This window comes from Pelomonas nitida, assembly GCF_043555975.1.
Taxonomy (GTDB): domain Bacteria; phylum Pseudomonadota; class Gammaproteobacteria; order Burkholderiales; family Burkholderiaceae_C; genus Pelomonas; species Pelomonas nitida.
The window spans coordinates 1-56,932 of record NZ_JBIGIA010000008.1 but is presented as its reverse complement, the minus strand read 5'-3'; the positions used below and the strand labels follow the sequence as shown (position 1 = coordinate 56,932).

General features: G+C 68.9%; 47 protein-coding genes and 1 pseudogene (1 of these 48 cut by a window edge). 27 read left to right on the top strand and 21 right to left on the bottom strand.

The window, feature by feature from the left end; translation table 11 throughout:
* The 4 genes in view from ACG00X_RS11920 to ACG00X_RS11905 are tightly spaced (at most 38 nt apart) and all read left to right on the top strand, a layout consistent with a single transcriptional unit that may run on beyond the window.
* A protein-coding gene (locus ACG00X_RS11920) for an LPS-assembly lipoprotein LptE (RefSeq protein ID WP_394488398.1) crosses the window boundary here: on the top strand, positions 1–162 show its 3' end. Its footprint begins 324 nt before the window's first position; 162 of the gene's 486 nt are visible here — the last part of the coding sequence; the start codon falls outside the window, past its left edge; the stop codon is at positions 160–162.
* Positions 162–1,232 (top strand): DNA polymerase III subunit delta, encoded by a 1,071-nt coding sequence (holA, locus tag ACG00X_RS11915; RefSeq protein WP_394488397.1) that lies wholly within the window; start codon positions 162–164, stop codon positions 1,230–1,232. The genes ACG00X_RS11920 and holA overlap by 1 nt, the downstream gene beginning before the upstream one ends.
* A gap of 38 nt (positions 1,233–1,270) precedes the next feature.
* A complete protein-coding gene (locus ACG00X_RS11910) occupies positions 1,271–1,858 on the top strand; it encodes a methylamine utilization protein (protein WP_394488396.1) in 588 nt (195 codons plus the stop codon).
* Between the two features lie 10 nt (positions 1,859–1,868).
* A complete protein-coding gene (locus tag ACG00X_RS11905; RefSeq protein WP_394488395.1) occupies positions 1,869–4,262 on the top strand; it encodes a putative bifunctional diguanylate cyclase/phosphodiesterase in 2,394 nt (797 codons plus the stop codon).
* Between the two features lie 6 nt (positions 4,263–4,268).
* Here ACG00X_RS11905 and ACG00X_RS11900 read toward each other — a convergent pair whose 3' ends face one another.
* From ACG00X_RS11900 to thiL, 3 genes are read right to left on the bottom strand one after another with little or no spacing between them, the layout of a single operon-like run.
* Positions 4,269–4,766 (bottom strand): CinA family protein, encoded by a 498-nt coding sequence (locus tag ACG00X_RS11900; RefSeq protein ID WP_394488394.1) that lies wholly within the window; start codon positions 4,764–4,766, stop codon positions 4,269–4,271.
* Positions 4,767–4,770: 4 nt separating this feature from the next.
* Positions 4,771–5,358 (bottom strand): phosphatidylglycerophosphatase A family protein, encoded by a 588-nt coding sequence (locus ACG00X_RS11895; RefSeq protein ID WP_394488393.1) that lies wholly within the window; start codon positions 5,356–5,358, stop codon positions 4,771–4,773.
* Positions 5,355–6,293 carry a thiamine-phosphate kinase gene (gene thiL / locus ACG00X_RS11890; protein ID WP_394488392.1) on the bottom strand — a complete coding sequence of 313 codons (939 nt, stop codon included), beginning with the start codon at positions 6,291–6,293 and terminating at the stop codon, positions 5,355–5,357. The genes ACG00X_RS11895 and thiL overlap by 4 nt, the downstream gene beginning before the upstream one ends.
* Before the next feature lie 106 nt (positions 6,294–6,399).
* Between thiL and ACG00X_RS11885 the strand changes: the two genes are divergently transcribed.
* The 3 genes from ACG00X_RS11885 to ACG00X_RS11875 all read left to right on the top strand — a co-directional run bounded on the left by ACG00X_RS11885 (position 6,400) and on the right by ACG00X_RS11875 (position 9,809).
* On the top strand, positions 6,400–8,697 hold the full coding sequence (locus ACG00X_RS11885; protein ID WP_394488391.1) for an NADP-dependent malic enzyme: 2,298 nt from the start codon (positions 6,400–6,402) through the stop codon (positions 8,695–8,697).
* Between the two features lie 243 nt (positions 8,698–8,940).
* On the top strand, positions 8,941–9,357 hold the full coding sequence (locus ACG00X_RS11880) for a guanyl-specific ribonuclease (RefSeq protein ID WP_394488564.1): 417 nt from the start codon (positions 8,941–8,943) through the stop codon (positions 9,355–9,357).
* Positions 9,358–9,413: 56 nt separating this feature from the next.
* Entirely contained in the window at positions 9,414–9,809 is a 396-nt protein-coding gene (locus tag ACG00X_RS11875) for a barstar family protein (RefSeq protein ID WP_056873061.1), read from the top strand.
* A 220-nt stretch (positions 9,810–10,029) separates the two neighbouring features.
* On the opposite strand, the gene rsmA is transcribed toward ACG00X_RS11875, so the two are convergent.
* Genes rsmA through ACG00X_RS11860 form a run of 3 tightly spaced genes read right to left on the bottom strand, consistent with a single transcriptional unit; the run spans position 10,030 to position 14,535 of the window.
* A complete protein-coding gene (gene rsmA / locus ACG00X_RS11870) occupies positions 10,030–10,794 on the bottom strand; it encodes a 16S rRNA (adenine(1518)-N(6)/adenine(1519)-N(6))-dimethyltransferase RsmA (protein WP_394488390.1) in 765 nt (254 codons plus the stop codon).
* Positions 10,795–10,849: 55 nt separating this feature from the next.
* Entirely contained in the window at positions 10,850–12,118 is a 1,269-nt protein-coding gene (locus ACG00X_RS11865) for a peptidylprolyl isomerase (protein ID WP_394488389.1), read from the bottom strand.
* 41 nt (positions 12,119–12,159) lie between these two features.
* The gene (locus tag ACG00X_RS11860; protein ID WP_394488388.1) at positions 12,160–14,535 is read right to left on the bottom strand and encodes an LPS-assembly protein LptD; all 2,376 of its coding nucleotides are present in this window, start codon (positions 14,533–14,535) and stop codon (positions 12,160–12,162) included.
* A gap of 80 nt (positions 14,536–14,615) precedes the next feature.
* Here ACG00X_RS11860 and ACG00X_RS11855 point away from each other — a divergent pair, with 80 nt between their 5' ends.
* Positions 14,616–15,167 (top strand): hypothetical protein, encoded by a 552-nt coding sequence (locus ACG00X_RS11855; protein ID WP_394488387.1) that lies wholly within the window; start codon positions 14,616–14,618, stop codon positions 15,165–15,167.
* A 6-nt stretch (positions 15,168–15,173) separates the two neighbouring features.
* On the opposite strand, the gene ACG00X_RS11850 is transcribed toward ACG00X_RS11855, so the two are convergent.
* Together ACG00X_RS11850 and ACG00X_RS11845 are read right to left on the bottom strand one after the other, a co-directional pair.
* Positions 15,174–16,121 carry a LysR family transcriptional regulator gene (locus tag ACG00X_RS11850; RefSeq protein ID WP_394488386.1) on the bottom strand — a complete coding sequence of 316 codons (948 nt, stop codon included), beginning with the start codon at positions 16,119–16,121 and terminating at the stop codon, positions 15,174–15,176.
* 113 nt (positions 16,122–16,234) lie between these two features.
* Positions 16,235–17,710, bottom strand: coding sequence for a M20 family metallopeptidase (locus tag ACG00X_RS11845; RefSeq protein ID WP_394488385.1), 1,476 nt, complete (start codon positions 17,708–17,710; stop codon positions 16,235–16,237).
* 74 nt (positions 17,711–17,784) lie between these two features.
* On the opposite strand from ACG00X_RS11845, the gene ACG00X_RS11840 reads away from it, so the two are divergent.
* Together ACG00X_RS11840 and ACG00X_RS11835 are read left to right on the top strand one after the other, a co-directional pair.
* Entirely contained in the window at positions 17,785–19,557 is a 1,773-nt protein-coding gene (locus tag ACG00X_RS11840; protein WP_394488384.1) for a GGDEF domain-containing protein, read from the top strand.
* Positions 19,558–19,649: 92 nt separating this feature from the next.
* Positions 19,650–19,844, top strand: a complete 195-nt coding sequence (locus ACG00X_RS11835; protein WP_394488383.1) for a hypothetical protein — start codon at positions 19,650–19,652, stop codon at positions 19,842–19,844.
* A gap of 54 nt (positions 19,845–19,898) precedes the next feature.
* Here the strand turns inward: ACG00X_RS11835 and metW are convergent, their stop codons facing one another.
* The 3 genes from metW to ACG00X_RS11820 form a co-directional block, all read right to left on the bottom strand.
* Positions 19,899–20,474, bottom strand: coding sequence for a methionine biosynthesis protein MetW (metW, locus tag ACG00X_RS11830; RefSeq protein ID WP_394488382.1), 576 nt, complete (start codon positions 20,472–20,474; stop codon positions 19,899–19,901).
* Positions 20,471–21,646, bottom strand: coding sequence for a homoserine O-succinyltransferase MetX (gene metX, locus ACG00X_RS11825; protein ID WP_394488381.1), 1,176 nt, complete (start codon positions 21,644–21,646; stop codon positions 20,471–20,473). Before metX ends, metW begins: the two co-directional genes overlap by 4 nt.
* 550 nt (positions 21,647–22,196) lie before the next feature.
* Positions 22,197–23,756 carry a methyl-accepting chemotaxis protein gene (locus tag ACG00X_RS11820; protein WP_394488380.1) on the bottom strand — a complete coding sequence of 520 codons (1,560 nt, stop codon included), beginning with the start codon at positions 23,754–23,756 and terminating at the stop codon, positions 22,197–22,199.
* 204 nt (positions 23,757–23,960) lie between these two features.
* Here ACG00X_RS11820 and ACG00X_RS11815 point away from each other — a divergent pair, with 204 nt between their 5' ends.
* From ACG00X_RS11815 to ACG00X_RS11800, 4 genes and pseudogenes are all read left to right on the top strand, one after another.
* A complete protein-coding gene (locus tag ACG00X_RS11815; RefSeq protein ID WP_394488379.1) occupies positions 23,961–24,905 on the top strand; it encodes an HlyD family secretion protein in 945 nt (314 codons plus the stop codon).
* Positions 24,902–25,573: pseudogene (gene ccmA, locus ACG00X_RS11810) on the top strand (heme ABC exporter ATP-binding protein CcmA); the annotation flags it as partial. The gene ACG00X_RS11815 and the pseudogene ccmA, both read left to right, overlap by 4 nt.
* Positions 25,574–25,641: 68 nt before the next feature.
* The gene (locus tag ACG00X_RS11805) at positions 25,642–26,793 is read left to right on the top strand and encodes an ABC transporter permease (RefSeq protein WP_394488378.1); all 1,152 of its coding nucleotides are present in this window, start codon (positions 25,642–25,644) and stop codon (positions 26,791–26,793) included.
* Between the two features lie 128 nt (positions 26,794–26,921).
* Positions 26,922–27,455 (top strand): hypothetical protein, encoded by a 534-nt coding sequence (locus ACG00X_RS11800; RefSeq protein ID WP_394488377.1) that lies wholly within the window; start codon positions 26,922–26,924, stop codon positions 27,453–27,455.
* Here ACG00X_RS11800 and ACG00X_RS11795 read toward each other — a convergent pair.
* The 5 genes from ACG00X_RS11795 to bufA2 form a co-directional block, all read right to left on the bottom strand.
* Positions 27,364–28,734, bottom strand: a complete 1,371-nt coding sequence (locus ACG00X_RS11795; RefSeq protein WP_394488376.1) for an amidase — start codon at positions 28,732–28,734, stop codon at positions 27,364–27,366. The genes ACG00X_RS11800 and ACG00X_RS11795 overlap by 92 nt on opposite strands.
* Positions 28,731–29,258: a peroxiredoxin gene (locus ACG00X_RS11790; protein ID WP_394488375.1), complete on the bottom strand. Its 528-nt coding sequence runs from the start codon at positions 29,256–29,258 to the stop codon at positions 28,731–28,733. The genes ACG00X_RS11795 and ACG00X_RS11790 overlap by 4 nt, the downstream gene beginning before the upstream one ends.
* A 67-nt stretch (positions 29,259–29,325) precedes the next feature.
* Positions 29,326–30,105, bottom strand: coding sequence for an HvfC/BufC family peptide modification chaperone (locus ACG00X_RS11785; protein WP_394488374.1), 780 nt, complete (start codon positions 30,103–30,105; stop codon positions 29,326–29,328).
* Positions 30,102–30,929, bottom strand: coding sequence for an MNIO family bufferin maturase (gene bufB / locus ACG00X_RS11780; RefSeq protein WP_394488373.1), 828 nt, complete (start codon positions 30,927–30,929; stop codon positions 30,102–30,104). The genes ACG00X_RS11785 and bufB overlap by 4 nt, the downstream gene beginning before the upstream one ends.
* 256 nt (positions 30,930–31,185) lie before the next feature.
* Positions 31,186–31,440, bottom strand: a complete 255-nt coding sequence (gene bufA2, locus ACG00X_RS11775; protein WP_394488372.1) for a BufA2 family periplasmic bufferin-type metallophore — start codon at positions 31,438–31,440, stop codon at positions 31,186–31,188.
* Positions 31,441–31,670: 230 nt separating this feature from the next.
* Here bufA2 and ACG00X_RS11770 point away from each other — a divergent pair, with 230 nt between their 5' ends.
* The 6 genes from ACG00X_RS11770 (at position 31,671) to ACG00X_RS11745 (ending at position 42,154) form a co-directional block, all read left to right on the top strand.
* Entirely contained in the window at positions 31,671–32,552 is an 882-nt protein-coding gene (locus tag ACG00X_RS11770) for an N-acetylmuramic acid 6-phosphate etherase (RefSeq protein ID WP_394488371.1), read from the top strand.
* Entirely contained in the window at positions 32,549–33,823 is a 1,275-nt protein-coding gene (locus ACG00X_RS11765; RefSeq protein WP_394488370.1) for an MFS transporter, read from the top strand. The genes ACG00X_RS11770 and ACG00X_RS11765 overlap by 4 nt, the downstream gene beginning before the upstream one ends.
* A 73-nt stretch (positions 33,824–33,896) precedes the next feature.
* Positions 33,897–37,928, top strand: a complete 4,032-nt coding sequence (locus ACG00X_RS11760; protein WP_394488369.1) for an NACHT domain-containing protein — start codon at positions 33,897–33,899, stop codon at positions 37,926–37,928.
* Positions 37,925–39,223: a glycoside hydrolase family 10-like protein gene (locus ACG00X_RS11755; RefSeq protein WP_394488368.1), complete on the top strand. Its 1,299-nt coding sequence runs from the start codon at positions 37,925–37,927 to the stop codon at positions 39,221–39,223. Before ACG00X_RS11760 ends, ACG00X_RS11755 begins: the two co-directional genes overlap by 4 nt.
* A 96-nt stretch (positions 39,224–39,319) precedes the next feature.
* Complete coding sequence (locus ACG00X_RS11750) at positions 39,320–40,582, top strand: glycerophosphodiester phosphodiesterase family protein (RefSeq protein WP_394488367.1); 1,263 nt, start codon at positions 39,320–39,322, stop codon at positions 40,580–40,582.
* A gap of 255 nt (positions 40,583–40,837) precedes the next feature.
* Positions 40,838–42,154 (top strand): MFS transporter, encoded by a 1,317-nt coding sequence (locus tag ACG00X_RS11745; RefSeq protein WP_394488366.1) that lies wholly within the window; start codon positions 40,838–40,840, stop codon positions 42,152–42,154.
* Between the two features lie 81 nt (positions 42,155–42,235).
* Here ACG00X_RS11745 and ACG00X_RS11740 read toward each other — a convergent pair whose 3' ends face one another.
* From ACG00X_RS11740 to exaC, 4 genes are all read right to left on the bottom strand, one after another.
* Positions 42,236–42,631: an MAPEG family protein gene (locus tag ACG00X_RS11740; protein ID WP_394488365.1), complete on the bottom strand. Its 396-nt coding sequence runs from the start codon at positions 42,629–42,631 to the stop codon at positions 42,236–42,238.
* 32 nt (positions 42,632–42,663) lie between these two features.
* Complete coding sequence (locus ACG00X_RS11735) at positions 42,664–43,122, bottom strand: SRPBCC family protein (RefSeq protein WP_394488364.1); 459 nt, start codon at positions 43,120–43,122, stop codon at positions 42,664–42,666.
* Positions 43,122–43,466, bottom strand: coding sequence for an ArsR/SmtB family transcription factor (locus tag ACG00X_RS11730; RefSeq protein WP_394488363.1), 345 nt, complete (start codon positions 43,464–43,466; stop codon positions 43,122–43,124). The genes ACG00X_RS11735 and ACG00X_RS11730 overlap by 1 nt, the downstream gene beginning before the upstream one ends.
* Positions 43,467–43,553: 87 nt before the next feature.
* Positions 43,554–45,077 carry an acetaldehyde dehydrogenase ExaC gene (gene exaC / locus ACG00X_RS11725; RefSeq protein ID WP_394488362.1) on the bottom strand — a complete coding sequence of 508 codons (1,524 nt, stop codon included), beginning with the start codon at positions 45,075–45,077 and terminating at the stop codon, positions 43,554–43,556.
* A 268-nt stretch (positions 45,078–45,345) separates the two neighbouring features.
* Here exaC and ACG00X_RS11720 point away from each other — a divergent pair, with 268 nt between their 5' ends.
* From ACG00X_RS11720 to ACG00X_RS11690, 7 genes are all read left to right on the top strand, one after another.
* A complete protein-coding gene (locus ACG00X_RS11720; protein ID WP_394488361.1) occupies positions 45,346–46,257 on the top strand; it encodes a helix-turn-helix domain-containing protein in 912 nt (303 codons plus the stop codon).
* A gap of 311 nt (positions 46,258–46,568) precedes the next feature.
* Positions 46,569–47,621: a pectate lyase family protein gene (locus ACG00X_RS11715; protein ID WP_394488360.1), complete on the top strand. Its 1,053-nt coding sequence runs from the start codon at positions 46,569–46,571 to the stop codon at positions 47,619–47,621.
* A gap of 104 nt (positions 47,622–47,725) precedes the next feature.
* Entirely contained in the window at positions 47,726–48,889 is a 1,164-nt protein-coding gene (locus tag ACG00X_RS11710) for a hypothetical protein (RefSeq protein WP_394488359.1), read from the top strand.
* Positions 48,886–50,187 (top strand): right-handed parallel beta-helix repeat-containing protein, encoded by a 1,302-nt coding sequence (locus ACG00X_RS11705; RefSeq protein WP_394488358.1) that lies wholly within the window; start codon positions 48,886–48,888, stop codon positions 50,185–50,187. Before ACG00X_RS11710 ends, ACG00X_RS11705 begins: the two co-directional genes overlap by 4 nt.
* A gap of 407 nt (positions 50,188–50,594) precedes the next feature.
* Positions 50,595–52,508 carry a sigma-54-dependent Fis family transcriptional regulator gene (locus ACG00X_RS11700; protein WP_394488357.1) on the top strand — a complete coding sequence of 638 codons (1,914 nt, stop codon included), beginning with the start codon at positions 50,595–50,597 and terminating at the stop codon, positions 52,506–52,508.
* A gap of 723 nt (positions 52,509–53,231) precedes the next feature.
* A complete protein-coding gene (locus tag ACG00X_RS11695) occupies positions 53,232–53,996 on the top strand; it encodes a hypothetical protein (protein WP_394488356.1) in 765 nt (254 codons plus the stop codon).
* Positions 53,997–54,642: 646 nt separating this feature from the next.
* A complete protein-coding gene (locus tag ACG00X_RS11690) occupies positions 54,643–56,262 on the top strand; it encodes an AIPR family protein (protein WP_394488355.1) in 1,620 nt (539 codons plus the stop codon).
* Positions 56,263–56,531: 269 nt separating this feature from the next.
* Here the strand turns inward: ACG00X_RS11690 and ACG00X_RS11685 are convergent, their stop codons facing one another.
* On the bottom strand, positions 56,532–56,696 hold the full coding sequence (locus tag ACG00X_RS11685) for a hypothetical protein (RefSeq protein ID WP_394488354.1): 165 nt from the start codon (positions 56,694–56,696) through the stop codon (positions 56,532–56,534).
* Positions 56,697–56,932 lie beyond the last annotated feature (236 nt).

Here is a 56,932-nt window from a genome sequence, read left to right as displayed (position 1 = left end):
CTGCTCCCCAAGGTCGAGCTGGCCCTGACGCGCGACATGAACTACACCGAGACGACGGCGCTGGCCAAGGAGCAGGAGGCCGCCAACCTCTACGGCGCGATGCAGTCCGACGCGATCGCGCAGGTCATGCGCCGCCTCGCGGTCATCAAGATCCAAAGCTGATGCAACTCCGCGCGGACGGCCTGGGCGCCCACCTCAGCAAGGGCCTGGCCCGCATCTACACCGTGCACGGCGACGAGCCGCTGCTGGCGCAGGAAGCGGCCGATCAGATCCGCGCCGCCGCCCGCGCACAGGGCTTCGGCGAGCGGCAGATCTTCATCGTCTCCGGCGCCTATTTCGACTGGGCGCCGGTGCTGGCCGCCGCGCAGGCGATGAGCCTGTTCGCCGAGCGCCAGTTCATCGAGATCCGCATCCCCAACGGCAAGCCCGGCAAGGACGGCTCCGAGGCCTTGCAGCGCTATGCCGAAGCCGCGCCCGACGACGTGCTCACCCTCGTCACGCTGCCGCGGCTGGACAAGACCCAGCTCTCCAGCGCCTGGTTCACCGCGCTGGACGGCCACGGCGTGTCCATCCGCGTCGAGCCCGTCGAGCGCCGGATGCTGCCGGCCTGGCTGGCGCAGCGGCTCAAAGCCCAGGGCCAATCGGTGCCCGAAGGCGAGGACGGCCAGCGTGCGCTGGCCTTCTTCGCCGACCGCGTGGAAGGCAACCTGCTGGCCGCCCACCAGGAGCTGCAGAAGCTCGCGCTGCTGCACCCCCAGGGTGAGCTGACGCTCGGCGACATCGAGGCCGCCGTGCTGGACGTGGCGCGCTTCGACGTGTTCAAGCTCAGCGAGGCCGTGCTGTCCGGCAACGTGCCGCGGCTCTTGCGCATGCTGGACGGCCTGGAGGCCGAGGGCGAGGCCGCCGTGCTGGTGCACTGGAACCTGGCCGAGGACGCCCGCGCGCTGGCCCGTGTGCGCGCCGCGCTGGACGCCGGCCGCCCGCTGCCGATGGCCATGCGCGAGGCCCGCGTCTGGGGTGCGAAGGAGCGGCTGGTGGAGCGCATTGCGCCGCGCCTGGACGGCGCCCAGGCCGGCCGGCTGATCCAGGCCGCGCAGGTGTGCGACGGCCTCGTCAAGGGTCTGCGCCATCCCGACTGGCCCAGCGACCCCTGGGCCGCCCTGCGACGATTCGCGCTGATGCTGGCCGAAACCGCCAGCGGCAAACCCGGGGTGGCCCTCACCGTGCGCTGAGCGCGATTGGGCTATCGTCGGCCCCTGAGCCCGCCGCCATGACGCCCTTTCGCCGCCTCGCTGCCACCGCCGCCGTCCTGGCCCCGGCCGCCACGTTCGCCGCACCGGTCACCGTGCAATTGGCCGGGCCGGACGGGCAGCCGCTGGCCGGTGCCGCTGTGGCCGTGGAGGTGCACGGCCGCGCCGCGAAGACGACGACGGCCCGGGCGGAGATGGGCCAGCGCGACCGCCAGTTCACACCCCAGTTGCTGATCGTGCAGACCGGCACGGCCGTGAGCTTCCCGAACTTCGACACCGTGCGGCATCACGTCTACTCGATCTCGCCGATCAAGGTCATCGACATCAAGCTCTATGCCGGCACGCCGGCCGAACCCATCGTCTTCGACAAGCCCGGCGTCGCCACGCTGGGCTGCAACATCCACGACCGCATGAGTGCCCATGTCGTCGTCGTCGACACCCCGCTCTTCGCGCGGACCGACGCCCGCGGACAGGCGACGTTCGACATTCCCGCCGGCGAGCACACCGTCAAGGCCTGGCACGCCGGGCAGCGGTCCGCCACGCTGCAGAGCCTGCGCCTGGACGTGCCAGCCGACGGTGGCACGCGCACCCTGACCCTGACCGACTGACCCCTTCGCCATGCGCTGGCCCTCCTGGCTGAACCCCCACCGTCTCGAAGGCCGCATCGCCGGCCTCTTCCTCGGGCTGCTGCTGATCGTGCAGGCGCTCAGCTTCAGCGCCATCCGCGCCAGCATCACGCACGACGCCGACGAATCCCTCGCCGCCGAGCTGCACACCGGCGAGCGCGTGTTGCAGCGCCTGCTGGAGCAGCGGGCCGGCAAGCTGCGCGACGCCGCCGAGCTGCTGGCCAAGGACTACGGCTTTCGCACGACCATCGGCCTGTCGCTGACCGAACAGGGCACCGCCGAGACCATCCGCGATGCGCTCGCCAACCAGGGCGAGCGCGTCGGCGCGTCGGTCGTCGCGTACTTCGACGACCAACAGCGCCTGGTCACCGCGACGCGCGACGGTGCGGCCGCCTTCGGCGGCGCGCTGCGCCAGCTCGTGGGGGCGCGCGACGGCGGCATGCTGGCCGTGCAGGGCGGGCAGGCCTATCAGCTGGTCGCCGTGCAGGTGCGCACGCCGGCGCCCGTCGGCTGGGTGCTGATGGGCTTCGCACTGGACCAGACGGTGCTGGACGACCTGAAGGCGCTGTCGGAGCTGGAGGGCGTTGCACTGCTGCAGGCGCCGGGCCAGGCCTGGCAAGGCATGGTCAGCACACTCGGCCCGCAGGCGGCAGGCGCCCTGGCGTCGCAACTCACGGCAGCCGCACCGGGCGACGGCGTGCTGGCGCTGGCCGGCGAGCGCATGCGCGCGCGCTTCGTGCCGCTGTTGCAGGGTGAACAGCGCCTGGGCGTGCTGTTGCTGCGCTCGCTGGACGCCGCGCTCGCACCGTACCGGCAGCTGCAAGTCGTGCTGCTCGCGCTGACGCTGCTGAGCGTCGCCGTGTTTGCGCTGTTCAGCGTGCTGCTGGCGCGTGGCATCGGCGGCCCCATCGCGGCGTTGTCCGGCGCCGCACGGCGGCTGGAGGGCGGCGACTACGACACGCCTGTGCCGTCGTCATCGCGTCTCGCCGAAGTGCACGAACTGGCGCTCGCCCTCGAAAGCATGCGTGAGGGCATCCGCCGCCGCGAGATGCTCGTGAACCACCTCGCCTATGTGGACCCGCTCACCTTGCTGCCCAACCGGGCACGCTTCGCCGAGCTCCTGCAGCATCACCTGACCCAGGGCCACACCACGGGCGCCGTGCTGATGCTGGATCTGGACCGCTTCAAGCATGTCAACGACGTGCTGGGCCACGACATCGGCGACCGCCTGCTGCAGAGCGTGGCAGGCCGCCTGCAGGCGCTGTGCGAGCCGGCGCACTCGGTGCTCGCGCGACTGTCGGGCGACGAGTTCGCCATCCTGCTGACCCACACCGACGCGATGCTCGCAAGCGAGACGGCGCTGACCATCCTGAAGGACTTCGAGAACCCCCTGCAGCTCGGCAACGAGACGGTGGACCTCAGCGCCGGCATCGGCATCGCGCTGTTCCCCGAACATGGCAACGAGGTCAACCTGCTGCTGGGCCGGGCCGAGCTGGCCATGTACGCGGCCAAGGCACGCCAGTGTGGCAGCCTGATCTACCACGCGCAGCTGGACGCCGGCAGCCAGGAGTCGCTGTCGCTGCTGTCGGAGATGCGCCGCGCCGTCGAGAACGACGAGCTGCGGCTGTTCCTGCAGCCCAAGATCGACCTGCAGACCGGCCGCGTCATCGGCGCCGAGGCGTTGGTGCGTTGGCAACACCCGACCCGCGGCCTCGTGCCGCCCATGCAGTTCATCCCCTTCGCCGAGCAGACGGGCTTCATCCGCATGCTCAGCGCTTGGGTGCTGTCGGGCGCCGCCAGGTTCGCGCGCGACGCACTCGATGCAGGGCTGAACCTGCGGCTGTCGGTCAACCTCTCCACGCGCGACCTGATGGACCAGGACCTGCCCGCCAAGATCGAGGCGCTCATCACGCCGCGCAACGTGCCGGCCAGCGCCCTGTGCCTGGAGATCACCGAGAGCGCCATCATGGACGACCCCGAACGCGCGCTGTCGACGCTGGAGCATCTGCACGCGATGGGCTTCAAGCTGTCCATCGACGACTTCGGCACCGGCTATTCGTCGCTGGCCTACCTGAAGCGGCTGCCCGTGGACGAACTCAAGATCGACCGGAGCTTCGTCATGGCCATGGAGCGCGACCTGGACGACGCGCGCATCGTGCGCTCGACCATCGAGCTGGCGCACAACCTGGGCCTGACGGTCGTTGCCGAAGGCCTGGAGACCGCCAAGGCCTGGGCCTTGCTGGCCCAGCTGGGCTGCGACGAGGGCCAGGGTTACTTCATCGGCAAGCCCATGCCGCAGGAAGATTTCATCGCCTGGGCGCAGGCCTGGGCCCCTCCCGAAGCCGGCACGCTGACGGCCGAAAGCGTGCTGGCGCAGCTGGGCTGAACGGGCTCAGCGCTCCCGGTCTTCCAGTGCCTCGCACAGCGCCGCCAGCCCGGCCGCCACCGTCTGCGCGCGCACCGCGAGGCGGTCGCCGCTGAAGAGCTCCCGCCACACCTGCGCTGGCCGGCCCGCGTGCACCAGTGCCAGCCAGACCGTGCCGACCGGCTTGGCCTCGCTGCCGCCCGTGGGCCCGGCAATGCCGGTGACCGACAGCGCCCAGTCGACGGGCGCGTGCGCCAGCAGGCCGCGCGCCATGTGTTCGGCCACCTCGGCACTGACCGCGCCGTGCTGCGCAATCAGCGCCTTGGGCACGCCCAGCAGCTCGGTCTTGGCCTCGTTGCTGTAGCTGACGACGCCACGCTCGAACCATTGGCTGGAGCCGGCGATGTCGGTGCAGGCGGCGGCGATGAGGCCGCCGGTGCAGCTCTCGGCCGTGCCGACGCGCTCACGCCGCTGCGTCAGGGCCACGGCGATGCGCTCGACCAGTTCGGCGTTGTCGGTAGTCATGACATCACCCCAGGAAGTGGCGGTACAGCGCGATGACGGCGAGCGTACAGCCGGCCGCCACGAAGTCGTCGAACAAGATGCCGAAGCCCTGGGCCCAGGTGACGGGCCGCCCGCGTTCGCCCTTGAACAGGCGGTCCGCCCAGCCGACGGGGCCGGGCTTGGCCGCGTCGAAGAAGCGGAACAGGCCGAAGGCCACAAGCTGCGCGACGAACGAGGCCGGGCCGATCAGCCACAGCACCAGCCAGAACGCCAGCACCTCGTCCCACACGATGGCGCCCGGGTCGGCGGTGTTCAGGTCACGCGCGCAACGTGTGCAGGCCCACCAGCCGACAACGGTGCCGCCGGCGATCAGCGCCGCCCAACCCACATCGTTGAGCCACGGCGCGATGACCCAGAACGCGAGCCACGCCCACAGCGTGCCAACCGTGCCCGGCGCCTTGGGGCTGAGCCCGCTGCCAAAGCCCAGCGCGATCCAGCGCGCCGGGTGCCGCAGCATGAAGGCCGGCGTCGGCCGGATGGGGGCCCGGGTGGGCTCGGGCATCGCCACCGGCGGCTCAGCGGGCGAGGTGTCTTGGGTGGGGGAATCGCTCATGACGAAAAGTGGTCGAAGGACTGCAGGCCATGCGCGACGGCCTCGCCGCGGCCATCCACGACGCGCAGGCCGGGCTCGGCCTCGATGACGCCGATGCGCGTCAGCGCGACGCCGACATCCGGCAGCCGGGCGCCCGGCGGCGCCGTGAACACCAGCTCGTAGTCGTCCCCACCGGCCAGCCCGCACAGGTGCCGCAACGCCACGGGCTGAGACGCGAGCACGGCGCTGCGCGGCAAGGCGTCCACGTCCAGCCGCGCCCCGACACCCGAGGCGGCCAGCACATGGCCCAGGTCGCCCAGCAAGCCGTCGGACACATCGATGGCCGAGGTGGCCAGGCCCCGCAGCGCCTGGCCGAGGGCCAGCCGCGGCGTCGGCCGCTCCATGGCCTCGCGCACGGCCGCGAAACCCGCGCCGTCCAACGCCACAGAGCCGCGGAAGACCTCCAGCGCCAGCCGCGCATCACCCAGCGTGCCGGACACCCAGATCTCGTCGCCCACGCGCGCGCCGCTGCGCAGCAGCGCCTGGCCGGCCGGCGCCTCGCCAAACACCGTGATGCACAGGTTCAGCGGGCCCTGCGTCGTGTCACCGCCGACCAGCGGGCAGCCGTGCGCGTCGGCCAACGCCAGCAGGCCGCCCGCGAAGCCGGCCAGCCAGGCCTCGTCGGCGCGCGGCAACGCCAGCGCGAGCGTGAAGCCGCGCGGCGTGGCGCCGCAGGCTGCCAGGTCGCTGAGGTTGACCGCCAGCGCCTTGTGGCCGAGCCGGGCCGGGTCGACCGTGGACAGGAAATGCCGCCCCTCCACCAGCATGTCGCTGGACACCAGCCAGCGCTGGCCGGGCGTGGGCGCCAGCACCGCGCAGTCGTCGCCCACGCCGACATCCACGCCGGCCGGCGCTGGGCGCTGGAAAAAGCGCCGGATCAGATCGAATTCACCCATGGCCGCGATTGTCTCCGTGTGGACATCCGCAGCCACCCGACCCGGGTGCAGTGGCATGATTCCCACCCCGCCGGCCGAACCAGGCCGACTTTTGCCCGCTTTCGACATGCCCAGCCCAGAAGAAAAACGCGCCCAGCTCCGCCAGGCCGCTCTCGAATATCACGAGTTCCCGACGCCGGGCAAGGTCGCGATCGCGGCGACCAAGCAGCTCGTCAACCAGCACGATCTCGCGCTGGCCTATTCGCCCGGCGTGGCCGCCGCCTGCGAGGAAATCGTCGCCGACCCGGCCAACGCCTTCCGCTACACCTCGCGCGGCAACCTCGTCGCCGTGGTGTCCAACGGCACCGCCGTGCTGGGCCTGGGCAACATCGGCCCGCTGGCCTCCAAGCCGGTCATGGAAGGCAAGGGCGTGCTGTTCAAGAAGTTCGCCGGCATCGACGTCTTCGACCTCGAAGTGGCCGAGAACGACCTCGACAAGCTGGTCGACTGCATCGCCGCTCTCGAGCCCACCTTCGGCGGCATCAACCTCGAAGACATCAAGGCGCCGGACTGCTTCTACGTCGAGCGCGAGCTGCGCAAGCGCATGAAGATCCCGGTCTTCCACGATGACCAGCACGGCACGGCCATCGTCGTCGGCGCCGCGTTCCTGAACGGCCTGAAGGTCGTCGGCAAAGACATCACCAAGGTCAAGCTCGTCACCTCGGGCGCCGGCGCCGCCGCGCTCGCCTGCCTGGGCCTGCTGGTCAAGCTGGGCCTGCCGCGCGAAAACATCTGGGTGACCGACCTGGCCGGCGTCGTCTACGAGGGCCGCACCGAGCTGATGGACCCCGACAAGGCGGAGTTCGCCCAGAAGACCAGCCAGCGCACGCTGCGCGAGGTCATCGACGGCGCCGACGTCTTCCTGGGGCTGTCTGCCGGCGGCGTGCTGAAGGCCGACATGGTGGCCACGATGGCCGCCAAGCCGCTGATCTTCGCGCTGGCCAACCCGACGCCCGAAATCCTGCCCGAGGAAGTCCAGAAGGTGCGCAGCGACGCCATCATGGCCACGGGCCGCACGGACTACCCCAACCAGGTCAACAACGTCCTGTGCTTCCCCTACATCTTCCGGGGCGCACTGGATTCGGGCGCGACGACGATCAACGTCGAGATGGAGATCGCCGCCGTCCACGCCATCGCCGACCTGGCCCAGGCCGAGCTGAGCGAGGTGGTGGCCGCCGCCTATGTCGGCGCGACGCTGTCCTTCGGCGCCGAATACCTCATCCCCAAGCCCTTCGACCCGCGCCTGATGATGCGCATCGCGCCGGCCGTCGCCAAGGCCGCGATGGACTCGGGCGTTGCCGCCCGGCCCATCACCGACTGGGACGCCTACCGCGAAAAGCTGCAGAGCTTCGTCTACGCCTCCGGCAACACGATGAAGCCCATCTTCACCGCCGCCAAGCGGGCGCCCAACAAGCGCGTCGCCTACGCCGAGGGTGAAGAAGAGCGCGTGCTGCGCGCGGCCCAGGTCGTCGTCGACGAAGGCCTGGCCCGCCCGACGCTGGTCGGCCGCCCGGCCGTCATCGCCGAGCGCGCCGAGCGCTTCGGCCTGCGGCTGCAGCAAGGCCGCGACTACGACGTCGTCAACGTCGAGCACGACGACCGCTACCGTGACTACTGGCAGACCTATCTGCGCATGACAGAGCGCAAGGGCGTCACGCAGCAGCTCGCCAAGATCGAGATGCGCCGCCGCCTGACGCTCATCAGCGCCATGCTGCTGCACAAGGGCGAAGTGGACGGCATGCTGTGCGGCACCTGGGGCACGACGGCCACCCACCTGCAGTACATCGACCAGGTCATCGGCAAGCGCGCCGGCGTCAAGACCTACGCCTGCATGAACGGGCTGATCCTGCCGGGCCGCCAGGTCATGCTGGTCGACACCCACGTCAACTACGACCCGACCGCCGAGCAGCTAGCCGAGATCACCATCATGGCCGCGCAGGAGATGTGCCGCTTCGGCCTGAGCCCGAAGGCCGCGCTGCTGTCGCACAGCAACTTCGGCACGAGCGACAAGCCCTCCGCCGTGAAGATGCGCGACACGCTGGCGCTGGTCCAGCAACTGGCGCCGTGGCTGGAAGTTGACGGCGAGATGCACGGCGACACCGCGCTGGATGCCGGCTACCGCAAGCAGCTGATGCCGCACAGCACGCTCAGCGGCGAGGCCAACCTGCTGGTGCTGCCCAACATCGACGCCGCCAACATCTCCTACAACCTGCTCAAGACCACCGCCGGCGGCGGCATCGCCATCGGCCCGGTGCTGCTGGGCGCAGCCAAGCCGGTGCACGTGCTGACGCCGTCGGCCACCGTGCGCCGCATCGTCAACATGACCGCGCTGACGGTCGCCGACGCCAACGCGGCCCGCGCCTGAGCGGGCTCCCGCCGTCGAAAGAGTTCGGGCCCCAGCGGGCCCGAACTCCCTGAATTGACAGAAGTTTTCAAGGGCAATTTCCCGTCATTGACCGATCAGAAATCCATATTTATCAAGGGCTTGGCAAGGTGTGAGCGCAGGCTCACATGCCGAAAATCCAGAGTCCACCGGCGGGATCTGGCTTGAGCTTTCGGGGTCGCTTCGGTACCATGTTGGTTTTCTGAACAGGGTAAACCCGTGTTTTTGCTCTCGTGGCTGGCGCGCTCAAGCGCCTCGGCGGTCACTACCGCCCTGCTGCTTGCCGGCCTGGCCGGAGGCACGCAAGCCAAGGAAGCCCCTCCCACCGCCAAGCCCGCTCTGGCTGAAATTTCGCTGAGCGAGCTGCCCGTCCAGGCCCAGGAAACACACCGGCTCGTGCTTGCCGGCGGCCCGTTTCCCAATGCCAAAGACGGCGTGGTGTTCGGCAATCGCGAGCGCCTGCTGCCCAGCAAGGCACGCGGCTTCTATCGCGAATACACGGTCAGGACCCCTGGCGCACGCAATCGGGGCGCCCGCCGCCTCGTGTGTGGCGGCACACCGCCCACCGCGCCGGAGGTCTGTTACTACACCGGCGATCACTATGCCAGCTTCCAGCGCATTCGCGCCGAGGCGGCCCGGTGAAGGCCGAGCGAAGACGAGTTTTGGCTGTTTTGTGACTTGAAAGGAGGAACGCGACCATGCTTTTGCAGACCGTCCGTCCCAATATCGTGCAGGCCATCAGGGCCTACCGGGTCGAGGACTTGATGCAGGCCGCTCAAGAGGCGGGCCAGCATTTCCTGTATGCCAACCTGTCGGAGGCGCAGTCCAAGCAGGACGTGCTCGACGGCATCGCTCAGGCCTTTTTGTTCCCGGCACATTTCGGCAAGAACCTGGACGCCCTGCATGACTGCATGACCGACCTCGTCCACAAGGCCGGCAGCCAGCCCGGCTTTGTCGTCGTGCTGGAGCAGTTGCCCGACAACGTGCGCTTTGATCGCGAGGCGCGCGAGCAGCTGCTCGATGTCTTCCGCGACACGGCCGACTACTGGGCCGACCGGAAGATCCCCTTCCGGTGTTTCTATTCTTTTCAGTAGCCCGCTCCCAAGAAAACGGGTCATGGGAGCGGGCTGCTGAGGTGGCCCCGGTGGTTGAGAAGCCTGCGGCGAAGAGCGCGAAGGCAACGATTGGCAATCCCAACTTCGGCATGAACATGCCGATGATGTGCAGCGCCTTTGATACGTCGATGTGGCTCAGCGCGGCATGACGCTCTGACGCTCGATGACAAAACGGGACCCTCGGGTCCCGTTTTGCATTTCAGCCCGCCACTTCGAGCGCGAGCCCCACGAACTCGGCGACCGGCACTTCCTCGGCCCGGCGCTGCAAATCGAAATGCCCCGTGTAGCCGCGCTCGGCGAGCCACTTGCCGAGGCTGTGGCGAAGCAGCTTGCGGCGCTGCGAGAACGCGCTCGCGACCAGTTCGCCCAGCAGCTTGGCGTCCAGCGCCGGCGGCGTCTTGAGCGGCACCATGCGCACGATGGCGGAGTCCACGCGCGGCGGTGGATCGAAGGCCTCGGGCGGCACGTCCAGCACCGACTCGATGTCATAGCGCCACTGCAGCATGACGCTCAGACGGCCGTAATCCTTGCCGCCCGGCCCGGCCGCCATGCGGTCGACGACTTCCTTCTGCAGCATGAAATGCTGGTCGACGACGTCGTCCACCGCGTCCAGCAGATGGAAGAGGATGGGCGTGGAGATGTTGTAGGGCAGGTTGCCGACGACGCGCAGGCGTGCCGCCTTGGTGCGCGCCAGGTCGCGGAAGTCGACCTTGAGCACGTCGCTCTCGATGACCTCCACGTCGCCACGCTGGCGCAGCCGCGCCGCGAGATCGCGGTCCAGCTCGATGACGGTCAACGGCTTGTGCCGCGCCAGCAGCGGCAGCGTCATCGCGCCCAGCCCCGGCCCGATCTCGACGAGCGTTTCGCCCGCCTGCGGATCGATGAGGTCGACGATCGCCTCGATCAGCGCCTTGTCGGTCAGGAAATGCTGGCCAAACCGCTTGCGCGGGATGTGCGACTTCATGCGCAGCCACCCATCGGCCGGCCGACTCGCGACAGGCGCGGCGCGCGATCCGGCCTCAATCCAGCCATTCACGCACCTCGACGAACGCCTTGGCGCGCAGTTCCTTGACCCAGTCCTGGTAGACCTCGTCGTACTTCTGCTCGCGCAAGGCATTGCGTGCCTGTTCGCGGAGCTGGCGCGGCTCGATGTCGACCGTGCGGCGCTCCAGCACCTGGATCAGGTGCACGCCGAAACGCGACATGACCGGTCCCGAAATCCCGTTCAGCGCCAGGCCGTTCATGGCCTCTTCGAACTCGGGCACGAAGCCGCCGGCACCCATCCAGCCGAGGTCACCGCCCGCTTCGGCGCTGCCGTCCTCGGAGTTGGCACGCGCCAGGTTCTCGAACTTGGCCTGGCCGGATTCGATCTGGCGCTTCATCTCGGCCAGCCGGCGGGCGGCGACTTCGGCCGTCAATTGCGCCGACGGGCGCAGCAGGATGTGGCGAGCGTGCGTCTGCAGGCTCTGCGTCATCGACGCGCTCCCCTGCCGCTCGACGACCTTGAGGATGTGAAAGCCCGCGCCACTTCTCAGCAGCTGCGGCGCGACCTGACCGCTCTTCACGTCGCGCACGGCGTTGACGAAGATGTCGGGCAGCCGGTCGGCCGGCCGCATGCCGATCTCGCCGCCGCGCGCCTTGTTGCTGTCTTCGGAGACGTCGCGCGCCACGGCGCCGAAGTCCTCGCCTGCCTTGATGCGGGCCAGCGCCGCCTCGGCGCGCGCGCGGCGCTCGGCCACGATCGCGTCAGACGCGCCTTCGGGCACCGTCACCAGCACCTGGGCCAGGTTGACCTGACCGCCCTGCTCCAGCGCGGCGCGCTTCTTGTCGAGCCAGGCGTCGATCTCGGCGTCCGTGACCTTGATGCGGCCCTGCACCTCGCGCTCACGCACGCGCTCGGTCATCATCTGGTCGCGCAGGTTCTCGCGGAAGCTCTTGTAGTCGGTGCCGTCCTGCTTGAGGCGGTCGCGCAGCTGGGCGAGCGTCAGCTTGTTCTGGGCGGCAACGTTGGCCACGACGCGGTCCAGTTCGGCCTCGTCGATCTTGTTGCCGTTTTCGCGCGCATAGGTGATGAGCACGCGGTCCTCGATCAGCGCTTCCAGCGCCTGCTTGCGCAGCCCGGCCGTCTCCGGCATGACCTCGCCCTTCTGGCGCGCCTCCTGGCGCAGCCGCTCGGTGCGCTGAACGACCTCGCTGGCGGCCACGACGTCCTGGTTGACCACAGCGGCGATGTAGTCCCCCGGCTGCAGCGTGGGCGCGGTCTGGGCCGAGGCGGAACAAGCGGCCAAGGCCAGCGTCACTGCAATGAAAGAGGGAGCGAAGCGATGGATCATGGTAGGAAGTCTGAACTCGGCGAGCGGTCGGAACTCAGCCGGCGGTAACCTGGCACATTGTCCTTCAAGACCTTCAGCGCGTTGGAGCCCAGCTGGCTGAGCCCGACGAGCTCCAGCTGCAGCATCACGCGGGTGTTGGTTTCGGCGCGGCCGGTGGACAGGCGCTCGAGGCCGAAGCGCATCACCCAGCAACCGGCGTCGTACTCGAAGCCCGCGACGGAGTCGGTCAGGCGCTTGTCGCGCATCGAGTACTGCACCCGACCGGCGCTGTACCAGGCGCCGCCGCAGCTGCTACCGGCATTCGCGCCACGCTGCGTGATCGGCTGGCCGTACAGCGGCCATTGCCATGCCAGCTCGACCTGCTCGCTGGACGCGCGCGCATAACGATAGGCCACGCTGACCGTCTTGAACGGCCCCGGCGAGTAGCGCAGGCGCATCACGGAGCGCACCGAGCGATTGGTCTCGGGGTTGAACTCCAGCGTGTTGTCGGCCCACCAGCGCTCCTCCAGGTGGGTCGCCGCCGACAGCAGCAGGTCGGAGAAGCGCTGCGCCACGGGCAGGCCGTCAGGCGTGACGAGCTGATCGCGGAACTGCACACGCTGCGCGATGCCCAGGCGCAGGACTTCCTCGCCTTTGGCGGTGCTGACCCAGCGGCTGGTCGCGCCGAAGATCAGCGCATGCATGTCCGACACCTTGTCCACACCGGAGAACTGGTTGTCGGTGTAGATGGAGTCGAAGTTGAAATCCTTGGCCGCCGCGTCGAAGTTGGGCAGGTTGGACTGGTCGCGATAGGGCGTGTTCACGTAGAACAGGCGCGGCTCCAGACTCTGGCGCATGTCGCGGCCGAACAGCGTCGTGTCGCGCTCGAAAACCCAGCCGTGGTCGATGCTGAACGTCGGGATGACGCGGCTCATGCGGCGGCGGCCGTCGCTCAACGGCTGGTCGAGGTCGTAAGCCGCGCCGTTGAAGGACACCCGCGGGATGAACCACCAGGCTTCCCCCCCCAGCGGGGCCGCCACATGGCCCAGCGCGTGCACACGCTGGCCGCCAGGCACCTGCCCGGCCCGTGCAGAGGCCGGCAGGTCGAAGCGGTTGTATTCCAGCTCCAGCCCACCCTCCAGCCGCGCCTTGCGGCCCCACGGTCGGAAGTTGTCGAGCACCGCCTCGTCGGCCGCAGTCGTCACGCGGACACCCATCTGCGGGCTGCGCTGGTAGGGCGAGTCGAACTGCGACAGCGCGTCGGTGCCCTGCAGCGTCTGCCAGCGCTGCACGCGGGCGTAGGTATCGATGGCGCCCCAGGACAGCTCGCGGTGGCGGCCCAGGGACAAGTCGCTGGCCAGCAGACGCGGCGTCTGACTCTCGACGCGGCGGGACAGGTCCTTCCAGTAATCGTCGTCCGAGACGCGCTCGCTCTTCAACCGGTAGCGCCAGTCGCCCAGCTTGCCGTCGTTGTTGAGCTTGAGGCTCCAGCGCGACTGGCCGAACACCCGGTCCCCCGGCAGCAGGTCGACGTTGACGCGGCCCGCATGGTCGGGCTCCAGATAGCGGAACTCGCCATCGACGCCCACGCCACGCTTGGTCATGACAAACGGCGTCAGCGTCACATCGCGCTGCGGCGCGATGTTCCAGTAGTAAGGCACACCCAGCTCGAGGCCGCTGCGGTTGTCCAGAAAGATGCTGGGCGGCAGCCAACCGGACTTGCGCTCCGAACTGAGCGGGAAGCTCAGCGCCGGCGCCGCGAGGATGGGCACACCCTGGAAGCGCAGCACGGCGCCTTCGGCCTTGCCCTCGTTGCCGGCGAGGTCCAGATGCAGCTGCTTGGCGGTGATCTGCCAGGCCGGCTCCTGGTCGTCCACGATCGGGCAGCTGGTGTAGCTGCCCTGGGTGGCGCTGAGGTGCTCGCTGTCCAGGAACTTCACCACCTGCGCCTTGCCGGCGCCGCCGGTGGCCTTCAGGAAGAAACTGGGCGTCAGGAACTCGCCCTCGAAGCGATTCACGTACAGCCGCAGCAGCGGGCCGCTGAAGACATTGCCGTTGTGGTCGATGCGCACCTGGCCTTCGGCCGTCGCGAGGTCGTCCACGACGCGGTAGTTCACCCTGTCGGCCGTCAGCACCATCTCGCCATAGCGCAACTCGGCGCCTTCGGTGGCGTCCGCCTGCTGATCCACCTGCGCGGTGATGCGGCCGGCACTGATGACGAGAGCCGGCTTGGCCGGCGACTTGGCCGGCGCCCCCAGCACCCGACTGGGCCGCAGCGGCACGCCCTCGTCAGCCTCCGACGGCAGCGCCGACGCCTGCCCCCAGGCATACAGAGCCAGAGCGATCAGGGTGGGCAGCGGGGCGGGATGGGGGGGGCGGGACGGACGCGGCACGTGCGGCAAGAACGCGAAGTCGGAGGTTGTCGCCGAGGCCGGCTTCTTAGAATTTCATTATCCACGAGCCCCCTCTTCCCATGACAACTCCCCACGATGCGCTCATCGCTGCGCTGCAGGCCGCACCCGGCGACGCCGACCGACTGATGCGGGCGGCCTGCGCCGAGCTGCGCGAGCGCCCCGCCGCCGTCTCGGCGCCCGACGTCGCCGCGCTGCGTGCGGGCCTGGCCCGCATCGCCGACACAGGCCTCGACGTGGTGCTGCAGCGCCTCATGGACGACGCGCCCGACGGCCAGGTGACGCAAGGCATCGCCACGCTGTTGCGCCCACCGGAACTCGCCTGGGATGAGGCGCAGGAAATCGACTGGGCCGCTCGCCATTGGGAGGCCTGCCGGGCCGCCGGCCAGCTGGACGAGACGCTGGCCGCCGACTTCGGCGACTACTGGCGTCGGCTGGAATGGAGCGCGCTGCGCCAGCATCTCGCGCTGCTGGGCCAGGGTCACGCCGAGGAGCGCCGACTGCTGGCCTATATCGTCAAGACAGCATCGCGCTATGTGGCGCTCGCACCGCTGAAGCGGGCGATGGAGGCGCGCTTCCCAGAATTCTTCGAGCTGGGCTTCAGCCTGCGCTGACAGCCGCTACGGGCAGGTCGCGCAACCCGCCGCCACCAGCCAGGGGTCCTTGTCCTCGCCGCCGAAGACCTCCAGCAGGAAGTCGAGGAAGACCCGCGTGCGTGCCGGCACGTATTTGCGCGTGGGCATGCCCGCCCACAGCGTCGTGCCGAACATGCGCCATTGCGGCAACACGCGCTCCAGCGCCTGCTCCAGCAGCGCGTCTTCCACCATGAAGCTCGGCAACCCGGCGATGCCCAGGCCGTGCAGCGCGGCGGCGTAGTTGGTGTCCATGTGCGTCGTCGCCAGCGTGGCGCGGTGCGGCGACATCGGCAGCGTGATCTCCTCGCTGCCATCGCCGCGCTGCAACGTCAGGCCGCGCATCATGGCGGCCGTGGGCGGCACCAGCGCGTCGTGCTGTTTCAGCTCGTGTGGATGCTGGGGCCGGCCGCGGCGGTCGAGATAGTCCGGCGCCGCGCACAGGATGAATTCGCTGCGCGCGAGGCGCCGCGCGATGAACTCGCCGTCCGGCACCTCGCGGGTCAGGAAGATCGTCAGGTCGTAGCTGTCGTCCACCGTGTCGACCGGGCCGGGTGACGTGATCTCCAGCGTCACCGCCGGGAACTCACGGTGAAAGCCTGGCAGGCGCTTGGCCAATTGGTGCACCGCGATGGCGGGCGGGCACAGCACGCGCAGCAGGCCGCGCACTTCCTGCGTGGCCGAGGCCGCCAGCGCGGCCGCCTCGTCGACATCGGCCAGGATGCGCCGCGCACGCTCCAGGTAAGCCTCGCCGATCTCGGTCAGCGAGAGCCGCCGCGTCGTGCGGTTCAGCAGCCGGGTGCCGAGGTGCTCCTCCAACTCCGCCACCAGCCGCGTGACGACGGCGGGCGCCAGGTCCAGCGCACGCGCTGCGGCGGCAAAGCTGCCCTCGTCGATGACGCGGACAAAGACCTTGATCGCCCTTAACTGATCCATGCCCTGACGCTATCTCGCCTGGCTTTTGCACATCGTGACCGGGTGCATTCCCAAGCAAACCCCGCCGATCCGGCCATGCCGGTCGGCACGGGTAGCCCCCTTGAGGGGGTGGCTCACGGATGCGCGGCCATCACCTGGGCCACCGCCGCCGTCAGGCGCTTGCCGTAGGGCACGTGCAGGAACTCATTCGGCCCGTGCGCGTTGCTCTTGGGGCCCAGCACGCCGCAGACCATCATCTGCGCCTTGGGGAAGCCCTTTTGCAGCATGCTCATCAGCGGGATGGTGCCGCCCTGGCCGATGTAGCCCACCGGCGCGCCGAAATGCGTCTGGCTGGCGTCGTTGAGGGCCTGGCTGAGCCAGGGCGACAGGTCCGGCGTGTTCCAGCCGGTTGCCCCGAAGGCGCCGGCCCGGCCATCGGGCGTGAACGTGACCTTGGCGTTGTAGGGCGCGTTGTCTTCCAGCAGCGCCTTGAGCTTGAGCGCCGCCTCGTTGCCATCCACCAGCGGCGGCAGGCGCAGCGACAGCTTGAAGGCCGTGTAGGGCCGCAGCACGTTGCCGGCGTTCTTCAGCTCCGGGAAGCCCTCGGCGCCCACCACCGACAGCGTCGGGCGCCAGGTGCGGTTGAGCAGCACCTCGACCGGGTCCGTCGTCACCGGCAGCACCGGGCCGCCGTCCGCGCCGCAGGCCCAGGGCATGCGCTTGTAGACCTCTTCCTTCAGGATGGCCGCCGTGGCCTGCGCCTGCTCCAGCCGCGCGCCCGGGATCTCGCAATGGAAGCTCTCCGGCAGCAGGCGGCCGGTCTTGCTGTCTTCCAGGCGATCCAGCACCTGGCGCAGGATGCGGAAGCTCGACGGCACGGCGCCCGAGGCGTCGCCGCTGTGGATGCCTTCGGTCAGCACCTCCACCTTGAGCACGCCCGACACCATGCCGCGCAGCGACGTGGTCAGCCACAGCTGCTCGTAGTTGCCGGCGCCGGAGTCCAGGCAGACCACCAGCGACACATTGCCCAGGCGGGCTTTCAGCACGTCCAGATAGGCCGGCAGGTCGAACGAACCGCTCTCCTCGCAGGTCTCGATGAGGCCCACGCAGCGCGGGCGCGGGATGCCCTGCTTGTCCAGCGCCATGATGGCCGTGAGGGACGCGTAGATGGCGTAGCCGTCGTCGGCGCCGCCGCGGCCGTACAGCAGGCCGTTCTCGTACTTGGGTGTCCAGGGCCCGAGGTCGCTGCGCCAGCCGCTGAACTCGGGCTGCTTGTCCAGGTGGCCGTACAGCACGATGCTGTCGTCACAGCCGGCCTTGGTGCCCGGCACCTCGAAGAAGATGACCGGCGTGCGGCCGGGAATGCGGATGACCTCCAGCTTCAGCCCGGCGACCTTCTGGTTCTCGACCCAGGCAGCGGCCTGCGTCAGCACCTTGTCGATGTGGCCGTTCGCCGCCCAGTCGGCGTCGAACATCGGGCTCTTGGCCGGGATGGCGATGTAATCGGTCAGCGCGGGGACGATTTCCTCGTCCCAGACGCGGGCCGCAAAGGCGCCGAGGGCGGTCGCCTCGTCGGCTTGCAGGGGCAGTTGGGGGTCTCGTGCGTTCATGGCGTACTCCTGGCGCTCGTGGCGCATGCCGGCCAGTTTAGGCGCTCCAATAATGTGGGGTTCAACCCGCCACCATGCGCCTCACCCGACTGTTCCTGCTGACGACCGGCCTGCTGCTGGCCCTGGTCACCGCCTTGCTGCTGCGCTCCGTCTGGGCCGACTGGCTGCAGGTGGCGGCGGCCGAGCAGGGGCTGGCGGCCATGCAGCGCACCTATCTCGGCATGAAAGTCGCCGAGAAGGCCTCGGCCGAGCGCGGCCCGGCCATCCCGGTGCTGAACGACACCGAGCCGGCCGATCCCGCCAAGCGGGCGCGGCTGCTGGAATTCCGCCGCGTGACCGACGCCGCCTTCGACGAGGCGCTGGCCGCGCTGGTCGGCAGCGAAGACCCGGCGTCGCTCGCGGCGCGCGGCCAGCTGACCGAGGCCCGCCAGCAGCTGGCCCTGGGGCGCGCCGAGGTCGACCGCGTGGCCGCCCTGCCCCATGCCCAGCGCAGCGCGCCGGGCCAGCGGCTGACGCGCCGCCCCATCGACCTGATGTTCGCGGCCATCGACACGGTGCTGGCCGGCGTCACCGCGCAATCCGCCGCCGCCGAGGCCATCTACCCGGAGCTGACCATGCCCCTGGTCGGCGCCCGCTATGCCGCCGAGCTGCGTGAATACGCCGGCCGGCTGGGCTCGCAATTCACCGCACCGCTGGCCACCGGCCAGCCGCTGGGCCGTGAGGAGCAGCGCGACATCCCCATGCTGATGGGCCGCATCGAGCAGCTGCGCCAGCTCATCAGCCAGCAGGCGCGCGCGCGGCGTGCCGACACACCGCTGCAGGCCGCCATCACCGAGATGGAGATGCAGTACTTCGGCACCGGCCTGCCGTTCATCCGGCTGGTCACCGAGCGTGGGCTCACCGGCCAGGGCTACGGCATGGACTCGGCCGCCTTCGTCGCCGCCTACGTGCCGGCCATGAAGAGCATCGTCGGGCTGCGCGACGCGCTGTTCACCAGCGCCCGCGACGCCGCGCACGCCCGCGTGGCCGCCGCCCGCCGCGACATGGCCATCAACACCGGGCTGGGCCTGGCGGTGCTGGGCATCGAGCTGACGGTGTTCCTGCTCATCCGCCACCGTGTGCTGCTGCCGCTGCTGCGCGGCACGCGGGCGATGAACGCGATCCGGCAGGGCCGCGAGCTGCCCGACCGCGCGATGGCGCCCGTCACCCGGCACGACGAGATCGGCGACATGCAGCGCGCGGTCACCGCGCTGCATGAAGCCACGCAGCGGCGGCGCGCACTGGAGGCCGAGCGCGAGCAGCTCATCGCCCAGCTGCGCCACGCCAGCGACACCGACTTCCTGACCGGCCTGACCAACCGCCGCGCCTTTGCCGAGCAGGCCGCGGCCCTGCTGGCCCAGGCCCGCCGGCACGGCTGGCCGGTGGCGCTGATCGTCTTCGACCTCGACCACTTCAAGCGCGTCAACGACAGCCTCGGCCATCCGGCCGGCGACGCCGTGCTGCAAGGCGTGGCTGCGCTGGCCCGCACGCTGGTGCGTCAGGGCGAGCTGCTGGCCCGCCAGGGCGGCGAGGAGTTCGCCATCCTCGCCGGCAACTGCCGCCACGAGGAAGCGCTGCAGTTGGCGGAACGCCTGCGCGAGCGACTGGCCGACACGCCGCTGCCGCTGCCGGGCGGCGGGCAGACCACCGTGACCGCCAGCTTCGGCCTGGCCTCGGCCGAGACGCACGGCACCGCCGAACTCGACCGCCTGTACCGCGACGCCGACCGCGCGCTCTACCGCGCCAAGGCCGAAGGCCGCAACCGCGTGTGTTGCGCCGAAGCCGAAGACGCGCACGACCTGGCCTGAGCACGCCGCGCCCGCCGCCGCCTTGACCCGCCGCAAAGGCAGCTGAAGGCTTCGTTGGCGACACTCACGGGCATCATCACCGGAGCCCCCACATGAAAACCCTCCTCACCGCCGCCGCGCTCGCCGTCGCCCTGCTGGCCCCCACCGCCGAAGCCCGCGTGGTCACCAAACACCACGACAAGACGCACGCCAGCACCACCGTCAAGGCCAAGACGGCCAAGAAGTCCGGCACCAAGGCCAAGCACAAGAAGAAGCAAGGCAAGAAGAGCAAGAAGGCCTCCGCCTGAGCCCACCGCAGCGGCCGGGCGGCCGGGCGACTCGGCGGCGAATGAGGCTGCGGCCTACTCCCGCTCGAACTTGAACACCGCCACGCTGGCCGTCAGGTTGGGCAGCGTGCGCTGGACCTCGCCGTTCTGCAGGCCGAAGCTGTCGAGGATCTTGAGGCGGTTCTTGCGGGCGAGCACGCCGAAGTCGGCGAACGTGCCGACACGGATGTTGGGCGTGTCATACCACTCGTAGGGCAGCGCCCGCGTGACGGGCATGCGACCGAACAGCACCTGCAGCCGGTTGGGCCAGTGGGCGAAGTTGGGGAAGCTGACGATGCCCATCTTGCCCACGCGCGCCGTCTCCTGGAGCATGGCCTCGGCATTGCGCAGATGCTGCAGGGTTTCGAGCTGCAGCACGACGTCGAAGCTCTGGTCCTCGAAGATGGACAGGCCTTCCTCCAGGTTGCGCTGGATGACGTTGACGCCACGCTTCACGCAAGCCAGCAGGTTGGCGTCGTCCAGCTCCACGCCGTAGCCGGTGCAGCCCTTGTGCTTGATGAGGTGATCCAGCAACTCGCCGGTGCCGCAGCCCAGGTCCAGCACGCGCGAGCCGGGCGGCACGAGGTCGGCAATCGCCTGGTGGAAGCTCATACCGCCACCCCCTTGATCTGCAGGGGCCGGGCCGCCGGGCACAGGTTGCCGGCAATGCGCTCGAAGTAGGCCCGCAACACGCCGTGGTAGCGCGGGTCGTCGAGCAGGAAGGCGTCGTGGCCGTGCGGCGCATCGATCTCCGCATACGACACGTCCAGCCGGTTGTCGAGCAACGCCTTGACGATCTCGCGAGAGCGCGCCGGCGAGAAGCGCCAGTCGGTCGTGAAGCTTGCGACGAAGAACTTGGCCCGCGCCGACGCGAAGGCGCGCGTCAGGTCGCCGCCGTGCTCGGCCGCCGGGTCGAAATAGTCCAAGGCGCGGGTGATGAGCAGATAGGTATTGGCGTCGAAGTAGTCGCTGAACTTGTCACCCTGGTAGCGCAGGTAGCTTTCGATCTGGAACTCGATGTCCTGCGTCGTGTAGCCCAGCTCGCCGGTCTTGAGCTCGCGGCCGAATTTCTCGGCCATGGAGTCGTCGGACAGGTAGGTGATGTGGCCGATCATGCGCGCCACACGCAGGCCGCGCTTGGGGACGACGCCGTGCTCGTAGAAATGGCCGCCGTGGAAGTCGGGGTCGGTCACGATGGCGCGCCGCGCCACCTCGTTGAAGGCGATGTTCTGCGCCGACAGGTTGGGCGCCGTCGCGATGGCAATGCAGTGGGCCATGCGATCGGGGTAGCGCAGCGCCCAGTCCAGCGCCTGCATGCCGCCCAAGCTGCCGCCCAGCACGGCCGCCAGCTTCAGGATGCCGAAGCGCTCGACGACGCGGGCCTGGGCATCCACCCAGTCCTGCACCGTGACGACGGGGAAGTCCGCGCCCCAGGCCTTGCCGGTCGCCGGGTTGATGTGCATCGGGCCCGTGGAGCCGAAGCAGGAGCCGAGGTTGTTGACGCCGATGACGAAGAACTTGTCGGTGTCCAGCGGCTTGCCCGGGCCGATGAGGTTGTCCCACCAGCCTTCGCTCCTGGCCTGGCCCGCGTAGGTGCCGGCCACGTGGTGGCTGGCGTTCAGCGCGTGGCAGACGAGCACCGCGTTGCTGCGCTCGGCATTGAGCTGGCCGTAGGTCTCGACCATCAGGTCGTAGCTGGGCAGGCTCGCGCCGCTGCGCAGCTGCAGCGGCTCGTCGAAATGAAAACTCTGTGGCGACACGTCGCCGACGCTTCGGCCCGTCATGGCCTCACTCCAAAAAACAAAACCGGCGCCACTTGCGGGACGCCGGCTGACCGGAGCGCCCTGTTTAGCGGCATTTGTAGAGCGCCCGCAATCTGGAACAAATCGGCGCGGAGGGATTGTAGGCCCCTCGCCTGGTCATGCCGCGCTGGACGCGGGCATGACCAGTCGGTCCCCCGAGGGGACGGCGATGCCCGCGGCATCGAGCCGCGGGCACATCGCCAGACGGGCCGGCTTGGGGCGGCCCGGCGCTCGGCCCGAAGGTGCACCACGGCCGCGCTGGACGCGGGCATGACCAGTCGGTCTTGCAGACCGCGCAGCCGGCAGAGCGCCTGCTCTTCGGCAGGCACAACAAGTCCTCAGGACTTGCTGTGTCCGGCCTCAGCCCCCGAGGGGACGGCGATGCCCGCGGCATCGAGCCGCGGGCACATCGCCAGACGGGCCGGCTTGGGGCGGCCCGGCGCTCGGCCCGAAGGTGCACCACGGCCACGCTGGACGCGGGCATGACCAGGCGGTCTTGCAGACCGCGCAGCGGGCCGAGCACGGGGCTGCGTCAGAACCGGAACTGCGAGACCGCGCCGGTGAGCAGATGCAGCTGCTGGCGCAGGCTGTCGGCGGCGGCGGCGGACTCTTCCACCAGCGCGGCGTTCTGCTGCGTCATGTCCTCCAGGTGCGCCACCGCGCCGTTGATCTTGCCGATGCGCGCGCTCTGGTCGGCGGCGCCCTCCGCCACCTCGCCGATCATGTCGCTGACCTTCTGCACATGCTGGACGATCTCGTGCATCGTCATGCCCGCATGCTGCACCAGGCGAGCCCCGGCCTCGGTGCGCTCCACGCTCGCGGCGATGAGCGACTTGATCTCGCGCGCCGCGCCGGCCGAGCGCTGGGCCAGTGCCCGCACCTCGCTGGCGACGACGGCAAAACCCCGCCCCTGCTCGCCCGCGCGCGCTGCTTCGACGGCGGCGTTCAACGCCAGGATGTTGGTCTGGAAAGCGATGCTGTCGATGAGGCCCAGGATGTCGCCGATGCGCTGCGAGCTGGCGTTGATCTCGTCCATCGTCGTGACCACCGCGCCCACCTCGTCGCCGCCGCGCCGCGCCACCTCGGCCGCCCCTTCGGCCAGCTGCCGCGCCTTGCTGGCGGCCTCGGCGCCGTGGCGCACGCCGTTGGTGAGGTCGTCCATCGCGCTGGTCGTCTGCTGCAGACTGGAGGCGGCCTGCTCGGTGCGATGGCTGAGGTCCTGGTTGCCGGAGGCCACCTCGCTGCTGGCGGTCTCGATGCTCTGCGTCGACGTCTTCACCTGCCGCACGAGATCGCGCAAGCTGGTCTGCATGGCATCGAGCGCGCGCAGCAGGTCGGACGCCTCGTCGCGCCCCTCGACGCGGATGGTGTTGTCCAGGTCGCCGCCGGCGATGGATTGCGCCACCCCGCGCGCATAGCGCAGCGGGCTGGTGATGGTCGAGGAGTTCACCAGCGTCAGCGGCACCACCAGCAGCATGACGACCAACAGCACCGCGCCGGAGCGCCAGACGATGCGCGCCATCTCTGCCTCGAACGCCGCCTCCGAGGCCTTGGCCTGCTCCTGCATGAGACCGGCGAGCTGTTCGACGCGGCGCTCGATCTCCTGCATGGACGCCTTGGGGCGGTTCAGCATGCGGTCGGCCACGCGCGCGGTGTCGAAGCCACCGGCCTCGATCTGGCGCAGCACCGGCTGGGCGGCGGTGCGGTACTCCTGCAGGAACTTCTGCGCCTCGGCGGCGGCAGCGCGGTTGGCGGCCTGCGAGCCTTCCTGCATGGCCTGCAGTTCGGTCGTCAGGCGCTGGCCGGCCGCGTCCCAGCGCTGCAGGAACTGTCGCACCTGGTCGGCGTCCTCATAGGCGATGACCATCTGTTTTTCTTCGAGCCGCACATCCGCCAGCGCCTGGCGAACGGAGGCCAGATGCTGCAGGTCGCGCAGGCCGTGCGTCGTGATGTCGACGTTCAGCGCCATCAGCGCCCGGCCGCCCAGCAGGCCCGTCAGGCCCAGTGCCGCAAACATCGTCAACACCATCGCAATCGCGCCGTGCATGCGAGTGCGGATCGTGAAACCGCGCATCCAGGTCGCCAGGTTCATGCTCTCTTCTCCTTGCCGACTGCGGGCGGCAGCCACGATGACGGCTTGCTAATGGTTCTATCAGTGCCGGCGGGGCCGGGCCTCGCGCCAGGGCAGCTCATGGCCGACGATGATCGCGCCGCACCCTCGCCCGGGACATGACCAGGATCAAGCCCCGCCAGGCGCTCTGGCGTCGAAACTGCGGCCAATCGAGGAGTAATTCTCATGAAATCCATCCTTGTGTTGTCGACCGGCGTGCTGCTGGCGGGCTGCGGCGAACCGCCACCCAGCGGCTGGACGGGCTACGCCGAGGCGGAACTGGTCTACATCGCTCCGGCGGTCGCCGGCCGGCTGCAGGCGCTGGCGGTGCGCTCGGGCCAGGCCGTGGCGGCCGGGCAACCGCTGTTCGAACTGGATGCCACCCCGGATGTGGCGGCCGACGCCGAAGCTCGCGCACGGGCCGAGGGCGCTCAGGCGCAGGCGCTGGACGCCGACAAGGGCCGGCGTGAGCCCGAGCTGGCCATGAGCCGCGCGCAGCTGGACCAGGCCCATGCCGCAGAGCGCCTCGCGCGCACCGACCTCGCGCGCCAGCGCGAGCTGCTGGCCCAGGGCTTCGTCGCCCCGGCACGGGTGGACGACGCCGCCGCGGCGCTGGCCCAGGCCCGCGCCCGCGTGGCGGAGCTGGACGCGGCACTGCAGGTCGCCCGGCTGCCCGCCCGCGCGGACGCACGCACCGCCGCCCGCGCCCAGGCCCACGCGGCGCAGAGCGGCCAGGCCCAGACGGCGTGGCGGGTGGCACAGGCTCGCCAACGCGCGCCGATGGCCGCCCGGGTGCAGGACATCTACCTGCGCCCAGGCGAATGGGTGGCCGCCGGCCAGCCCGTGCTCGCCCTGCTGCCGCCGGACCATCGCAAGGCACGCTTCTATGTGCCGCAAGCCGCCCTGGGCACGTTGCGGCTGGACGGGCCGGTCCGCCTGCATTGCGACGGCTGCGGGAACGACATCCCGGCCCGCATCAGCTACATCGCCGACGGGCCGGAATACACCCCCCCGGTCATCTACGCCGACCACCAACGCGACAAGCTCGTCTTCCTTGTCGAAGCGCGCCCGGTGCGGGCGCAGGACGCCGAGCGGCTCCATCCGGGCCAGCCCCTGGACGTGCGGCCATGACGTCGCTGGCCATCGACGTGAAGGGGTTGCGCAAGGCCTACGGTGGTCGCCGCGTCGTTGACGGTGTGGACATGCAGGTCGCCCCGGGCCGGATCGTCGGCTTCCTCGGCCCCAACGGCAGTGGCAAGACCACGTCGCTGCGCATGTTGTGCGGCCTGTTGACGCCCGACGCCGGTGAAGGCCATGTGCTGGGGCTGGACTTCCGCCGCCAGGCGGCCGCCATCAAGCGCCAGGTCGGCTACATGACGCAGAAGTTCGGGCTCTACGAAGACCTGTCCCTGCGCGAGAACCTGGATTTCGTCGCCCGGCTGTTCTCCATGAACGACCGCCGCGCCGTGGTGGACGACGCACTGCAGCGGCTCGGCCTGCAGACGCGCGCAAGGCAACTGGCCGGATCGCTGTCGGGCGGCTGGAAGCAGCGCCTGGCGCTCGCCGCCTGCCTGCTCCACCGGCCCCACCTGCTGCTGCTGGACGAACCCACAGCCGGCGTCGATCCCAAGGCGCGCCGCGAGTTCTGGGACCAGATTCACGCGCTGGCCCAAAGCGGCATCACCGTGCTGGTCTCCACTCACTACATGGACGAGGCCGAGCGCTGCGACGAGCTCGTCTACATCGCGTATGGCCACGTGCTCGCACGCGGCACGGCCACGTCGATCGTGCGGGGCGCCCACGCCGCCAACCTGGAGGACGCCTTCGTCAAGCTGGTGGGCCAGGCGTCAGACAACTTCGCCACGCCATGACACGACGCATGCGCGGCTTGGCCGATGCGCTGGGGCGCCTGTACGCCATCGCGCTGAAGGAGGTGCAGCAGATGCTGCGCGACAAGCTCACGTTCGCGATGGCGGTGGGCGTGCCCATCCTGCAGCTCGTGCTGTTCGGCTATGCGATCAACACCGACCCCAAGGGGCTGCCCACGGCCATCGTGTCGCAGGACACCAGCCCGATGGCGCGCAGCCTCGTGGCGGCGCTGCAGACCAGCGGCTATTTCCGCGTCGTCGCCACCGGGCTGTCCGAGGCGCGCGGCGACAAGTTGCTGCAGCGCGGCGACATCCAGTTCCTGGTCGTCGTGCCGGACGACTTCGGCGCCCGCGTCGTGCGCGGCGAGCGGCCCGCGGTGCTGGTGGCGGCCGACGCCACCGACCCCTCCGCCGCGAGCAACGCCCTCGCCGCACTGGCGCGGCTGGGCCAGACCGCACTGGCCCGCGACCTGCGCGGCGTGCTGGCCTCGCGGGCACCGCAGGCGGCGCCGTTCGAGGTGCGCATCCAGCGCCGCTACAACCCCGAGGGGCTGTCGCGCTACAACATCGTCCCCGGCCTCGTCGGCACCATCCTGACCATGACCATGGTCATGCTGACGGCCCTGGCCATGACCCGTGAACGCGAGCGCGGCACGATGGAGAACCTGCTGGCGACGCCTGTGCGCCCCTTCGAGGTCATGGCCGGCAAGATCCTGCCCTACGTCGTGCTGGGCTATGTGCAGCTGGGCGTCATCCTCGGCGCGGCCTTTCTGCTGTTCGACGTGCCCATGTTGGGCAGCCTGCCGCTGCTGCTGGCGATGATCGGCGTGTTCATGCTGGCCAACCTGGGCGTGGGCTTCACGTTCTCCACGCTGGCACGCAACCAGCTGCAGGCGCTGCAGCTGACGTTCTTCTTCTTCCTGCCGTCGATGCTGCTGTCGGGCTTCATGTTCCCGTTCCGCGGCATGCCGGCCTGGGCTCAGCACCTGGGCGAGGTGCTGCCGCTGACGCACTTCCTGCGCATCGTGCGGGGCGTCATGCTCAAGGGCTCGGGCAGCGCCGAGCTGCTGCCCGAGCTGTGGCCCATGCTGGCCTTCCTGGCCGTGGCCGGCGGCGTTGCGCTGTGGCGCTACCAGCAGACCGTGGACTGATGCGCCGCCCGAAGCGGCCCATCGGCAACCCGTCGGCGGCACGCTGGCCATGACGCCTTCGTCGAGCGGTGCAAAATCCGCTCCTAACCATGCTTTCAAATGCTCTGCAACCGCCGCATCACCGAGTCGTGCGACCGAGTTTCGGCCGTGTGAGCGTGAGCGTGCATGGCCGCGTGATGCGGGCCATCGCCGAAGGCCCGTTCGATGCCGACCTGATGGCGGCCACCAAGCGGGCGCTCGCGCTGGCCGGCAAACGCCTGCCCGCCGACCGCCGTTTCTGTGACCTGATCGAGGTCCGTGGTAGCCTGCAGATGGATGCGAGCGCCCTGACGGAACTGGCGGCCGGCCTTCACGGCTTCGCGCGCCAGGGGCTGGTTGCGCTGTCCACTGTGTTCCTCGTGCAACCGGGCATCCCTGGCATGGAGCGGCTGAAGGCGCTGATGGACGTGTGGCGCGCCAGCCGGCCGGTGCGCCGGGCACACACGTTCGAGGCCGCCTGGGCGCTCATCAACGCCGACCTGCTCGCCGCCGGCCTGCCACCGCAGGCGCCAGCCGCCTCAGCGCAGGCGTTCAGAACGGCCAGCCACGTTGCGCCGGCCGCAACTGCTCCCACACCGCACCCAACGCCAGCACGCCGGCATCGTCGAACCGACGGCCAATGACCTGCAACCCGATGGGCAGGCCTGGCGCTGTGTAGCCCGCATTCAGGGCCAACGCCGGCTGCTCGCTCATGTTGAACGGCAGCGTGAAGGCGATGTGCTCGAACGGCCTGGCCGGGTCGTGCAGCGGGCTGGCCTGGTGGGCCGGGTAGGCGGGCATGGGCGAGACCGGTGACAGCACGAAGTCGAACGGCTCGCAGGCCGTGTTGGCGGCCTCACGCAGCGCCTGCATCTGGCTGTAGCCGTGGAAGACCGTGGAGCCGTCGTAGCTGGCCGCCGGTGCCACCCAGTCAAGGATGTAAGGCAGCACACGGGCGCGCCGCTCGGGCGGCAGTGCCGAGATGTCCAGCCAGGAGCGCATGCGCCAGAAGCGGTCGATGCCGTCGGCCATGGTGCGTGTCGTGAAGCCCGCCAGCGGCTCGACGATGGCACCCGCCCGCTCGAAGGCGTGCGCGGCGGCGGTGACGGCGGCCGCGACCTCGGCCTGCGCAGACTCGCCCCAGCCCGCATCCAGCATCAGGCCCAGGCGCAGGCCCTTCAGGTCGAGCGGCCGGGGCCGCACGTCGCCCGGCGGCAGCTGTGTCACGTCGCGCGCATCGGGGCGGGCGAGTGCCGCCAGCATCAGCGCGGCATCCGCCACCGTGCGCGTCAACGGCCCGGCCACGCGCCCGGCATAGGCCGGCTTGATGGGCACGCGGCCATGGCTGGGCTTGAGGCCGACCAGGCCGCACCAGCCCGCCGGCAGGCGGATGGAGCCGCCAATGTCGGTGCCCAGGTGCAGCGGGCCGTAGCCGGCGGCGGCAGCGGCGGCGGCCCCGGCGCTCGACCCGCCCGGCGTCATGGCCGGGTGCCAGGGGTTGCGCGCCGGCTCGGCGTAGAGGCTGGACAGGCCCGAGCTCAACATGCCGTAGTCGGGCATGGTGGTGCGCGCCCAGGCAATGGCGCCGGCCTCGCGCAGCCGTGCGGCGGGCGGGGCCTCGAAGTCGGCCGTCGCGTCAGTGGCCGTTGCCGCCGTGCCGAGCCGGTAGGCCACGCCGGGTACGGCGATGTTTTCCTTCAGCGTGACGGGCACACCGTCCAGCGGCAGCGCTGTGCCGGCCCGCCAGCGGGCCTCGCTGGCGCGGGCGGCCGCCAGTGCGCCGTCGACGTCGACCGCGCACAGCGCGTGCAACTCGCCTTCGCGCGCTGCGGCATGCGCCAGCACGGCCTGCATCACGTCCACCGGCGACAGCTCGCCGCGCGCGTACGCCGCCAGCAGCTCGGTGGCAGTGAGCTGGATCACTTCTTCAGCTGCTCGGCGGCCTTCAGCATCGCGTCGATGTGGCCGTCGGGGCTCATGCTGGCGTGCACGGCGGCGATCTTGCCGTCGGTGCCGATCAGGTAGGACACGCGGTCGGCCATCGTGCCGGGCACCATCTTCAGGAACACGTCGTAGTCCTTGATGACTTTGCCGGCCGCATCGGCGCCGACGGCGAACTTGCTGCGGCAGGCCTCGACGCTGAACTTCTTCAGCGTGTCGATGTTGTCGTTGGACATGCCGATGACGGTGGTGTTCAGCGCCTTGAACTTGTCGGTCGCCTCGGCGAACTGGTGGGCCTCGACCGTGCAGCCGCTGGTGAAGGCCTTGGGGTAGAAATACACCACCACCGGGCCCTTCTTCAGCGCCTCGGCAAGGCTGAACTTGAAGGGCTGGCCGCCGACGGCAGCTTCGGTCGTGAAGTCGGGGGCCGGCGCGCCGACATTGAGGGCGGCGTGGGCCGTGGGGATCAGGAAAGCCGCGAGCAGCACGGTCAGCAGACGGGACATGAAGCGCACCTCGGTGTTGGAGAACCCGCAGGATAGCCAAGCCGCCAATCCCCGACGAACGCGTCGGTCAAGCGGTGCGTAACAGCCCGTCGGCCAGCCAGCGCTGCAGCGCCCCGATGACGGCCGGCGCGGCGGCGTCCAGGTCGCCCAGCTCGGCGGCGGCGCGCTCGCACAGCAGCGCGAACGGCGCTTCGGCGGCGACGGCGCCCAGCAGCGCGGCCTCCAGCGGCGCCAGCGAGCGCCAGCGCGTCTCGCCGGCCTGGCGCCAGGCCAGCAGCGCATGCTCGTGCGGCGCAGGCTCGGGCAGCTCGGGCTGGTCGTCACCCGATTCGGGCGCCCACTCGCGCAGCAGCCGCCAGGCCGGCTCGATGGCATGGCCCAGGCGCACGCGGCGTACGCTGGGGTGCAGGTGCAGCACGAGGCCGGCCCAGTCGTCCGGGCCCAGCGCGGCCAGCGTGGCGGGCTGCAGCAACGGCGCCTCGGCGGCATCGAAGGCACCGCGCAACGCCCAGTCCATCGCGGCGAAGTCGACGAGGCTGGCATGGGGCACGAGGTCGTCACCGGCCTGAGCCATGAACTCGGCCAGCGCGTGGCCGAACCAGCGGATGGACGGGTGGCGGCTGGGCCGCGCGGCGATGTAGGCCTGGGCCAGCGCGTCGAACGCGTCGTCGCCCAGCGCCCGGGCCAGCACGGTGTAGTTGTCGGCCAGCGCCTCGGCCAGTCGCGCACGGTAGGCATGGCGGTAGACGGCCAGGCCGGTCGCGAATTCACCTGCCAGCAGGCCGCTGGCATCGGCGTCGTCGCGGATGGCCGCCGCGAGCCGGCGCTGCTGTTCGATCACGCTCATGCCTGCGCCTCGCGCGCCAGCCGCCGCGCGACGTTCAGCTCGGCCAGCAGGCTTTCAAGCGGCGGGATGTGGTCGTCGCGCTCGATCATCGTGGGCACGGCGCCGAAGCGGCGCACCGCATGCTCGTAGAGCTGCCAGACCTCGTCGCGCACCGGGTGGTCGTGCGTGTCGATGACGATGTCGCCACGGTCCTCGTGGCCGGCCAGGTGGATCTGCACGACGGGCTCGATGGGAAGCGCGTCGAGATAGGCGAGCGGGTCGAACCCATGGTTGCGGCCCGAGACGTAGACGTTGTTGACGTCCAGCAGCAGCCGCGCGCCGGTGGCCTTCAGCAGCTGCGCGATGAAGTCCCACTCGGTCATCTCGTCGGCCGCGAAGCGCACATAGCTGGAGACGTTCTCCAGCACCAGCGGCCGGCCCAGCGCGTCCTGCACCTGGGCGATGCGCCGCGCCACGTGATCCAGCGCCGCACGCGTCAGCGGCACGGGCAGCAGGTCGTGCAGCTGGCTGTGCGCGTCGGCGCTCCAGCACAGGTGGTCGGACACCCAGCCGGGTTCGAGCCGGTCGGCCAGGCCTTTGAGCTCGCGCAGATAGGCCAGGTCCAGCGGCTCCGGGCCGGCGACGGACAGCGACACGCCGTGCATGACGACGGGATAGTCCGCGCGGATGCGCTCCAGATGCGCCAGCGGCGGGCCACCGGGCACGAGGTAGTTCTCGGAAATGATCTCCAGCCAGTCGGGCCGCTGGTCGGCATCCACGCCCGCCTCGAAGGCGGCGTAATGCTCGACGCGCAACCCGAGGCCGAAGCCTGAAATCTTGGTCATGCGTAACGAGGAAAGACGGCGCGACGCCACAGGCGCGCGCCTCATCCAGTAGCAGCCGTGGAACTGGCTTTGGCTTCGGCATCACATCGCTGCGCGATATGAGCATTCACCGAAGCGCCAGCGCTTTGCCAGGCCACTGGCTGCTGCCAAGGCCAGAGGCCTTGTCCTTCGCCAGGCACAAACAGTCCTCAGGACTGTTTGTGTCCGGTCTCAGCCCCCTTGAGGGGGAGACGCGTCAAGCGTCTCGGGGGTGGTCTTATTTCTCCACCGTGCCGCCGGCCTTGGTGCACTCTTCGGCGCTCTTCTTGCTGACCCAGCCCTGGCCCTTGCAGCCGTTCTGGCCCTTGCAGCCGCTCTTGGCCGTCTTGCATTCAGACGTGCCCTTGCAGCTGTTCACGCCCGAGCACTTGACCATGCCGTCGGCAGCGACCGCCGCCGTGGGCACGGCTGTTGCGAACAACGCGGCCGCAGCAGCGGCCAGGCCCAGGCCGGTCTTGAGGGATGCATTCATGGGGATCTCCAGAAAAAGGAAAGTGGTTGGGATCGGGTTCACCACAGGTCGAGCCGGCGAACGCGGCATCGACTTGCCAGCCTGTGTCGGGCGTGCAGCCCACTTCCTTACAGCTGGCCGGAAGATTGTGATGACCTGCCGTTATGGCCGCAATGCCGCCCTGCATTCGTCAGCGCCAGGCGCGGGGCGCTAGAGTGCTGCGGCTTGAGCGCCCCACTCCCACGTTCTCCATGTTGAACACCGAAACCCCCAGCACGCGGCACGCCGATCTGGACACCTACGCCACGCCGGCCCTGCTGGACGCCTTCATCGACGACCAGACCGCTGCCGTTGCCGCCGTCAAGGCCGCTGCGCCGCAACTGGCCGCCGCCGTGGACGCCGCGCTGCCGCGCATCCGCGCCGGTGGCCGGCTGCTGTATGCCGGCGCCGGCACCTCCGGGCGACTGGGCGTGCTGGACAGCGTGGAGCTCTACCCGACCTTCTCATGGCCACGCGAGCGGGCGGTGGCCGTCATCGCCGGCGGGCAGGGCGCGATGTTCGTCGCCGTCGAGGGCGCCGAAGACGACCGCGCGCAGGGCGCCGCCGACCTCGCCGCGTTGAACCCCGGCCCCAACGACGTGGCGCTGCTGCTGGCCGCCTCGGGCGGCACGCCCTATGTGCTGGGCGCCATCGAGGCGGCGCGTGCCGCCGGCGCGCTGGCCATCGGCATCGCCAACAACCCCGGTGCGCCGGTCGCGCAGCAGGCCGACATCGGCGTCATCCTCGACACCGGCCCCGAGGTCATCTCCGGCAGCACGCGGCTGAAGGCCGGCACGGCGCAGAAGATCGCGCTGAACACCTTCTCGTCGGCGCTGATGGTCAGGCTCAACAAGGTCTACGGCAACCTGATGGTGGACCTCAAGGCCACCAACGCCAAGCTCGTCAAGCGCGCGCTGGCGCTGACGGTGCGCGCCAGCGGCGCCACTGAAGCGGACGCCCAGGCCGCACTCGCGCAGTGCGACCACCACGTGAAGACGGCGCTGGTCATGCTCAAGCGCGGCCTGGGTGCGAGCGAGGCGCGCGCGCTGCTGGCGGCCGCCGAGGGCAGCGTCAGCCGCGCGCTGTCTGCATGACCACTCGCTCGCCTTGGGGCTGGGTGCCCTCGCTTTACTTCGCGCAGGGCCTGCCCTATGTGACGGTGATGTCGCTGTCGGTGGTGCTCTACAAGAACCTCGGCATCTCCAACACCGACATCGCGCTCTACACGAGCTGGCTCAACCTGCCCTGGGTCATCAAGCCGCTGTGGTCGCCGCTGGCGGAGCTGTTCGGCACCAAGCGCGCGTGGATCGCGGTGCTGCAGTTCTTCATCGGTGCGGCACTGGCGGGCGTGGCGCTGACGATCCCGACGGACCGGGTCTTCCAGCTGTCGGTGGCCGTGTTGTGGCTGATGGCGTTCGCATCGGCCTCGCACGACATCGCGGCCGACGGCTTCTACATGCTGGCGCTGCCGCAACACAGCCAGGCTGCCTTCGTCGGCGTGCGCTCCACGTTCTACCGGCTGGCCAACATCGCGGGCCAGGGCGGGCTGATCTACCTCGCCGGTGAGTTGACCGAGCGCACGGGCTCGGCCGTCACGGCGTGGGGCTGGGTGTTCTGGGCGCTGGCCACGCTGTTCACGCTGCTGGCCACCTGGCATGCGCTGTGGCTGCCGCGACCGGCGTCGGACGTGCGCGGCCCCGGGTTCACCGCGGCTCGCGGCCTGGTGGTCGAGTTCTTCGCCGTGTTCGCAAGCTTCTTCAGGAAGCCCGGCATCGCCGTCATCCTCGGCTTCCTGCTGCTGTACCGCTTCCCCGAAGCGCAGCTGCTGAAGCTGGCGTCGCCCTTCCTGCTCGACGCGGTCGACCAAGGAGGCCTGGGTCTGTCCACCAAGGCCGTGGGCCTGGCCTACGGCATCGTCGGCATCGCAGCGCTGACGCTGGGCGGCCTCGTCGGCGGCTGGGTCATCTCCCGCGTCGGTCTCAAGCGCGCGCTGTGGCCGCTGGTGGCGGCCATGCACCTGCCCAACGTCGCCTTCCTGCTGCTGGCGCTGACGCACCCGACCGACCTCATCGTCATCAGCGCCGCGCTGGCCGTGGAGCAGTTCGGCTATGGCCTCGGGTTCACGGCCTACCTGATGTTCATGATCCACGTCGCCGATGGCCCGCAGAAGACCTCGCACTACGCCATCTGCACCGGCTTCATGGCGCTGGGCATGATGATTCCCGGCATGTGGAGCGGCTGGCTGCAGGACCACATCGGCTACGTACCCTTCTTCGCGTGGGTGCTCATCGCCACGCTGCCCAGCGTGGCGATGGCGGCGCTGATCCAGATCCCCGACGGCTTCGGCAGGAAGGACGTTGCGTGAAAGCTCATAGCGTGACGCTCACAGCGATGCTGCACGCGGAGTCACGACGATGCGCAGCGGCGGAGCGTACTGTGTGAAGCAGAGCATCTCACGCCAAGTGCTGCGCCAGACCGCCGAGAGGCGGCAGGACGTTGCGCCGCTGACGGACTTTCGCGCAAGCCCTGCCTTCGTGCTACTCGGTGACCCGGGTGCTGGCAAGACCTGGAGCTTTGAGTCCGAGGCCGCTGAGTGCGGCGGGCATTACCTGCGGGCCTCAGCCATCGAAGACGGCGAGGCACCCGTCACGGCTACCGACATCGTCTTCATCGATGGCCTGGACGAAATTCGTGCTGGCACCACCGGCACGAGCGATGCGCTGACGCGGGTCATCCGCTGGCTGCGAGAGAGCAACCTACCCCGATTGCGCCTGTCCTGCCGCGAGGCCGACTGGCGCGGTGCGGCTGATGCGCAACGCGTGAGCACCCTGTATCCAGACCTCGTCGAGCTTCATCTTCAGCCGCTCGCCCGCGACGAGATGGAGACGCTGCTGGCGCTGTGGCGTGGACTAGTACCTGACCCGCAGAGGTTCCTGGACGACGCCGAGCGAGCCGGCATGTTGCCGCTGTTCGGCAACCCCTTCCTGCTCAATCTCACCGCCCAGGCAGTCTCCGCTCGTGGCGGCGAGTTCCCGGCCACACGCTTCGAGGTCTACGAGGACGCCTGCGCTGCCCTCGTCAAGGAACACAACCCCGAGCATCCGCTCGGCAGTCAGACCGAAGTCCTCCTTCGGGACGCCGGTCTGCTCTGCACCCTGCATCTGCTGGCTGGGTGCAAGCTGTCTGTACTGCCCCGCTCCGGCACCCTTGACCTGCGCGACCTGCCTCCCGAGTTGCTAGACCTCACCGACGCCCAGCTCGCGCTGCGCAGCAAGGTCTTCACCCAGGCGGCCGAACCCATCCACCGCAGCATCGCCGAGTTCCTGGCCGCCCGGAGCATCGCCCGGCGCATCACCCGGCAAGGCCTTCCGCTGGAGCGCGTGCTGGCCCTACTGCTCGGCGCTGATGGCCGCCCTGTCGAGGCTTTGCGTGGCCTGCTGGCTTGGCTCGTCTGCCACCTGCCCCACGACAGCCGCCACGCGCTGCTGCACATCGACCCACTGGGCTTCGTGCTCAACGCCGACCCCGCGCGGCTATCGACGGACGAGACCCGCAGGCTCTGGCAGGCGCTGGCCGAGCGTGCCGAGGAGAACCCCTGGTTCCGCGCCGGGCAGTGGGTAAGCCATCCGTTCGGGCCACTGGCCTCCGAGGGCACCCGCGAGTTGCTGGCCGAGTTCCTGGCCTCGCCCCGGCGAGATCAGCCCTACCAGGCCTTTCTCACCTGCGTGTGCGATGCCTTGCAGCATGCGCATCCCCTTTCAGGCATTGCGGGCGCGCTCAAGCCCTGGGTCCAGGACCGCGCGCTGAATTTTGACCTGCGGGACGCGGCCTACGAGGCCTGGAAGCAGCAAAGCCCGCCGACCGAACACAAAGCACAGTTGCGCCGCTGGTTGGATGCAGCCAAACCCGAGCCACAGGACGCCATGCTGCGAACCTGGCTGCGCGAGGCGTATCCGAGCACTGTGCCGGTCGATGAGGTGTTCGACTACTTCGAGCCGCGCGACATCGAAGGCCGCCATTGGGGCGTCGACGGCTACTTCTGGCACAGCCTGCTGCTGCGCCAAACGCCTCGCGATCAGCTTGCAAGCCTGGCGGATGCCTGGACCCGGCGCTCACCTGACGGCCTGGGGCACGACCTGGGCTTTGACGCACGGCATATGGTCAACGAGCTGCTGCCGGCCGTGCTGGACGTGGCCGGGGACGGTGCCGATGACGATCGGCTCTGGCGTTGGCTGGGCATGGGCCTGGACAAGCATGGTTTCCCTAAGCTCGAAGCCGCCGCGCAGCAGGCAGTCGGCGCATGGCTGGGCGCCCGCCCGCAGCGTATGAAGGCCATCGTCCGCCTTGGCTTTGAGCGGGTGCTGCCGGACGTCCACGGGCACCGCCATTTCTGGGAAGCCGACAACCGGCTCTATGCAGCGGCACGGCCCAAGGACTGGCTGTTTTGGCGTCTGGAGGTCGCAGCACAGGCCGACGACACCGAATTGGCCCGACGGCTTTTCTACGATGTGGCCCACTGCGTGACCGACCCACCGGCCGGCTTGGACGTGCCGACGCTGGAAATGCTGGAGAGCTGTGTCGCTCAATACGGGCCGCGCCATCCTGACGCGGAGAAATGGTTAGAGAACGCATTCAGTCTTCCGTTGGATGACTGGACCGGAGAGCAGCATCGTTGGCAACTCCGCCACGAAGCCCAAGAACGCGAACTTCGTCTGCAACGACGCGAACATCTGACCAATGCGTTGGCGTCACTGGCTGAAGACAAGCCCTGGCCCGGCTTGCTCCATCGGGTCGCCCACGCGTACCAAGGTCACTATGGCGACATTACCGGGGACACCGGCCTGGCACGCGTCCAAAGCGCCCTGGGCTGCTCCGAAACTGAAGCCCAGGCCGCGCTGGACGCCGTCCACGCCTCGCTGTGGCGTGACGACGTTCCCACCTGGCAGGAAGTCCTCAGCGCAGCCGCTGAGGGCAAGCCCCACTACATCCGTGAGGCCTTGCTGATGGCCGCTGAGCACGCTCGGCAGACCCAGCCCCTGGCGATGCAAACCTGGAGCGAAGCACTGTTGCAGACGCTGGCCGCCTGCTGGACAAGCTATGGGGCTGGCGAAACGCCTTCATGGTTTTCCCACCTGTGTGCGTCCCGAGCGGAGTTGATTGCCCCTGTCGTCATCGCTCAGGCCCAGCAAGCCTTGCGACGTAAAACCTCGGACGCACAGCCAACGCTTTGGCACTTGAAGGAACATCCGGCCCTCGCCCGACAGGTACTCCCCGCACTGCTGCGAGCCTTGCCGGCGCGCCTGGAAGAGGCCCACCGCAACACCCTGAACACCGCGCTGCTGGCCGCCTTGCCCCTATTGGATGCCGACGAAGCCCAGGCCCTGCTCGCCGAACGCCTGGCCCGCAAAGGGCTGGATAGCGTGCAACGCCTGGCCTTGCTGCTGGCCCAACTCCCCTACGACTCGCAGGCGCTCGCGGCGGTGGCCGACTTCGTCGGCGCGAACAGGCAACGCCGCATCGCGCTGGGCCAGGCCCTGCGCGAACAAGGCGTGCTGGCCCGCCTCCCCGAGGCGCGACTCTCGACCGCCCTCGGCCTTTTCGTTGAAGTGCTGGGCGCCATCACCACACCCGAACCCGACTGGCCAGGCGGCATCGTGACCGAGGCGCACGAACGCGAACGCCAGGTGAGCCATCTCATCAACCTGCTCGCTGCCCAGGGCTCGGACCAAGCCCGCGCCGAACTCGCCCGCCTGCTGACGCTTCCCGACCTGCGCCCCTGGGAGCAGCACCTGCGCCACGCCCTGCAGGCCCAGCGCGGCGCATGGCGCGAGGCCCGCTTCAAGGCACCTGACGTTCTGGCCGTCGCGCTCACCCTAGCCCATCTGGCACCCGCCCATCCGGCAGACCTGCGCGCCCTGGTCGCAGCCCATCTGCACGGCCTGGAGCGCGAATTGCGCTATGGCGATGTGATGACGCTAGAGCATTTCTGGAACGACAACGGCGAGCCGCGCGACGAGAACAGCTGCAGCGCTCGCCTGCATGAAAAGCTGAAGCCTCTGTTGGCGCCCCAGCAGGTTGGCCTTGAACTCGAAGCCTGGGCCGCTGGCGGCAAGCGGGTGGACTTGCGCGCCAGCCGCCTGGTGCCGGGGCTCGCAGCCATCAGCCTGCCTATCGAGGTCAAAAAGGACTGCCACCAGGAGGTTTGGACGGCCTGGCGCGATCAGCTGAAACGCCTCTACACCGGCGACCCCGAAACCGCCGGCCAGGGCATTTACCTCGTGCTCTGGTTCGGCCGCGACACCACCAAAACGCCCGCTCGCCGCCGCTTGTCCACCAGCGCCGCCGAGATGCGCGACTGGCTGCGCGAGCGCATCCCGCCCGAAGACCGCGACAGCATCCGGGTCGAAGTGTTGGACCTCAGCTGGCGAGACGAAATCAAGGGACCGGGCAAGATCAAGCGCTCCTCATGAAAAGCGATCCCAAGTTGCACACCCTGTCTCGCCGCCAAACGCTGGCACTTGCCGCCGCGCCGCTGCTGGCCGCCTGCGGCAGCACGCCGCCCGCGCCACCGGCGCCCGAGGCTGCTGCCGAGCCGGCAGCCGCAGCGTCAGCCCCCGAGGCCGCCGCCAAGCCCCCCGCCCCACCGCCCCGCGAATGGCGCGCCGCCTGGGTCGCCACCGTTGCCAACATCGACTGGCCCAGCCGCAAAGGCCTCTCCGCCGACGCCCAGCAGGCCGAGATCCGCAGCCTTTGCGACGTGGCCCAGCGCACCGGCCTGAACGCGCTGATCCTGCAGGTGCGCCCTGCAGCCGACGCGATCTACGCGTCCGCGCTCGAACCCTGGAGCGAGGTGCTGACCGGCACGCAAGGCCAGCATCCGGGCTACGACCCGTTGGCCGTGTGGCTGGCCGAAGCGAAGCTGCGCGGGCTGGAGCTGCACGCCTGGATCAACCCCTACCGCGCCCGCCACAGCACGGCCAAGTCGACGGCGGCGGCCTCGCACGTCAGCCGCACCCATGCCGACTGGGTGCGGCGTTATGGCGATCAGCTCTGGATCGACCCCGGCGAGCCCGCCGCCGCCGAGCACACGCTGGCCGTCGTGCGCGACCTGCTGAGCCACTACGCCGTCGACGGCATCCACATCGACGACTACTTCTACCCCTACCCCGTCACTGCAGGGGCCCAGGACACGGCGAAGAACGAGGTCGACTTCCCCGACGAGGCGACGTGGCAGAAGTACGCCGCTGCCGGTGGCACGCTGGCGCGCGCCGACTGGCGCCGCGACAACGTCAACCGGCTCGTGCAGCAGCTCTATGCGACGGCCCACCAGGCCCGCCCCGGCACGCGTGTGGGCATCAGCCCCTTCGGCCTGCCCCGGCCCGAGCTGCGGCCCGCCGGCATCACCGGCTTCAGCCAGTACGACAAGCTCTACGCCGACGTGGAGCTGTGGCTGCGCGAGGGCTGGCTGGACTATCTCGCGCCGCAGCTCTACTGGCCACGCGCGCAGGCTCCGCAGGCCTTCGACGTGCTGCTGCAAACATGGGCCGCGCTGAACCCGCTGGACCGCCCCATCCACCCGGGGCTGTTCACGAGCCGCATCGACGCCAGCCCGCAGAGCTGGCACCCCGACGAGATCCTGGGCCAGATCGCCAGCATCCGCCGGCTCACACCCGGCAGCGGCCACATCCATTTCTCGATGGCCGCGCTGGCGCAGAACCGCAAGGGCATTGCCGACGCGCTGCGCAGGGGGCCTTACGCCGACTGACCAGCGCCCCCTAACTTCTCGACCAGCAGCCTGGCTGTCACGCTGGCTTCATCGCAACTGCCTAGCGTGCGCGCTCCACACTCACGGAGCCCTCCCATGCGCCGCCTCCTCACCCGCCTGGCCCTGACCGCGCTGGCCGCTGCCGGCCTTCCCGCCTGCGCCCATGACTTCGATCACCACGGCCGCAGCCCGATCGCCAGCGTGCAGCTGGGCCCCCGGCCCTTCTTTCTCGTCGGCGAGATGGCCGACGGCCCGCTGAAGCAGCGGCTGCAGCATTGCGCCGCCACGCGCGAGAGCTACCGGCCGACGCTGTTCTCCATCGGCCACCGCGGCGCGGCGCTGCAGTTCCCCGAGCACACGAAGGAAAGCTACGAGGCCGCCGCGCGCATGGGCGCCGGCATCGTGGAGTGCGACGTGACCTTCACGAAGGACAAGGAGCTGGTCTGCCGCCACGCGCAGAACGATCTGCACACGACGACCAACATCCTCGCCACGCCGCTGGCGGCCAAGTGCGTCAAGCCCTTCACGCCGGCGGTGCTGGACGCGGCCGGCACGCTGGTCACGCCGGCTGCCGCCGAGTGCCGCACCAGTGAGCTGACGCTGGCCGAGTTCAAGACGCTGCGCGGCAAGATGGACGCCTCCAACCCGCGCGGGCGCACGGTGGCCGAGTACATGGGCGGCACGCCCACCTTCCGCACCGACCTGTACGCCGGCCCCACCAGCGGCACGCTGCTGACGCTGAAGGAGGCCATCGCCCTCTTCAAGAAGCTGGGCGTGAAGATGACGCCCGAACTGAAGTCGCCCAGCGTGGCCATGCCGTTCGAGGGCTTCACACAGGCCGCCTACGCGCAAAAGATGATCGACGAGCACAAGGCCGCCGGCGTGCCGGCGCGCGACGTGTGGGCGCAGAGCTTCGACCTCAACGACGTCCTGTACTGGGTGAAGAACGAGCCCGCGTTCGGCCGGCAGGCCGTCTTTCTCGACGACGCCAACGTGCCGGCCGACGTGCCGACGCTGGAGCAGCTGCGCGCCTACCGTGCCCAGGGCGTGCGCATCGTCGCGCCGCCGCTGTGGCAGCTGCTGACGGCAGACAGCAGCGGCAACATCCTGCCCTCGGCCTACGCGCGCAACGCCCGCGCGGCGGGGCTGGACATCATCACCTGGTCGCTGGAGCGCAGCGGCATCCTGGCCGACGGCAACAACGGCTCCTACTACCAGAGCTTCGACAGCGCCGTGACCCGCGAGGGCGACGTGCTGCGCGCGCTGGACGTGCTGGCGCAGGACATCGGCGTTATCGGCGTGTTCTCGGACTGGCCGGCCACGGTCAGCTTCTACGCCAACTGCACCGGCATGAAATAGGCCACCCCGGCGGCTTGGCCGGCCTCTGCGAGGCGGCGCCGCCCACCCAGAGCGGGGTGAGGCAACCCCCGATAGGGTACGCACGGTTTCACGCCTAGCATCGCGGCACGTCAGTGGGGTGGGTGTCGTCACCCGCCCCACGAGCGCGCCCGAGGAGACAAGCTCACCACGAGGTGACAACGTTGTCCACGCCTGCCGGCAACGGCCGGCGCGGGCGACACCGGGCCCACAAGAATTTCACCCGGTTCCACCGCCATGAGCATCACCGCCACCCGCATCCGCAACCCCTGGGCCTGGGTGCCCTCGTCCTACCTGTCCGAGGGCATCCCGTTCGCGCTGATCATCTGGGTCGCCGGCACGATGCTGAAGGACCTCGGCCATTCCGACGGCGAGATCACGCTGGCCACGGCCAGCATCGGCATCGCGTGGTCGCTCAAGCCGTTGTGGGCCGCCTTCCTCGACATGTTCAAGACGAAGAAGTTCTTCGTGCTGTGGATGGAGGTCGTCATGGCGGCGCTGCTGTGCGCCATCGCCGTCTCGCTGCCGCTGCCCAACTACTTCCAGATCACCATCGCCGTGCTGTGGGTCATGGCGTTCTGCTCGGCCACGCAGGACATCTGCGTGGACGGCATCTACATCACGTCACTCGACGAGAAGGGCCAGGCCCGGTACATCGGCGTGCAGGGCGTGTTCTGGAACGTCGGCCGGCTGTTCGGCACGGCCCTCATCGTCTGGGTGGCCGGCTCGCTCAAGGAAGACCACCACCTCAGCACCACGGCGGCCTGGAGCTGGGCGCTGTTCCTGTCGGCCGGCACACTGGCGGCGCTGGCGGTGTATCACTGGTTCGTGCTGCCCTCCGGCAGCGTCGGCGACCGGCCGGCCAGTGCCGGCGCCGCCTTCCGCACGTTCTGGGACGCCATCGTCGACTTCTTCAAGAAGGACAGCATCTGGGGCATGCTGCTGTTCGTCTTCCTGTACCGCAGCTCGGAGGGCCTGCTGCTGCAGGAGGGGCCGCTGTTCCTGCAAGCCTCGCCCGAGCTGGGCGGCGTGGGCCTGTCGCTGAAGGACAAGGGCCTCATCGACGGCACCATCGCCACCGGCGTGAGCCTGGCGGCGGGGCTGCTGGGCGGCGCCTTCATGGCGAAGTTCGGGCTGAACCGCCGCACGCTGGTGTTCATGGCGCTGTGCCTGAACATCCCGCACGTCTGCTTCGTCGTGCTGTCGCAGCTGGCAGGCCCGGGGCACACGCTGTCGTTCTGGACGGTGGCCAGCCTCGTGACGCTGGAGAAGTTCGGCTACAGCTTCGGCTTCGTCGCCAACATGCTCTACATGATGCAGCAGATCTCGCCGGGGCGTTATCACATGACGCACTACGCGTTCGCGAACTCCATCATGAACCTGACGCTGGTGCCCACGCAGATGGCCTCGGGCCCGCTGGCCGACTTCCTCGGCTACAAGGCCTACTTCATCGTCGTCATGGTCGCAGCCATCCCGTCGGTGCTGGGCGCCGTGATCGCGCCCTTCCCCCGCAAGGTGGACGGCAGCCCGGCCGTGGGCGCCGGGCGCCACTAGGCGCAACGCGCTGCCGTCGCTCGGGCAGCGGCGAGCATTGGCAACGACGAGAGCGGGCTTGCTGAATGGCGCCCCGCCCGGTCAGCCCAGCAGCAGCGCGACGCACAGCGCCGGCCCGCACAGATAGGTACCAAACGCGCCCACTGCGCGCAGCGGGTGGGGCTTGGCCAGCGTGGGCGACAGCAGCATGCCGGCCACGAAGGCGTAGCGCGACACGGTGGCCGCCAGCATCGTCCAGCCCACCCAGGCGGCCTGGCTGTGCTGGCCGGCCAGCCAGATCAGCAGCGCCAGGAAGGCCGCGTACTCGGCCGTGTTGCCGTGCGCGCGAACGGCTTTGGTCAGCGCATGGGCCGGGTCGTTGGCGCCGGCATGCAGCGTCCAGAAGCGCGCGCGCGTCACGCTGACGAAAAAGCCGCTCACGAACAGCAGCAGGCCGAGGGCGGCGACGCAGGGAATGGCGAGTTGGGCTGGTTGCATGGTGAGGGCGCGAAGGGTGGGAAAGACGGGGCTCACGCGCCGGGTGGCAGCGGGCGGTGGACGAAGCGGGCCAGCGCCGGCAGCACCTCCGCCCAGCCGCCGCTGTACGACGCGCCGGAGCCGGCCGGCAGGCGCTCGTGCGTCAGCAGCAGCCGCGTGCCCTGCGGGTGGGCGTGCAGTTCGAGGCTCAGCAGGCTGGGCAGGCCGGCGTTGTCGTGCGGCGTGCCTTCGGCCTGCCAGGTCATGACGAGCCGGTGCGGCGGCTCCACGGTCACGTACTCCCCGCTGACCACCTGCGGCACGCCGCGCGGGCCGGCCGTCATGCGGATCTCGTAGCGGCCGCCGGCGCGCACGTCCAGCGCCACGTGCGTCGCGCGCGCCGGGCCGGGGCACCACCACTGCAGCAGCGCGGCAGGGTCGGTCCAGGCGTCGAACACGGCCTGCGGCGGTGCGGCCAGCAGGTATTCGCGCTGCACGCTGACATCGGCCATCACGGCTGCGGCCCCTTCGCCTGACGGCGCAGGTAGCGCGACAGCGACGCCATGTTGCCATCCCAGAACGCGCGGTAGCCGTCGATCCATGCGCTCGCCTCGGCCAGCGGCGCGGCCTGCAGCCGGCAGGTCACGCTGCGCCCGCTGCGCTCGCGCTGGATGAGGCCCGCGTTCTCCAGCAGCCGCAGGTGCTTGCCCACGGCCACGAGCGACATGCCGAAGGGCTCGGCCAGCTCGCCCACCGTCGCCTCGCCCTGCGACAACCGCGCCAGCACGGCCCGCCGCGTGGGGTCGGCCAGCGCGAAGAACGTGTAGTCGAGGCCGTGGGTGTAACTCTTAACCATACGGTTAATTATTGGCCACCCACGCGGCCTGTCAAGCGCCGCGGGCGGGCGCCAGGTACCGGCCGCGGCCCCCTGCCTCGGCGGGGGTCAGAAGAACCCGAGCGCGTCCGGCGAGTAGCTCACCAGCAGGTTCTTGGTCTGCTGGTAGTGGTCCAGCATGTCCTTGTGCGTCTCGCGGCCGATGCCCGATTCCTTGTAGCCGCCGAAGGCCGCATGCGCCGGGTAGGCGTGGTAGCAATTGGTCCACACGCGGCCAGCCTGGATGGCGCGGCCCAGCCGGTAGGCGCGGCTGCCGTCGCGCGTCCACACGCCGGCGCCCAGGCCGTAGGGCGTGTCGTTGGCGATCTGCAGCGCCTCGGCCTCGGTCTTGAACGTCGTCACCGCCAGCACGGGGCCGAAGATCTCCTCGCGGAAGATGCGCATCTGGTTGTGGCCCTGGAACAGCGTCGGCTGGATGTAGTAGCCGCCCGCCAGGTCGCCGCCCAGCTGCGCGCGGCCGCCGCCGATCAGCACCTTGGCGCCCTCCTCCTTGCCCAGCGCCAGATAGGTCTCGATCTTGTCCATCTGCATCGCCGAGGCCTGGGCGCCCATCATGGTCTCGGTGTCCAGCGGGTTGCCCTGCTTGATGGCCGCCACGCGCTTGAGGGCGCGGTCCATGAAGCGGTCGAAGATGTTCTCCTGGATCAACGCACGGCTCGGGCAGGTGCAGACCTCGCCCTGGTTGAACGCGAACAGCACCAGGCCCTCGATGGCCTTGTCGAGGAAGGCGTCGTCGTGCGACATCACGTCGTCGAAGAACAGGTTGGGGCTCTTGCCGCCCAGCTCCAGCGTGGCCGGGATCAGGTTGGCGGCGGCCGCCTGCGCGATCTGCTTGCCCGTGGCCGTGCTGCCCGTGAACGCGATCTTGGCGATGCGCTTGCTCGTCGCCAGCGGTGTGCCGGCCTCCTTGCCGTAGCCGTTGACGATGTTCAGCACGCCCGGCGGCAGCAGGTCGGCGATGAGTTCGGCGAACAGCAGGATGCCGATGGGCGTGCTCTCGGCCGGCTTCAGCACGACGCAGTTGCCGGCACCCAGCGCCGGCGCCAGCTTCCAGGCCGCCATCAGCAGCGGGAAGTTCCACGGGATGATCTGGCCGACGACGCCCAGCGGCTCGTGGAAGTGGTACGCGATGGTGTGGCCGTCGATCTCGGAGAGCGCGCCCTCCTGCGCGCGCACGCAGCCGGCGAAGTAACGGAAATGGTCCACGCACAGCGGGATGTCGGCATTCAGCGTCTCGCGGATGGGCTTGCCGTTGTCCACCGTCTCGGCATAGGCCAGCAGTTCCAGGTTCTGCTCGATGCGGTCGGCGATCTTCAGCAGCACGTTGGCGCGCTCGGCCGGCGCCGTGGCGGCCCACTTCGCGGCCGCGGCGTGGGCGGCGTCCAGCGCCAGCTCCACGTCACGGGCGCCCGAGCGCGCGGCCTGCGTGTAGACCTTGCCGTTGATCGGCGAGATCACGTCGAAGTACTGGCCTTCGACCGGCGGCTGGAACTTGCCGCCGATGAAGTTGTCGTAACGGGGCTTGTAGGCAATCTTGGCGCCGGCGGCGCCGGGAGCGGCATAGACGGTCATGGGGCTTGTCTCCAATGGCTTGTTGTCGCCCGTCGCCAGCGGCGCGGGTGCCCCGCATGAGCGCAAGGCGCATGCCAACGCGCAGCCCCGCTCACGTGGCGCGCAACAGCCTATTCGCCGCTCAAACCGCGGGTTCGCTGTGCCAACGGCGCGGTGCACTGTCACGAAATGGAACACTGCTTCGGCGCAGCCCCGATTGCCAGCGCAAGCGGCCGTCCCTAGTCTGTCGCGCCACGACGGGCGGCACAGCCCGAGCGGAGACAAACCCTTGGCGACGACCTCGCCCCTGCCTGCCGACACCGGCCCCATCGACGGGCCCGATGCCGCCTGCCTGGCCGCTTTGCGCAACCAGCCGCCCCGGCCGCTGGCCGCCGTGCTGGGCCTGTCGCCCACGCTCAGCCTGGGCGACGGCGACCTGCAGCTGTTCGACTGCCGCGACCGTTGGCCGTCACCTCACACGCCGCCGCTGCAGGAGCACCTGGTGCTCGTCGTGCTGCAGGCCACCGGCGCCGCGCAGAGCTGGCTGCCGGGCGAGGCGCCGCAGGCGCGCGAGCTGACGCCCGGCGGCGTGCTGCTGCTGCCGGCCGGTGAGGCCGCCTGGCTGCGGCTGCCTGCCTCGCACCACGTGCTGCTGCTCGGGCTGCGGCCGCGGCTGCTGTACGGGCCGGCGCGCACCGTCTTCCGGCTGCGCGCCTGCGCCGGCCGGGCCGATGCCGTCGTCGAAGGCATCGCCCGCGCACTGTGGGCCGCCGCCACCCCGGGCGCGGCCGCGCAAGACCTCGCGCTGCACCTGGCCCGCGCGCTGGGCAGCCACCTGCGCGCCCACCACGCGCAAGACGCCGCGCCAGCCCGCACGGGCCTGGGCCAGCTGCGCCTGCGCCGCGTACTGGACCACCTGCACGCCCGGCTCGACCAGCCGGTGGACCTGGCCGAGGCCGCCCGCGTGGCCGGCTGCAGCGTCTCCCACTTCGCCCACCTGTTCAAGGCGTCGATGGGCGTGGCGCCCATGCGCTACCTGCGCGAGCAACGCATGTTGCGCGCACGCGAGCTGGTCGAGACCACCCAGCTCAGCATGTGCGAGATCGCGCTGCGCGTCGGCATTCCCGAACCCGCCCAGTTCTCGCAGGCCTTCCGCGCCCATTGGCGCACGCCGCCCTCGCTGTTGCGCCGCCGGGGCTGACCCTGGGCTGAAGCATTTCAAAACAAAAAGCCGCCCCGATCGAACCGATGTTTCACTATTGATTTCCCTCGGTTTCAGCAAACTAGCGCAACCGGCCGCAGGAATCCCCAAGCCCTCGGCGGGCCCGGCCGATAGATTGCGCGGCGGTCACCCCACGGGGTGGTCGCAAGGTGGGTCGACAGGCTTCGGCCCCCAAGAGCTCGCGCCCTGCGCCGCGGCCCGACGCCCGGTATGCCCATGGTGCCCAGCCGCCAGCCACACCCGTGGCCGGCACCGCGCCCCAAGGCGCATGCCCTCCCGACGGAGACAACATGACCCCGATCACCCTCGTGCGCGGCCTCGGCCTCGCGCTCGCGTCCATTTCCACCGCTGCGCTGGCCGGCCCGGTCGGCTACGGTGCCGGCACCACCGGCGGTGGCAACAAGACGCCCGTCAACGTGTCGACGCTCGCCGCCGCGCAGGCCGCCATCGATGCCTACAGCGGCAGCGGCGGCCTGGTGCTGAACTACACCGGCACCTTCAACTACGCCTCCATCACCGACGTCTGCGCGCAGTGGAAGAAGGCGGCCCAGACGCTGCAGATCAAGGACAAGAGCGACATCACGATCAAGGGGGCCAACGGCTCCTCGGCCAACTTCGGCGTGCGTATCGTCAGCGACTCGAAGAACATCATCGTGCAGAACATGACGATCGGCCTGCTGCCAGGCGGCGAGGACGCCGACGCCATCTCCATCGAGGGCGACAGCAGCGGCACGCCCAACAAGATCTGGGTCGACCACAACACCATCTTCAGCAGCCTCACGCACTGCTCGGGCGCGGGCGACGCGTCGTGGGACGGCGCCATCGACACCAAGAAGGGCGCCTACGACATCACCTACTCCTACAACTACATCCACGACCACCAGAAGGTGGCGCTCAACGGCTACAGCGACAAAGACACCGCCAACAGCGCGATGCGGGCCACCTACCACCACAACCGGTTTGAGAACGTACAGTCCCGCCTGCCGCTGCAGCGCCGTGGCAAGACCCACATCTACAACAACTACTTCAACAACGTCTCCGCGTCTGCCATCAACGTGCGCATGGGCGGTGTGGCGCTGATCGAGTCCAACTACTTCGAGAACACCAAGAACCCCGTCACCTCGCGGGACAGCTCGGCCATCGGCTACTGGGACCTGCGCAACAACCACGTCGGCAGCGGCATCAGCTGGGACGACCCCGGCAGCCCCGGCGCCAACGCCACCACCTGGGCCACCACGCAGGCCTTCGGCAGCACCGGCTACAGCTACAGCGTGACGGCGGCCGCCAGCGTCAAGGCCAAGGTCATCGCCACGGCCGGCGCGGGCACCAACCTGGCCGAGTAAGGCCGCCACCGGCAGGCCGCCAGCCGGCCTGCCCCGGCCTCGCCCTAACGCCCCACCCCACAGCCCCACCCCACAGCCCCACCTCACAACGCTTCCCTGCACCCATGCGCTCCCTGATCGCCTGCACCGCTGCCCTGCTGCTGTGCGGCCTCGCCTGGTGGCTGGCCACCCCTGACCCGGCCGACCCGCCGGCCGCGGCGCCGCCCACGGCCCGCGCCGCGCCGCTGCACGCCGGCTCGCCCGTCGCGGCGTTGCCGTCGGTGGCGCACGCCCCCGTGGCCGACGCCGGCCCGGCCGCGCCCAGCGCCCGCAGCGGCGGCGTGGTGGAGCTGTGCGGTCTGGGGCGCATGCCCGTTGGCGACGCCAGCGCCGCCGCATCGGGCGCCGACAGCGACGCCATGGCCGCCGGCATCGACCTGCAAACCCTGCCCGCGCCGGTGGGCGAGCAGCCCCTGGCCCAGGCGCGCGCCGCCATGCTGGCCGCGCTGCGCCAGGGCGATGGCCGCGCCCGCGTCGCCGCGCTGATGCTCGACCGGCCCACCGACCCCGCCGGTCAGCTCGACTGGGCCACCCGCGTGCTGAGCCAGGCGCGCAGCAGCGGCGACCCCGCCGCCCTCGCCTGGGCCGCCGAGGCCTGCGGCCCGCAGGACGACCCGGCCGCCTGCCGCCTGGGCCTCGTCCGCGAGCGGGTGCGCCTGGAGCCCGACAACGGCTACCACTGGGCCGCCCTCGCCGACGAAGACCCCAGCGCCGCCGACACCGCCTGGCAAGGCCTGCTGCAGGCCCACCGCTGGCTGGAGCGCCCGCAGGCGCTGGTGCTGGCCAGCCAGGCCGCGCTGCCCGCCCAGATGCCCGGTTACCTGCGCCTGGGCCTGGGCGCCGAAGTGCGCGCACGCACGGCCAGCCTGCCGTCGCCCGGCGAAGGCTTCGTCCTCGACCGCTGCCTGCAGGCCGAGCCTGGCCGCCGCGAACAGTGCGACACCCTGGCCGCGCTGATGCAGCACAGCGACGCGCTGCAAACCCTCACCGAAGCCGCCTCCGTGGCCCAGGCCGCCGGCTGGCCTGCCGAGCGGCTGGAGCAACTGCGCGGCGAGTTCCAGACCCTCGTCCACGCGCCCCCCGCCTGGCAGGCCGACCCTGGCCAGCCGCTGGCCTGCGCCAGCGTCGAGGCCTGGCAGCACCACCTCACCCAGCTGGCCCAGGCGGGCGAGCTGGCCACCCTGCGCGCCACCGCGCGCGCACAACCTTCCCTGCAGAGCCCTCCATGAACACCCGTCGTTCCCCGCTCCTGGCCGTTCAGAAACACGCTGTCACGGCGCTCGCCGCCGCTCTCGGGCTGCTCGCGTTGCCCGCGTTCGCACAGGTCACCGGCTGCGGCACCGAAACCAGCAACCTGACCGCCAGCAAGGTCTACTACGTGACGCCCACCGGCAGCGCCAGCGGCGCCGGCACCAGCTTCTCCGCGCCCATGAGCCTCAGCGCCGCACTGGGCAAGGTCTCGGCCGGCCAGATGGTGTTGCTGCAGCCCGGCACCTACAAGATCCCCTACACCGCCGGCGCCAAGAACACGCTGGCGTTGAGCAAGGCCGGTAGCGCCAGCGCCCGCATCTACGTCGTCGCCGCCAACTGCGGCCGCGCCGTGCTCGACTTCGGCTTCCCCAAGGGCACCTGGCTGCAAGACGCCTTCGGCCTCAGCGTGACCGGCAGCTTCTGGTACTTCAAGGGCATCGCCGTCACGCGCGCCGGCTACCACGGCGCCTACGTCACCGGCAACGGCAACACCTTCGAGAACACCGCCTTCTACGACAACCGCAACAGCGGCCTGGAGATCAACAAGGGCGGCTCCAACACGCTGGTGCTCAACACCGACTCCTACCGCAACTACGACCCCAAGAAGCACGGCAGCATGGCCGACGGCTTCGCGTCCAAGCAGACGCAGGGCGCCGGCAACCGCTTCGTGGGCTGCCGCGCCTGGGAGAACAGCGACGACGGTTTCGACACCTTCGACAGCCCCAAGCCCGTGGTCATCGAGCAGAGCTGGGTGTTCCGCAACGGCACCAACCTGTGGGGCGACAGCGCCTTCGCCGGCAATGGCAACGGCTTCAAGCTCGGCGGCAACGGCGCGCTGGAGCGCAACCGCATCGTGCAGTCCGTCGCCTTCGGCCACCCCGGCAAGGGCTTCGACCAGAACAACAACACCGGCGGCGTGACCCTGCTGAACAACACCAGCTACCAGAACGGCATCAACTACGGCTTCTGCGGCAAGCTGGCCTCGGGCGAGAAGCACACCTTCCGCAACAACATCTCGCTGGCCGGCAAGAGCGCTGACAGCGTCTGCAACGCCACCGCCAGCAACAACAGCTGGAACGGCCTGACCGCCAGCAGCAGCGACTTCGCCAGCCTCGACCTCAGCCTCGCCACCGCCGCCCGCAACCCCGACGGCACCCTGCCCGACAACGCCCTGTTCCGCCTGAAGAGCGGCAGCAAGCTGATCGACAAGGGCGTCAACGTCAGCCTGCCCTACAAGGGCAGCGCGCCCGACCTGGGCGCCTTCGAACTGCGCTGACCCGGATATCTCGCGAGGTACGCGGGAATTGCGTGGATGCCAGGCGCCGGAGGATGCGCCGAGACGGCCGCAGCCAATGCCCGCAGGCATTGGCGAGGAGTTGAGGTGCAGCCCACAAGCCTGGCGCCGCGCAAGCCCGCGTAGGCCCGTGAAGCCAAAGTAGGGATCACGTTGAACGGCGAGATCGCCGTGGTCATCGGTGTTGCAGGTCGGCGCGGGCCGGCCTCGCGAAATATCCGGGCTACCGCACCCGCGCCCGCCGCACGGTGCCGCCCACGGCCCCGCTGCGGCGCGGCGCCGCCGACGATGCAAGGGCTTGACGCCGCGCCGCGTCCGGCTAGCGTCCGCCTCCTGGCGCAGGGCCCTCCTGCGCAGAGCCGCCCACGGCCACCCAGGAGACAAGCCCCATGCCCACCGCGCCCACCCCGCTGCGCAACGCCCGCCGCCAATGGCTGGAGCAAGGCCAGGTCGAGACCGGCCTCATCCCTGAACCGCTGCGCGCCAGCTGGGCCCGCAGCCGCGCCTTCGGCCTCACCCCCGAAGGCCGCCCGGCGGGCGCGCCGCACGCCAGTGCCGCCCAGCTGGCGCGCGCGCTGGAGCACCGGCACGCGCTCATGTCGCACGCACGGCCGGTCATGGCCTTCCTCAACGACCAGGTGCAGGGCAGCGACAGCCTCGTGCTGCTGGCCGACGCCCAAGGCCTGCTGCTGCACAGCACCGGCGACGCCCACTTCGCCGACCGCGCCGCCCGCGTGGCGCTACGCCCCGGCGCGCAGTGGAGCGAGCAATGGCGCGGCACCAACGCCATCGGCACCGCGCTGGCCGAGGGTGCCCCGCTCGTCGTGCATGCCGGCGAGCACTACCTGGCACGCAACGGCTTCCTCACCTGCGCAGCCGCCCCCATCGCCGACCCCGCCGGCCAGCTCCTTGGCGTGCTCGACATCTCCGGCGACCGCCGCGGCTACCACCGCCACACGCTGGCCCTCGTGCGCAGCGGCGCGCGCATGGTGGAGCACCAGCTCTTCACCGCCCGCCACGCCGCCGGCATCGTCGTGCGGCTGCACGCACAGGCCGAGGGCCTGGGCACCGTCACCGAAGGGCTGCTGGCCCTCAGCGAAGACGGCTGGCTGGTGGGCGCCACCACTGCCGGCCTGGAACTGCTGGGCCTGGCCCGGCGCGACATCGGCGCCGCCACCGTGGAGCGCCTGTTCGGCACCGAGCTGGCCCGCCTGCTGGCGCCCGGCACCGCGCCCCGCCCGCTGCCGCGCGGCGCCGGCCAGCCGCCGCTGTGGATGCGCGTGGAGCCCGGCCACACGCTGCGCCCGCGCGCGCGGCCGGCCACGCCGCCGCCCACACCCGCCACCGACACCCCCTGGCGCCCGCTCGACGCGCTCGCCGCGCTTGACACCGGCGACACCGCCTTCGCCGCCACGCTCGCCCGCGCCCGCCGCGTGCTCGACAAACCCGCCATCCCGCTGCTGCTGTGCGGCGAAACCGGCACCGGCAAAGACCTGCTGGCCCGCGCCCTCCACACCAGCAGCGCGCGGCGCGAGCAGCCCTTCGTCGCCGTCAACTGCGCCGCCCTGCCCGAGACGCTGATCGAGGCCGAACTCTTCGGCTACCGCCCCGGTGCCTTCACTGGCGCCAGCCGCCACGGCGCCGCCGGCCGCATCCGCGAGGCCCACGGCGGCACGCTCTTCCTCGACGAGATCGGCGACATGCCGCTCGCGATGCAGGCCCGCCTGCTGCGCGTGCTGGAAGCCCGCGAGGTGACGCCGCTGGGCGGCGGCGCGCCGGTGGCAGTGGACTTTCGGCTGGTGTGCGCCAGCCACCGGCAGTTGAGGGATGAAGTGGCAGCCGGGCGGTTCCGCGAAGACCTGTACTACCGCCTCAACGGCCTGACGCTCACGCTGCCGCCGCTGCGCGAACGCTCGGACCTGGCTGAGTTGGTGGCCCGCCTGCTGAAGGCCGAGGCGCCGGACCGCGCGCTGCGGGTCGACAGCGAGGTCATGGCCCAGTTCAGCCGCTACCGCTGGCCGGGGAATGTGCGGCAGCTGGCGAACGTGGTGAGGACCGGGGTGGCGTTGCTGGATGACGGCGAGGACACGCTGACGCTGGCCCAGTTGGGCGATGAGCTGCGGGAGGCAATCGCATCAGCGCGGCCGAGTGCGCCACCACCTGTCGGCGGCCCTGGTGACCTGCGGGAACAGACCGACGCCCGCATCCGCGAAACGCTGGCGGCGGTGGGCGGGAATGTGTCGGAGGCGGCGCGGCGCTTGGGGGTGAGCAGGAACACGCTGTACAGGCGGATCAGGGATTGAAATTTGAGATCAGACCCTGAATCGACGCTGGATCCTGTCTTGATGGACTCGGCCAGTTCTTCCAGGCTGGCGCGGTCAAGCCCGGTCTTCGTGCGCACGTTGTCGACGATGGTGACGGCGGCCAGGGGGATGAATTGGGCGATGGAATGCACAGACATTGCGTTTCTCCGGTTGAGGTGGACGAAGGCGTTTCGTGGATGCCTTCGCAGAGACCTCTTCGCACCCCTTCCCACCGAGAAGGGGCGGGGGGGATGGGGTGCAGGCGGAAATACAAAAAGCGGCCACTGCCGCTACTTGCCGAAAAAAAGACGCCCCCTTGATCCCCTTCGCGCTGTCGTAGGGGTCAAGGGGGCGGCTTCGGCGAGTGGTGGCGGTGGTCGCTTTTTGAGGGGGTAGGTCGGCCGACTGTCAGCGGACGTGACACCAAGCGCAGCGACTGGCGCGGCCGATGCAGGCCGACCGGGTTAGGCGGCGCAATGCAGGCGGAATGGGGGTTTTCGAGCGGAGGTGAATCGTGACGTTGACGGGTTTGTCGGCTTCCTCGCGGGCGAGTTCGGAACTATGGTTTCGTTCGCTGAAATCCGGCGCCTCTCCGCGCTCGAACTTTCTGCAGATTGCTAGGCGGATCGTTGGCGCTCGATCTACAACCCGTAGCCGGCAAAGGAACTCAGTTAGGCGCTCCTACGCGTTCATAAGCACTAATCAACGGAAGCCGCCTTACCGATGACGGAAGAGACGAAGCACAAGGACACATGTCAGAACCGACTTCTGGTCGCCTCGGCTGTCTTGACATTCCTTTACTACGCTGGCGCGACTTTTGATGGGCTTTCGGTTGCTGGCGCCACTGTCAAATTCACCAATCAGAATGCAGTCGCCGAATTCACCTGGTTTATTTGGCTTTATTACTATTTCCGTACATACCAGTACTATCGCGAGGCCGGACTAAATGCCTACAGGGCAGCCTTAAATCGAGCATACGTATCCAATTTTGGACCACATCTGCTGCATTTGCCGCGCCATCAGTTCGCTATGCTCCCCGACGACGATGCAATAAAGAGCAGCAAGATTCGCCTTGCGGTTGGGAGAATGATTGAACCAGCGTCACCCACCAATCCCCGGCCTCCCTCGCGAAAATTGCGATTTTGGCATTTGCTTCCACAGAAAAACCATCGCCAGAGAATAAACTTGCTAGTAAGAAATCGCAGGCTTCATATTCTCCGCCGCATCTTGGCCACCCCGCTGACCTTAAGGCTGACCTTTAAAGCCGTTATTTATCCTCCGTCTGATCGATACAGCCTTCAAGGCCAGAGCCATCATGTGGTGCACCTTCCAATATGGACACCTGCACTTGCGTTTCTCGCACACGCCGAAGTAATTTTCACCAGACCTCAATTTCTCGAGAACCAGGGGCCGCTAATACTGGGGTTGATACCAGTATGGTATCAAATCGCAATACACTGGCCCGACGTTCTGCGACACTTCAACTAAGCCCCTTTCAAGAAACCGCAGAAGGAAGTTTAATTTGATTGGTTTTCACCATGAAGAAGGGATATTGCTTCGCGGCGATTTCGGGGATGGTTGGCATATTAACCACCTCCAGCATTGGCTCCAACGATCTTCCGGAGAAGGGCATGACGCCATATAGAAATTATCAGAAATTCGGGGTCAGGTCTCAAATTTAAACCTCCGCCACATCAATATCCGTCGAATTTCACACGGCGGTCTCAAAGCCGAAGTGCAACACCGTGAGTTCGCGCGTGCCGATGCTGAAGCCGATGCCACCGCCGCTCATCAGGCCGAACTTCTTGGTGGTCTGCTGGTGGATCTCGTTCCGGGCTGGCCTAACTCGGAATGAGGGGGTTTAAATTTGAGACCTGACCCCGAATTTGGCCACGGCGATGTCGATGCTGTCCTTGTGTACGTCCAACCCGACGAACAGGGTGCTAGATTCCTTGCCCATGGCCCGACTCCTTGCTCACTTGCAACGACCCGACAGACCGCCTGCCGGGTGCCTTGGTGTAGCTCTGCAGGCCTTGCGCCTGCAACCTACGGCATCGCGGGGGTCGGGCCGCCCTTCAGTGCGAAGCCATCTTGTCTAGGCGTCGTCAGCCACTCACCCTTGTACGATCCATCAATGAGCATCATTCTTTCCAATCGCGTAAAGAACCACATCGAATCTATCGTCAAGGAGCACCTTTTTCTTGACGATGCCAAGTCGGACGAGGCAAAGCTACTCTCTAGAGGCCTTGCCGCGATCTGCCTCGCAGGGCTCGCTGGAATGCCATATACCCAAGTTGCCAAGTACATCGTGGACGGCGCGCGAGACAACGGAATCGATGGGGTGCTGTACGACAGCCTGCGCAACAAGCTTTATATCGTTCAGGCAAAGTGGTCCACCAAGGGAACGAGCACCATCGATACGGGAGACCTTCGCAAGTTCATTGCCGGGGTATATGACCTCCTGAACGAGGATTGGAGCAAGTTCAATAAGCGCGTCCAAGCGGTTGGTGACGAAATCTCTCAGGGGATCCGCAACGATCCTGAGATCGTCTTGGTGGCTGCGTACAACAGCGACAACTCGATAAGCCCGGACTGCCAGGCGATCGTCAAAGAATTCCTCGACGAGAACAACTCCGACTCCCAGGAGGTTGTCGCGTTTCGACCTTTCGATCTCAAGCGGCTCCTACGGACGATCAAAACCGTCAAATCCGGCGCGAAGTCAGACGTGGATGTAAACCTGCTCCAGTGGGGGGAGCAGAAGGAGCCCTACTACGCGATCTACGGGAAAGTTTCGTGTGCTGATGTTGCGGAGTGGCATGCGACTCATGAGGATCTGCTTTTCTCGGAGAACATTCGAAACTCTCTATCCGAGAGTGACATCAATGCGCAGATCGAGACAGCGCTACTTCGAAGCCCAGCAGAGTTCTGGTACCTGAACAACGGCATTACCGCAATTGCCGATGACGTTGTTCGAAAGCCGATCGGTCTCGGCGATCAGAAGGAAAGTGCTTACTGGAAAGTCGGCAACCTGAAGATCGTTAATGGTGCGCAAACGACTGGCTCAATTGCGAAGGCTTACTCGAAAAATCCGAAGGCGGTGAAGCGAGCCTATGTTCAAGTAAAGGTGATCTCGCTTGAGCATGCGCCAATTGACATTGCCAATCGGATAACAACGGCTACTAATACGCAAAATCGAGTGGAAGCCAAAGACTTCTTGGCCCTAGACCCAAGGCAAGATGGCATCGCCGAGTCGATGAAGAAGCTTGGGATCCAGTACTGCTACCGGCGAGGTGAGAGAGTTACGGATATTGCCCGCGGCCTAGACGTTCAAGAACTCGCCATGGCATTGGCTGTTTCCAGCGACAGCATGGCAAGTGTCACCATCGCAAAGCGAAATGCCGGATCTTTAACTGATCCGAACGCCTACTATCCGAAGCTCTTTGACAAGCCGTTGGAGGCCAGTTCTGGCTGGGAGCTGGTAAGGAAGTGGCGTGCAGCATCGGCCGCCGTTTCGGGCTTGTCAGCAACGCTCGAAGGACGTGAGGCGCAACTAGCTGTGCATGGAAATCGGTTCATCGAGAACGTGCTTCTCACAACCAGAGGAGCCATTACCCCCGCGCGCGTCGCAAAGATCCATGCGGCACTCAAGGCGCTAGTCGATGAGATCCATGGAACCGACTGCTATCTCGCGGTTCTCTTTAAGAACACGAAGAAGTGCGAGGCTCTTCGGGCTCGCATCTCGCAAGAAATTTGATCCAGCTTTGGCCAACAACGACGCCTAACGGAGTAAGCAAAATTCGGGGTCAGGTCTCAAATTTAAACCCCATCTTTCCGAACCAAGCCATATTTGGTCCCGAGGGTCCACGCGCTTGAGGCGAAGTGTGAAATTCAGAGGATTTTGTTGGGAGAGGGGTTTAAATTTGAGACCTGAAGAATCATCTAGCCCAGGAGTAGTCGATCCCCGTTCACGGGCCTACCGTTTGGTTTCCCAAATTCGGGGTCAGGTCTCAAATTTAAACCCCCTCATTCCGAGTTAGGCCAGCCCGGAACGAGATCCACCAGCAGATCACCAAGAAGTCCGGCCTGATGAGCGGCGGTGGCATCGGCATCAGCATCGGCACGCGCGAACTCACGGTGTTGCACTTCGGCTTTGAGACCGCCCATTGATGACTCGGCGCTAAAGTCCATCTGTGTTTTGCCGAAGAGCAGGGACGCCCTTCAACGCTCTCTTGGGATGGGACCTCGCTCATGGCCATCGCTGCGGTGAACTCATCGACGATCTCGCTGGCCAGTCAGTCGCCCCCGAGTTCGACACCAACCGCCGTAAGTGCCTGATCCGTATAGGCTGGCCCTTCGGAATTGCCACTACAGCAGGGTCAGTTGGGTGTCGATGGTCGGTTTCTTGATGCGAAGTGCGGCCAGGG

Coding starts and splice junctions, on each gene's coding strand:
- metW (WP_394488382.1), bottom strand. CDS start 20,474: ATGAGCTTCCACCAGGCGATTGCCGACCTCGTGCCGCCCGGCTCGCGC.
- ACG00X_RS11685 (WP_394488354.1), bottom strand. CDS start 56,696: ATGGACTTTAGCGCCGAGTCATCAATGGGCGGTCTCAAAGCCGAAGTG.
- bufB (WP_394488373.1), bottom strand. CDS start 30,929: ATGACCAAGATTTCAGGCTTCGGCCTCGGGTTGCGCGTCGAGCATTAC.
- ACG00X_RS11910 (WP_394488396.1), top strand. CDS start 1,271: ATGACGCCCTTTCGCCGCCTCGCTGCCACCGCCGCCGTCCTGGCCCCG.
- ACG00X_RS11695 (WP_394488356.1), top strand. CDS start 53,232: ATGACGGAAGAGACGAAGCACAAGGACACATGTCAGAACCGACTTCTG.
- rsmA (WP_394488390.1), bottom strand. CDS start 10,794: ATGAAGTCGCACATCCCGCGCAAGCGGTTTGGCCAGCATTTCCTGACC.
- ACG00X_RS11790 (WP_394488375.1), bottom strand. CDS start 29,258: ATGTCCCGTCTGCTGACCGTGCTGCTCGCGGCTTTCCTGATCCCCACG.
- ACG00X_RS11815 (WP_394488379.1), top strand. CDS start 23,961: ATGAAATCCATCCTTGTGTTGTCGACCGGCGTGCTGCTGGCGGGCTGC.
- ACG00X_RS11835 (WP_394488383.1), top strand. CDS start 19,650: ATGAAAACCCTCCTCACCGCCGCCGCGCTCGCCGTCGCCCTGCTGGCC.
- ACG00X_RS11745 (WP_394488366.1), top strand. CDS start 40,838: ATGAGCATCACCGCCACCCGCATCCGCAACCCCTGGGCCTGGGTGCCC.
- ACG00X_RS11690 (WP_394488355.1), top strand. CDS start 54,643: ATGAGCATCATTCTTTCCAATCGCGTAAAGAACCACATCGAATCTATC.
- ACG00X_RS11875 (WP_056873061.1), top strand. CDS start 9,414: ATGCTTTTGCAGACCGTCCGTCCCAATATCGTGCAGGCCATCAGGGCC.
- ACG00X_RS11785 (WP_394488374.1), bottom strand. CDS start 30,105: ATGAGCGTGATCGAACAGCAGCGCCGGCTCGCGGCGGCCATCCGCGAC.
- ACG00X_RS11770 (WP_394488371.1), top strand. CDS start 31,671: ATGTTGAACACCGAAACCCCCAGCACGCGGCACGCCGATCTGGACACC.
- ACG00X_RS11735 (WP_394488364.1), bottom strand. CDS start 43,122: ATGGCCGATGTCAGCGTGCAGCGCGAATACCTGCTGGCCGCACCGCCG.
- ACG00X_RS11840 (WP_394488384.1), top strand. CDS start 17,785: ATGCGCCTCACCCGACTGTTCCTGCTGACGACCGGCCTGCTGCTGGCC.
- ACG00X_RS11740 (WP_394488365.1), bottom strand. CDS start 42,631: ATGCAACCAGCCCAACTCGCCATTCCCTGCGTCGCCGCCCTCGGCCTG.
- metX (WP_394488381.1), bottom strand. CDS start 21,646: ATGACGGGCCGAAGCGTCGGCGACGTGTCGCCACAGAGTTTTCATTTC.
- ACG00X_RS11705 (WP_394488358.1), top strand. CDS start 48,886: ATGAACACCCGTCGTTCCCCGCTCCTGGCCGTTCAGAAACACGCTGTC.
- ACG00X_RS11710 (WP_394488359.1), top strand. CDS start 47,726: ATGCGCTCCCTGATCGCCTGCACCGCTGCCCTGCTGCTGTGCGGCCTC.
- ACG00X_RS11750 (WP_394488367.1), top strand. CDS start 39,320: ATGCGCCGCCTCCTCACCCGCCTGGCCCTGACCGCGCTGGCCGCTGCC.
- bufA2 (WP_394488372.1), bottom strand. CDS start 31,440: ATGAATGCATCCCTCAAGACCGGCCTGGGCCTGGCCGCTGCTGCGGCC.
- ACG00X_RS11845 (WP_394488385.1), bottom strand. CDS start 17,710: ATGAACGCACGAGACCCCCAACTGCCCCTGCAAGCCGACGAGGCGACC.
- exaC (WP_394488362.1), bottom strand. CDS start 45,077: ATGACCGTCTATGCCGCTCCCGGCGCCGCCGGCGCCAAGATTGCCTAC.
- ACG00X_RS11805 (WP_394488378.1), top strand. CDS start 25,642: ATGACACGACGCATGCGCGGCTTGGCCGATGCGCTGGGGCGCCTGTAC.
- ACG00X_RS11895 (WP_394488393.1), bottom strand. CDS start 5,358: ATGAGCGATTCCCCCACCCAAGACACCTCGCCCGCTGAGCCGCCGGTG.
- ACG00X_RS11850 (WP_394488386.1), bottom strand. CDS start 16,121: ATGGATCAGTTAAGGGCGATCAAGGTCTTTGTCCGCGTCATCGACGAG.
- thiL (WP_394488392.1), bottom strand. CDS start 6,293: ATGGGTGAATTCGATCTGATCCGGCGCTTTTTCCAGCGCCCAGCGCCG.
- ACG00X_RS11885 (WP_394488391.1), top strand. CDS start 6,400: ATGCCCAGCCCAGAAGAAAAACGCGCCCAGCTCCGCCAGGCCGCTCTC.
- ACG00X_RS11765 (WP_394488370.1), top strand. CDS start 32,549: ATGACCACTCGCTCGCCTTGGGGCTGGGTGCCCTCGCTTTACTTCGCG.
- ACG00X_RS11820 (WP_394488380.1), bottom strand. CDS start 23,756: ATGAACCTGGCGACCTGGATGCGCGGTTTCACGATCCGCACTCGCATG.
- ACG00X_RS11905 (WP_394488395.1), top strand. CDS start 1,869: ATGCGCTGGCCCTCCTGGCTGAACCCCCACCGTCTCGAAGGCCGCATC.
- ACG00X_RS11855 (WP_394488387.1), top strand. CDS start 14,616: ATGACAACTCCCCACGATGCGCTCATCGCTGCGCTGCAGGCCGCACCC.
- ACG00X_RS11715 (WP_394488360.1), top strand. CDS start 46,569: ATGACCCCGATCACCCTCGTGCGCGGCCTCGGCCTCGCGCTCGCGTCC.
- ACG00X_RS11700 (WP_394488357.1), top strand. CDS start 50,595: ATGCCCACCGCGCCCACCCCGCTGCGCAACGCCCGCCGCCAATGGCTG.
- ACG00X_RS11755 (WP_394488368.1), top strand. CDS start 37,925: ATGAAAAGCGATCCCAAGTTGCACACCCTGTCTCGCCGCCAAACGCTG.
- holA (WP_394488397.1), top strand. CDS start 162: ATGCAACTCCGCGCGGACGGCCTGGGCGCCCACCTCAGCAAGGGCCTG.
- ACG00X_RS11900 (WP_394488394.1), bottom strand. CDS start 4,766: ATGACTACCGACAACGCCGAACTGGTCGAGCGCATCGCCGTGGCCCTG.
- ACG00X_RS11730 (WP_394488363.1), bottom strand. CDS start 43,466: ATGGTTAAGAGTTACACCCACGGCCTCGACTACACGTTCTTCGCGCTG.